Source organism: Gelidibacter salicanalis (assembly GCF_016469035.1).
In the GTDB taxonomy this organism is placed as follows: Bacteria; Bacteroidota; Bacteroidia; order Flavobacteriales; family Flavobacteriaceae; genus Gelidibacter; species Gelidibacter salicanalis_A.
Genome location: NZ_JAEHJZ010000050.1, coordinates 1 through 50,099 on the forward strand (window position 1 = coordinate 1; position 50,099 = coordinate 50,099).

General features: G+C 37.5%; 39 protein-coding genes, 1 tRNA gene and 2 pseudogenes. 21 read left to right on the forward strand and 21 right to left on the reverse strand.

All coding sequences use genetic code 11. The features are described from left to right. The 3 genes from JEM65_RS18450 to JEM65_RS18460 all read left to right on the forward strand — a co-directional run. Nucleotides 1-1,856 (forward strand): T9SS type B sorting domain-containing protein (locus JEM65_RS18450; RefSeq protein WP_199602831.1); only part of this gene is annotated, 1,856 nt, incomplete at its 5' end. A 71-nt stretch (nt 1,857-1,927) separates the two neighbouring features. Further along, nucleotides 1,928-2,308 carry a DoxX family protein gene (locus JEM65_RS18455; protein ID WP_199602833.1) on the forward strand — a complete coding sequence of 127 codons (381 nt, stop codon included), beginning with the start codon at nt 1,928-1,930 and terminating at the stop codon, nt 2,306-2,308. Between the two features lie 6 nt (nt 2,309-2,314). Next, a complete protein-coding gene (locus JEM65_RS18460; protein WP_199602835.1) occupies nt 2,315-2,791 on the forward strand; it encodes a hypothetical protein in 477 nt (158 codons plus the stop codon). Between the two features lie 79 nt (nt 2,792-2,870). On the opposite strand, the gene JEM65_RS18465 is transcribed toward JEM65_RS18460, so the two are convergent. Continuing rightward, nucleotides 2,871-3,431 (reverse strand): type 1 glutamine amidotransferase domain-containing protein, encoded by a 561-nt coding sequence (locus JEM65_RS18465; RefSeq protein WP_199602837.1) that lies wholly within the window; start codon nt 3,429-3,431, stop codon nt 2,871-2,873. Between the two features lie 156 nt (nt 3,432-3,587). Further along, nucleotides 3,588-4,592, reverse strand: coding sequence for a DNA polymerase III subunit delta (gene holA, locus JEM65_RS18470; RefSeq protein WP_199602839.1), 1,005 nt, complete (start codon nt 4,590-4,592; stop codon nt 3,588-3,590). Between the two features lie 108 nt (nt 4,593-4,700). Between holA and JEM65_RS18475 the strand changes: the two genes are divergently transcribed. From JEM65_RS18475 to JEM65_RS18485, 3 genes are all read left to right on the forward strand, one after another. Further along, on the forward strand, nt 4,701-5,150 hold the full coding sequence (locus tag JEM65_RS18475) for a type I restriction enzyme HsdR N-terminal domain-containing protein (RefSeq protein ID WP_199602841.1): 450 nt from the start codon (nt 4,701-4,703) through the stop codon (nt 5,148-5,150). 43 nt (nt 5,151-5,193) lie between these two features. Further along, nucleotides 5,194-6,210, forward strand: a complete 1,017-nt coding sequence (locus tag JEM65_RS18480; protein ID WP_199602897.1) for a glycosyltransferase family 2 protein — start codon at nt 5,194-5,196, stop codon at nt 6,208-6,210. A 97-nt stretch (nt 6,211-6,307) separates the two neighbouring features. Further along, nucleotides 6,308-7,177, forward strand: a complete 870-nt coding sequence (locus JEM65_RS18485; RefSeq protein ID WP_199602843.1) for an OmpA/MotB family protein — start codon at nt 6,308-6,310, stop codon at nt 7,175-7,177. 89 nt (nt 7,178-7,266) lie between these two features. Here the strand turns inward: JEM65_RS18485 and JEM65_RS18490 are convergent, their stop codons facing one another. Together JEM65_RS18490 and JEM65_RS18495 are read right to left on the reverse strand one after the other, a co-directional pair. Beyond that, nucleotides 7,267-7,887 carry an L-threonylcarbamoyladenylate synthase gene (locus tag JEM65_RS18490; RefSeq protein WP_199602845.1) on the reverse strand — a complete coding sequence of 207 codons (621 nt, stop codon included), beginning with the start codon at nt 7,885-7,887 and terminating at the stop codon, nt 7,267-7,269. Nucleotides 7,888-8,166: 279 nt separating this feature from the next. Beyond that, nucleotides 8,167-10,482: an ATP-dependent helicase gene (locus JEM65_RS18495; RefSeq protein ID WP_199602847.1), complete on the reverse strand. Its 2,316-nt coding sequence runs from the start codon at nt 10,480-10,482 to the stop codon at nt 8,167-8,169. 146 nt (nt 10,483-10,628) lie between these two features. Here JEM65_RS18495 and JEM65_RS18500 point away from each other — a divergent pair, with 146 nt between their 5' ends. Next, nucleotides 10,629-11,903, forward strand: a complete 1,275-nt coding sequence (locus JEM65_RS18500) for an amidohydrolase (RefSeq protein WP_199602849.1) — start codon at nt 10,629-10,631, stop codon at nt 11,901-11,903. Nucleotides 11,904-11,947: 44 nt separating this feature from the next. Here the strand turns inward: JEM65_RS18500 and JEM65_RS18505 are convergent, their stop codons facing one another. Further along, complete coding sequence (locus JEM65_RS18505; RefSeq protein WP_199602851.1) at nt 11,948-13,516, reverse strand: hypothetical protein; 1,569 nt, start codon at nt 13,514-13,516, stop codon at nt 11,948-11,950. Between the two features lie 170 nt (nt 13,517-13,686). Here JEM65_RS18505 and JEM65_RS18510 point away from each other — a divergent pair, with 170 nt between their 5' ends. Further along, entirely contained in the window at nt 13,687-14,205 is a 519-nt protein-coding gene (locus JEM65_RS18510; RefSeq protein ID WP_199602853.1) for a hypothetical protein, read from the forward strand. Nucleotides 14,206-14,551: 346 nt separating this feature from the next. Here JEM65_RS18510 and JEM65_RS18515 read toward each other — a convergent pair whose 3' ends face one another. Together JEM65_RS18515 and JEM65_RS18520 are read right to left on the reverse strand one after the other, a co-directional pair. Continuing rightward, nucleotides 14,552-15,466 (reverse strand): patatin-like phospholipase family protein, encoded by a 915-nt coding sequence (locus JEM65_RS18515; protein WP_199602855.1) that lies wholly within the window; start codon nt 15,464-15,466, stop codon nt 14,552-14,554. Further along, the gene (locus JEM65_RS18520) at nt 15,467-17,485 is read right to left on the reverse strand and encodes a M1 family metallopeptidase (protein WP_199602857.1); all 2,019 of its coding nucleotides are present in this window, start codon (nt 17,483-17,485) and stop codon (nt 15,467-15,469) included. It lies immediately after the preceding gene. Between the two features lie 196 nt (nt 17,486-17,681). Here JEM65_RS18520 and recG point away from each other — a divergent pair, with 196 nt between their 5' ends. After that, nucleotides 17,682-19,784, forward strand: coding sequence for an ATP-dependent DNA helicase RecG (gene recG / locus JEM65_RS18525; protein ID WP_199602859.1), 2,103 nt, complete (start codon nt 17,682-17,684; stop codon nt 19,782-19,784). Nucleotides 19,785-20,114: 330 nt separating this feature from the next. Further along, nucleotides 20,115-20,696 carry a tRNA-(ms[2]io[6]A)-hydroxylase gene (locus tag JEM65_RS18530; RefSeq protein ID WP_199602861.1) on the forward strand — a complete coding sequence of 194 codons (582 nt, stop codon included), beginning with the start codon at nt 20,115-20,117 and terminating at the stop codon, nt 20,694-20,696. A gap of 51 nt (nt 20,697-20,747) precedes the next feature. On the opposite strand, the gene JEM65_RS18535 is transcribed toward JEM65_RS18530, so the two are convergent. Further along, nucleotides 20,748-21,959, reverse strand: coding sequence for a peroxiredoxin family protein (locus JEM65_RS18535; protein WP_199602863.1), 1,212 nt, complete (start codon nt 21,957-21,959; stop codon nt 20,748-20,750). Between the two features lie 197 nt (nt 21,960-22,156). Here JEM65_RS18535 and pheT point away from each other — a divergent pair, with 197 nt between their 5' ends. The 7 genes from pheT to ribB all read left to right on the forward strand — a co-directional run bounded on the left by pheT (nt 22,157) and on the right by ribB (nt 32,072). Next, nucleotides 22,157-24,583 carry a phenylalanine--tRNA ligase subunit beta gene (gene pheT / locus JEM65_RS18540; RefSeq protein WP_199602865.1) on the forward strand — a complete coding sequence of 809 codons (2,427 nt, stop codon included), beginning with the start codon at nt 22,157-22,159 and terminating at the stop codon, nt 24,581-24,583. A 147-nt stretch (nt 24,584-24,730) separates the two neighbouring features. Beyond that, a complete protein-coding gene (tpx, locus tag JEM65_RS18545; protein ID WP_199602867.1) occupies nt 24,731-25,231 on the forward strand; it encodes a thiol peroxidase in 501 nt (166 codons plus the stop codon). A gap of 10 nt (nt 25,232-25,241) precedes the next feature. After that, nucleotides 25,242-25,613, forward strand: coding sequence for a diacylglycerol kinase family protein (locus tag JEM65_RS18550; protein ID WP_199602869.1), 372 nt, complete (start codon nt 25,242-25,244; stop codon nt 25,611-25,613). Nucleotides 25,614-25,739: 126 nt separating this feature from the next. Further along, a complete protein-coding gene (locus tag JEM65_RS18555; RefSeq protein WP_199602871.1) occupies nt 25,740-28,148 on the forward strand; it encodes a DNA translocase FtsK in 2,409 nt (802 codons plus the stop codon). 53 nt (nt 28,149-28,201) lie between these two features. After that, nucleotides 28,202-28,843 carry a LolA family protein gene (locus JEM65_RS18560; RefSeq protein ID WP_199602872.1) on the forward strand — a complete coding sequence of 214 codons (642 nt, stop codon included), beginning with the start codon at nt 28,202-28,204 and terminating at the stop codon, nt 28,841-28,843. A 16-nt stretch (nt 28,844-28,859) separates the two neighbouring features. Continuing rightward, complete coding sequence (locus JEM65_RS18565) at nt 28,860-30,893, forward strand: LptF/LptG family permease (RefSeq protein ID WP_199602873.1); 2,034 nt, start codon at nt 28,860-28,862, stop codon at nt 30,891-30,893. 30 nt (nt 30,894-30,923) lie between these two features. Then, entirely contained in the window at nt 30,924-32,072 is a 1,149-nt protein-coding gene (ribB, locus tag JEM65_RS18570; RefSeq protein ID WP_199602874.1) for a 3,4-dihydroxy-2-butanone-4-phosphate synthase, read from the forward strand. Nucleotides 32,073-32,499: 427 nt separating this feature from the next. On the opposite strand, the gene JEM65_RS18575 is transcribed toward ribB, so the two are convergent. Both JEM65_RS18575 and JEM65_RS18580 read right to left on the reverse strand, forming a co-directional pair. After that, on the reverse strand, nt 32,500-33,693 hold the full coding sequence (locus JEM65_RS18575; RefSeq protein WP_199602875.1) for a DegT/DnrJ/EryC1/StrS family aminotransferase: 1,194 nt from the start codon (nt 33,691-33,693) through the stop codon (nt 32,500-32,502). Between the two features lie 68 nt (nt 33,694-33,761). Next, nucleotides 33,762-34,391 carry an NAD(P)H-dependent oxidoreductase gene (locus JEM65_RS18580; protein WP_199602876.1) on the reverse strand — a complete coding sequence of 210 codons (630 nt, stop codon included), beginning with the start codon at nt 34,389-34,391 and terminating at the stop codon, nt 33,762-33,764. A gap of 248 nt (nt 34,392-34,639) precedes the next feature. On the opposite strand from JEM65_RS18580, the gene JEM65_RS18585 reads away from it, so the two are divergent. Beyond that, nucleotides 34,640-34,724 (forward strand) — tRNA-Ser (locus JEM65_RS18585). 239 nt (nt 34,725-34,963) lie between these two features. After that, nucleotides 34,964-36,175, forward strand: coding sequence for a site-specific integrase (locus JEM65_RS18590; RefSeq protein ID WP_199602877.1), 1,212 nt, complete (start codon nt 34,964-34,966; stop codon nt 36,173-36,175). A 965-nt stretch (nt 36,176-37,140) separates the two neighbouring features. On the opposite strand, the gene JEM65_RS18595 is transcribed toward JEM65_RS18590, so the two are convergent. From JEM65_RS18595 to JEM65_RS18605, 3 genes are all read right to left on the reverse strand, one after another. After that, the gene (locus tag JEM65_RS18595) at nt 37,141-38,445 is read right to left on the reverse strand and encodes an erythromycin esterase family protein (RefSeq protein ID WP_199602878.1); all 1,305 of its coding nucleotides are present in this window, start codon (nt 38,443-38,445) and stop codon (nt 37,141-37,143) included. A gap of 408 nt (nt 38,446-38,853) precedes the next feature. Then, the gene (locus JEM65_RS18600) at nt 38,854-39,291 is read right to left on the reverse strand and encodes a GNAT family N-acetyltransferase (protein WP_199602880.1); all 438 of its coding nucleotides are present in this window, start codon (nt 39,289-39,291) and stop codon (nt 38,854-38,856) included. Nucleotides 39,292-39,673: 382 nt separating this feature from the next. Then, nucleotides 39,674-40,855 carry an MFS transporter gene (locus tag JEM65_RS18605; protein WP_199602882.1) on the reverse strand — a complete coding sequence of 394 codons (1,182 nt, stop codon included), beginning with the start codon at nt 40,853-40,855 and terminating at the stop codon, nt 39,674-39,676. Nucleotides 40,856-41,109: 254 nt separating this feature from the next. On the opposite strand from JEM65_RS18605, the pseudogene JEM65_RS18610 reads away from it, so the two are divergent. Beyond that, nucleotides 41,110-41,376: pseudogene (locus JEM65_RS18610) on the forward strand (transposase); the annotation flags it as partial. 331 nt (nt 41,377-41,707) lie between these two features. Here JEM65_RS18610 and JEM65_RS18615 read toward each other — a convergent pair. The 6 genes from JEM65_RS18615 to JEM65_RS18640 all read right to left on the reverse strand — a co-directional run bounded on the left by JEM65_RS18615 (nt 41,708) and on the right by JEM65_RS18640 (nt 48,517). After that, entirely contained in the window at nt 41,708-42,013 is a 306-nt protein-coding gene (locus JEM65_RS18615; protein ID WP_199602884.1) for a type II toxin-antitoxin system RelE/ParE family toxin, read from the reverse strand. 3 nt (nt 42,014-42,016) lie between these two features. Next, entirely contained in the window at nt 42,017-42,235 is a 219-nt protein-coding gene (locus JEM65_RS18620) for a hypothetical protein (RefSeq protein ID WP_199602886.1), read from the reverse strand. Between the two features lie 312 nt (nt 42,236-42,547). Then, nucleotides 42,548-43,000, reverse strand: a complete 453-nt coding sequence (locus JEM65_RS18625; RefSeq protein WP_199602888.1) for a protease complex subunit PrcB family protein — start codon at nt 42,998-43,000, stop codon at nt 42,548-42,550. A gap of 336 nt (nt 43,001-43,336) precedes the next feature. Further along, complete coding sequence (locus JEM65_RS18630) at nt 43,337-43,894, reverse strand: hypothetical protein (protein ID WP_199602890.1); 558 nt, start codon at nt 43,892-43,894, stop codon at nt 43,337-43,339. A gap of 451 nt (nt 43,895-44,345) precedes the next feature. Further along, nucleotides 44,346-47,303, reverse strand: coding sequence for a DNA polymerase III subunit alpha (locus tag JEM65_RS18635; RefSeq protein ID WP_199602892.1), 2,958 nt, complete (start codon nt 47,301-47,303; stop codon nt 44,346-44,348). Beyond that, nucleotides 47,303-48,517, reverse strand: a complete 1,215-nt coding sequence (locus JEM65_RS18640) for a DNA polymerase Y family protein (RefSeq protein WP_199602894.1) — start codon at nt 48,515-48,517, stop codon at nt 47,303-47,305. Before JEM65_RS18640 ends, JEM65_RS18635 begins: the two co-directional genes overlap by 1 nt. Before the next feature lie 227 nt (nt 48,518-48,744). Between JEM65_RS18640 and JEM65_RS18645 the strand changes: the two are divergent. Then, nucleotides 48,745-49,174, forward strand: a pseudogene (locus JEM65_RS18645) (transposase); the annotation flags it as partial. 49 nt (nt 49,175-49,223) lie between these two features. Here JEM65_RS18645 and JEM65_RS18650 read toward each other — a convergent pair. Both JEM65_RS18650 and JEM65_RS18655 read right to left on the reverse strand, forming a co-directional pair. Continuing rightward, the gene (locus JEM65_RS18650; protein ID WP_199602895.1) at nt 49,224-49,601 is read right to left on the reverse strand and encodes a hypothetical protein; all 378 of its coding nucleotides are present in this window, start codon (nt 49,599-49,601) and stop codon (nt 49,224-49,226) included. A gap of 73 nt (nt 49,602-49,674) precedes the next feature. Next, the gene (locus JEM65_RS18655; protein ID WP_199602896.1) at nt 49,675-49,863 is read right to left on the reverse strand and encodes a hypothetical protein; all 189 of its coding nucleotides are present in this window, start codon (nt 49,861-49,863) and stop codon (nt 49,675-49,677) included. Nucleotides 49,864-50,099: the final 236 nt, after the last annotated feature.

Below are 50,099 nucleotides of genomic sequence, written 5' to 3' on the forward strand. Positions count from 1 at the left end.
TGTTTTTGTCATGTACTAAAACCACAATTAGTAATTTTTCCGAAGCTGATATTTTTGTAAACAGCAATTTATATCAATATGGCCTTGAGAGTTCTAATATTGTCGCTTCTAAATATAATATAAAGACCTCATTGAATGTTGCGGGTGCATTACAATTAGCCATTGACGGCAAAATTTATAGAGCTGGATACGAAGTGTTTCACAAGGGTGGTAAAAAACTCTCGGTCATAAACAATCCGAACGAGTATGGAGCTGGTTCAAATTATTCGCATACCACGGTAAATCTTGGTAGTGATAGAACTGCCGAATTGGGGTTACCACCATTTGTCCAATCTATTTTCAAATATACGTTTGATTACGAATTCACTTGTTTTGAAGATGAAACGCATTTTATAATTACTTCTGAAGACCCTTATGATACCGTAAAATGGGATTTTGGTGATGGTGTGACATCAACCATTGCAGAACCTTATCATGCTTACACAAACCCAGGCTCCTACACCGTAAGCTTATCCTTAACCATCAACGGCATTACCAACGATCCGTTAATCAAGCAAGTTACAATTTCTGAGCCTCCGGAAGTCATGACAACCTCCTATGAATTGAACCAGTGCGACTCCTTCGATAATGATCCAACTGACGGGAAAACAACCTTTAATTTAGAGCTTGCCAATGGGCCATTAACGTATCATACTGCTGATAACATTAAAGTGTATTACTACCATTCTTTAATAGATGCTGAAAACGATACTAATAACACAAAAGCTTTAAATTATATTTATACCAATCAAACGCAAGGTGAACTACTGTATGCCAAAGTCTTTAAAGCGAATACACAATGCTTTAGTATCGCCACGGTAAAATTAACCACCACACAGGCTATAGATCTGGAAACCTTTCAATTAAAAGGCTGTGATATTGAACACAACGGTCAAGGCAACTTTAATTTAGATATTGCTAGAAACAACATCATAGAGATGCTCAACCTAGCCACTAACGTGACCATCAATTTTTACGAACAAGAGAAGGACGCTGCTATTGGTGTCAATCCTGTTTCTGATCAGTATGCATCAGCAGCAACTACACTTTTTATAAGAGCAGAAAGTGATAACGTATGTTACGGCAATGGACTTTTAGAACTCCTAGTAGAAGCGTTTCCTACCTTAGAAGATCAGGTTGTTTATGTCTGTCAATCAGATTATCCTATAACCATTGACTCAGGTATGCTGGAAGGGCAAACTAAAAATTACGCTTATCTGTGGAGCACTGGTCAACAGACTAGCAGCATTTTAGTTACTCAACCTGGCACCTATCTACTAAATATTAATGATCCAGAAGTAGATTGCGAAGAAACTATGACCATATATGTCATTCAGAATGAGGTTGCTTCTATTAAGCATATTGAAGTTAATGATTATGATGCTACGATCCATTTGGACCAACCCATTGAAGGGTTTGAATTCGCCATAAATAATGAATTTGGAACCTATCAGACTAATAACACTTTCGCGAATCTGCCTCCCGGCACCCAAACGGTCTATGTGCGCGACAAACATCACTGCCATACCATTTCAGAAAATTTCTTTATGATGGGTTTTCCAAAATATTTTACACCTAATAATGATGGGAACAATGATTATTGGAACATTAAAGGCTTAGATCCCAATAGTGCAGCACCGGGCGTCATCAAGATTTTTAATCGGTATGGTAAACTCTTGTATGTATTTGACCCCTTGCATTCTAACGGATGGGATGGTAAATACGAGGGTCAATTACTTGTGCCGGACGATTATTGGTACTCTTTTGAATTATCAGAAGGTAAAATCTATACAGGACATTTCAGCTTAAAATTGTAGAATCAATCATCGAAAACATCAACATACCCATATTTCATTATATTTGCCTCCTTATAATTTAATTTACTACAATGAAAAACAATAACCTAAACGATTTAGCATTTGCAATATTGAGAGTATCCTTTTCCGGAATGATGCTAACCCATGGCATTCCAAAAATAAATATGCTTCTTGACAATGCCTCAGGTTTTCCTGATCCCTTTGGTATTGGCAGTACACCATCTTTAATAATGGCGGTAATAGGAGAAGCAATTGCCCCTTTATTTGTATTAATTGGTTTCAAAACACGAATTGCCGCATTACCTGTTATCATAACCATGGCTGTTGCTGCTTTTTTTATACATATTAATGATGATTTCGGGACTAAAGAAAAGGCCTTACTTTATCTGTTCGGGTTTATAACAATTGCTTTGGTTGGCGCTGGAAGATACTCTGTAGATGGAAAAAAATAACGGTCAATGAAAGCAGTTTCTGTTGTTACGATAAAAAAAGAATTAAAACACCGGTCTACAGAAGAATTGTTGGAACTGTGTTTACGCCTCTCTAAATTTAAAAAAGAAAACAAAGAGCTGCTCACGTATTTATTATTTGAATCTCACGATGAAGCTGGGTATATTGAAACTGTGAAGGCTGAAATAGACGCACAGTTTAAAACCATCAATACCAACAGTTATTTTTATATAAAAAAGAGTATTCGGAAAATTTTGAGGAACATAAAAAAATACGCGCGGTATTCTTTAAAAAAAGAAACTGAAGTAGAACTGTTACTTTACTTTTGTGAAGTGCTCAAAGATTTTAAGCCTTCCATTTCTAAAAATGTAACCTTGATGAATATTTATGATCGACAAGTAGCATTGATCAAAAAAATTGTCAGCGGACTACATGAAGATTTACAATACGACTATCATATCAAATTAGACGAATTGGAAAATTAAACTTTAAGCCTACAACTGAAAAGATAAAAGCGTCATACAACTTCATGTATGACGCTTTTTTATTTAACATATTGAGAGCTTATGCCTCTTGGTTTTCGTGTTTACCTTCATAAACTTCTTCAACCAATTTGGCGTTAAATGCTGGTAAATCTTTTGGAGATCTACTGGTCACTAAACCTTCATCTACAACCACTTCTTCATCTACCCAATTGGCTCCGGCATTGATCAGGTCTGTTTTAATCGAACTGTAAGAGGTGATTTTACGTCCTTTCAATACATCAGCTTCTGCCAATAACCACGGTCCGTGGCAAATTGCTCCTACGGGTTTTTTATTTTCAAAGAAGGATTTTACAAAACTCACCGCTTTAGGATTTGTTCTTAATTTATCAGGATTAATAACACCTCCTGGTAGCATCAATGCGTGATAATCGTTTTGGCTCACCTCCTCTAAGGTCTTATCAACTTTATAGTCTGAACCCCAATTACCATCAGCCCATGCTTTAATAGCTCCTGATTCTTCTGACACTATATGAACTTCCGCTCCTGCTTTTTCTAAAGCTTTCCGAGGTTCTCTCAACTCACTTTCTTCAAACCCGTTAGTGGCTAATATGGCGACTTTTTTCTTATTTAGATTTTCCATTGTATATCTGTTTTTTAAATTAATAATTGATTCAGAATCAAATTAACCAAAAAACAAAAGATAGAAAAATTTTACAGATGGTTTAACCTAAGCTTAATAGTATATGTTAAGACATCTTAAAATGGAACGTTGTAGCTATTGCAGTGAATTATAAACTTACCTCATAATTCGCACGAGAAGTTCCTTGAGCAAATCACCTTGAGGTATGGCATTGGCACCAACTCCTTTACTTTTTACGTCAAATTCTCGTAACGTGCCCACCACACTACTCACCTTTTTCATAGGAAAATTGCGTGCGGCGGTTATATATTCATTTACAAAGTACGGATTGATTTTTAAGGCAGAGGCCACACTACGTGGCGATTTATCCGTCAATCCATGAAAATGGAGGAGTTGGGAAAAAAAGTTGAACAATAAGGACACGGTTACCACCATTGGATTGTCCTTTGGGTTTTCGGCAAAATAAGTAATGATTTGATGGGCTTTTCTAACATCTCCATCTCCAATGGCTTTGCGCAATTCGAAATTATTGAAATCTTTACTGATTCCAATATTCTCTTCAATATGTTCCGGAGAAATTTGTGTGCCCTTTGGTAAGATAATCTGCAGTTTTTCCAACTCGTTGTTGATCTTACTCAAATCAGTACCCAAAAATTCCACCAGCATTTGGGACGCCTTTGGAGCAATAGTAAAGTCTTTTGGAGCAAGCACCCTTTTGATCCAATCTCCTACTTGGTTTTCATAAAGCTTTTTACTTTCATAAACCACCCCCATTTTATTTAGCGTTTTATACAGCGACTTCCGTTTGTCAATCGTTTTGTATTTATAATTCATTACTAAAATGGTGGAAGGCTGTGGATTTTTCGCATAATCGACCAACTTTTCAATGCTTCGGGATAAATCCTGTGCTTCTTTTACAATAATCACCTGATATTCTGCCATCATTGGAAAACGCTTGGCATTGCCAACAATATCATCAATAGACACATCACGACCGTAAAGCACCATCTGATTGAATCCGCGTTCTTCTTCCGTCAGGACATGATCTTCAATAAAATCTGAAATCTTATCTATATAATAAGGCTCCTCACCCATTAAAAAATAAATAGGCTTTAATTTCTTGCTCTTAATGTCGGCGGCTAGCTGTTTAACTTCGTCCAAAATAGTTGTAAATTTTCAAATTCTTAAACACCAAAATCCAATTTCTTCTTGGGAAGTTTGGTAATTGGCTATTGAAGATTAACTTTGGGATTGTCTAACTAAGAAGCCTTGCAACCACTCAATTTTCCAAAGTTTTCGTTTCGATTCAAAAATAGCGAAAATAAAGTATCTATTTTTGACACTGTTCGTAAAAAATTTATCATTTTACAACCTGAAGAATGGGTGCGTCAACACTGTGTGCATTATCTCATGACAGAAAAAAAATACCCGCACTCCTTGATCAATGTTGAAAAAGAATTGACCATCAACAATTTAAAGAAACGGTATGATATTGTTGTCTTTGATACGAAGGGCAATGTCTTTTTGATTGTTGAATGTAAAGCGCCGCAAATTAAAATTGACCAAAGCACCTTTGACCAAATTGCACGATACAACCTCGCTTTAAAAGCCAATTATTTGATGGTTACCAACGGACTTGAGCATTATTACTGTCAGATGGATTTTGAAGCGGAAAGCTATGTGTTTTTACAAGACATTCCGGAGTATACCCGAGATTGAAGAAACGTTCAGTTGTCATATTTAAATATATAAAAATTACAAAATAGTGGTTACAAAAGACATCGCCATAGTGATATTAAATTGGAATGGTAAGACCCTGTTAGAACAATTTCTTCCTTCAGTGATCTCCCATTCTGCTGAAGCCGCTATTTATGTGGCAGATAATGCCTCTACAGATGATTCGCTTAGATTCTTACAAGAACACTATCCAACCGTAAAAATAATTCAAAATAAAGAGAACGGCGGGTACGCTAAAGGCTATAATGAGGCTTTAAAACACGTTGATGAACAGCTCTTATGTCTTTTAAACAGTGATATTGAGGTGACCGAAGATTGGTTACAATCAATACATCACATCTTTAAAACCCAGGCCGAGACCGCTATTGTACAACCGAAAATACTCGATTATAAAAACAAACGCTATTTTGAATATGCTGGGGCTGCTGGCGGATTTATAGATAAGTTCGGATACCCCTATTGCAGAGGGCGCATTTTTGACACCATTGAAGAAGATTTGGGTCAGTATAATGATACCACTCCAATATTTTGGGCTTCAGGGGCATGCTTTTTTATTCGTAAAACGGTTTTTGAAGCTTTAAACGGTTTTGACGAATCCTTTTTTGCGCATATGGAAGAAATTGACCTCTGTTGGCGCGCCCATAACTTAGGGTATATTACAAAATATGTTGGGGCTTCTACCGTATATCATGTTGGTGGCGCTACATTGAGCAGTACCGATCCAAAAAAAACCTATCTCAATTTTAGAAACAGTCTGTTCAGTATTACAAAAAATGCACCCCAAAATCTTTTTGTGCTCATATTTACCCGTTTACTATTAGATGGTTTCGCTAGTTTAAAGTTTTTAGTGCAGATGAAATTGACTCATATTTTGGCAATCCTAAAAGCCCATGGTCATTTTTATTGGCAACTTCCTCAACTTCTTAAAGAACGTCAATTATTGAAACATCAAAATACCCTTGAATCAATCTCAAATTATTACAGCATACACTCAATTGTATGGCAATATTTTGTAAAAAAACAAAGGATATTTATCGAATGAACAAATCTGTTAAATTTTTTGTTAATTCTTCTTGTAAGTGCCGTTTTTTATATAATTTTGGGATGTTAAATTTCTAACTTATTTAAGCGCTACCATTATGAAAAAAATCATGTTATTAAGTGTGTTTTCATTGTTCATCCTGAGTTCATGTGTATCCAAAAAGGAATACTCTGCTCTTGAAGCAAAACAAAAAGAAACACAAGATTTATTAAACACAGCAACTGTTAAATTGAACAGCTGTCTGTCTGATTATGCAACTGCAAATGCACGTGTAGAAGGCCTACAAGCGCAATTAGCTGATATGCGTAAAACCAATCAAGATTTAATTGATACTAAAGGCAACTTAACTACCTTAACTCAAAAAGGAGCTGAAAACCTCGAAAAATCTCTTGAAAGTCTTAAAGAAAAAGATCTTAAAATTACACGTTTGCAAGATGCCTTGACCAAAAAGGACAGTGTAACCCTTGCTATTGTAACAAGCTTGAAGAAAGATGTTGGTCTTAGTGATCCAGACATTCAAATTAATGTTGAAAAAGGTGTAGTGTATATCTCTATCGCTGACAAATTATTATTCCAAAGCGGAAGCTACAATGTGACTTCTAAAGCGAAACAAATATTAAGTAAAGTTGCAACTGTTGTAAACGGTAAACCTGATTTTGAATGTATGGTTGAAGGTCATACGGATAGCGTACCTTACAAAAAAGGTGGTATCTTACAAGATAACTGGGATTTAAGTGTTAAACGTGCAACCTCTATTGTTAGAGTATTGGAAGAATTAGGCGTTAACCCTAAACAACTGATTGCTGCTGGACGTAGTGAATATGTGCCATTAGTGCCTAACGATACTGCTGAAAACAGATCTACAAACAGACGTACGCGTATCTTGGTACTTCCTAAAATTGACCAGTTCTACGAAATGGTTGAAAAAGAAATGAAAAACATGATTGCTGCAGATGCTAAACAATAAGCGGTAAATTTTATAAAATTAAAAAGCTCAACTTAAAGGTTGAGCTTTTTTTATGCCTAAGCATTGGCTAAATTTATGACAACTACATCTCAGAAAATCTCCAGACTACCTTTTCCTTCTCTTATTATTACAGGCTCCTCTTCAGACAGATCAATAATTGTGGAGGCTTGGTTGTCGCCATATCCACCGTCAATAACTAAATCAACGAGGCTGTCCCATTTTTCCAATATCAATTCAGGATCTGTGGTGTATTCAATAATTTCATCCTCATCTCTAATGGAAGTAGAAATAATGGGCCTCCCCAACTGTCTCACTATTTCTAAAGCGATATTATTATTTGGCACCCTAATCCCCACGGTCTTCTTCTTTTTAAAAGGATGTGGCAGTGTTTTAGCTCCAGGAAGAATAAAGGTATACGGTCCAGGTAAGGCTCGTTTTAATATCTTAAATGTGGTCGAGTCAATTTGCTTGACATAATCGCTTAAGTTGCTCAAATCACTACATATAAACGAAAAATTAGCCTTATCTAATTTAACACCCTTAATTTGTGCTACGCGCTCCAAAGCTTTCACATTATTAATATCACAGCCCAAACCGTAAACGGTGTCCGTTGGATAAATAATAAGTCCGCCAGCTTGAAGTACCTTAATTACCTTTTTTATTTCCTTGGCATTCGGGTTCTCTTCATATATTCTTATAAATTCCGCCATACTATGTATATTATTAGATCGATTACAAAGTAATTAATTATTTTATTATGAAGGTTATAAAACTCAATTTAGTAAGAGTATTCCTTATTATCGCGACTTTTTCAAGTAAGAAGTTAGAAATCCATTAAGCTGACCTTTAAACGGTTCAAAAGTATAAGAACCAAAGAGCTGTTCTGGTTCCAATCGCTATCAAAAATAAGATTTGAATCACCCCCCTCTAACTGAAGTGTTTTCAGTTGCAGCGAAGATTCTCCAGGTTTCGTTATCAACACACAAGCCTTAGCCTAACACATCCAATTTTGCAAAGCGCAACAACAATTTTTTAACCCCACCGTGCTCAAAATTTATTTCAGCTTTGGTATCTGTGCCCACGCCTTCAATCTTCAATACTTCTCCTTTACCAAAACGCATATGCTCTACCACATTACCCACCGTCAACTTGCCATCAAAGAGATTCACATCAGGACTTCCTGTTGATTTTCCTATAGGTTTTAGTTTTGCAGGGGGAATAAATTTAGCCGGTTTTTCTTCAGATCTTCGCTTGGTAGGTTTTTTAAATCGGATTTGATTAGGCTCTATATCCCCAAAAATATCAGCGGAAAGCATCGGATTAAAACGTTTGTCATCAATAGGTGTTAATACCTCCAAGAAGTTTTCATCAATTTCTTCAATAAATCGGCTTGGTTCCGCATCAATTAATTTACCCCAACGGTAGCGGGACATGGTATAGGTTAAATAGGCTTGTGTTTCTGCCCTGGTTAAGGCCACGTAGAATAGGCGTCGCTCCTCCTCCAACTCACTACGCGTATTCATGCTCATCCCACTTGGAAAGAGGTCTTCTTCCATCCCCACAATATACACATACGGAAACTCCAATCCTTTAGCCAAGTGAATAGTCATTAAAGCCACATGGTCTGCATCGCCTTTATCAGCATCCAAATCAGTGGCCAAGGCCACATCCTCTAAAAACTCTGGTAAGGATCCTGTAGCGTCCGCCAATTCTTCCTGACCTTCTACAAAATCCTTGATACCATTAAGGAGTTCTTCAATATTCTCCATTTTGGCAATGCCTTCAGGCGTACCATCATTTTTAAATTCTTTGATAAGACCGGTCACCTTGGTCACGTGTTCTGCCAAATCAAAAGCGTTGGCTGTTTGGTTCATCACCTGAAAACTTTCGATCATGGTGACAAAATTCATAAGCTTATTCTTGGTGCCTGAGTTGATATTGATTTCTACTTTATCAATATGTTTCATCACATCAAAAATGGAACGGTTATACCCATTGGCCGCCACTACCAAACGGTCTATTGTAGTTTGACCAATACCCCGACCCGGAAAATTAATAACGCGTTTCAACGCTTCCTCATCTGCTGGATTGATGATCAATCTTAAATAAGACAGGACATCTTTAATCTCCTTACGTTGGTAAAAAGACTGTCCACCATAAATTCTGTAAGGAATATTGCGCTTCCGCAAAGCGTCCTCCATAGCACGAGATTGGGCATTGGTGCGGTACAAAATGGCAAAATCGCTGTTATTGAGCTGATGCTCCATTTTATTTTCATAGATGGAACTTGCCACAAAACGACCTTCATCACCATCAGTCATCAATCTGTTGACTTTAATTTTTGGGCCGTCATCATTGGCAGTCCATACCACTTTTTCAAGTTTGGTCTGGTTTTTATCAATGATGGAATTTGCCGCATTGACAATATTTTTGGTCGATCTGTAGTTCTGTTCCAAACGGAACATCTTTACATCGTCATAATCCTTCTGAAAGTTTAAAATATTATTGATATTGGCACCTCTAAATGCATAAATACTTTGTGCATCATCACCCACCACACAAATATTTTGAAATTTATCAGATAACGCGCGCACAATCAGGTATTGGGAGTGGTTGGTATCTTGGTACTCATCTACCAAGATATAACGGAACCGATTTTGATATTTTGCGAGCACATCAGGAAAACGCGTCAACAGCTCATTGGTTTTTAATAATAAATCATCAAAATCCATAGCGCCGGCCTTAAAACAACGATCCACATAATTTTTATAGATATCTCCCATTCTTGGGCGTTTGGCCATGGTATCTGCTTCAATTAAATCGGTGTTCTGAAAGTAAGCTTTTACAGTAATCAAACTATTTTTATAAGATGAAATTCTTGAACTGATCTGTTTGGTTTTGTAAATATCTTTATCAAGACCCATTTCTTTTATAATGGCCGACACCAGACGTTGCGAATCCTGTGCATCATAAATGGTGAAATTACTTGGATACCCTAATCTATCTGCTTCAATACGCAGAATTTTGGCAAAAACGGAGTGGAACGTTCCCATCCATAAATTCTTGGCCTCACTAGTGCCTACAATTTCAGAAATTCTGCCCTTCATTTCGCGAGCAGCCTTATTGGTAAACGTCAAGGACAGAATGTTAAAAGGATCTACACCCTGACTCATTAAATAGGCAATTCTAATGGTCAGCACCCGAGTTTTGCCAGAACCGGCGCCTGCAATCACAATCATAGGGCCATCTTTTTGCAATGTTGGCGCTAGCTGTGCCTCGTTTAACTGACTTAAATACTTTTCCAAATCTCTTCCATTTTTAAGAGTGTGAAATTAACCAAAGCTTCTGTTTTTAGTAAGCGTTTTTATTAATAATTATAAACAATTGCGATTGTTTTAACACTTTAAAATAATTTGAATACCTTTAAAACACTAATGCAACGCTATCTGCTATGAAATACATTTTCTTCCTGACATCTCTTTTTGGATCTCTAGTGTTAAACGCCCAAAGTGATTTTGACACCGATATTAAAGCGATAGAGACTAAAGTAATTGAATGGCGACGTCACTTTCATGAGCATCCAGAACTGAGCAATCAGGAGTTTAAAACAGCTGAAAAAATTGCTCAACATTTAACCTCTCTGGGAATTGAAGTTCAGACAGGGGTTGGAAAAACGGGCGTGGTCGGACTTTTAACCGGAAACACCTTAGGGAAAGTGGTGGCGTTAAGAGCGGACATTGATGCACTTCCCGTAACTGAGCGTAATAATTTACCTTTTAAATCTACTGTTTTGGCAGAGTTTATGGGAACCAAAACAGGCGTGATGCATGCCTGCGGCCACGACACACACACAGCCATTTTAATGGGGGTTGCAGAAGTATTATCCAAGCACAAAGACAAAATTAACGGTACTATTAAATTTATTTTTCAGCCTGCGGAAGAAGGGCCGCCACCAGGAGAAGAAGGCGGTGCTAAACTCATGATTAAAGAAGGGGTTTTAGAAAATCCACAAGTCGATGCTATTTTCGGATTGCATATCAACTCAGCTACACCCGTTGGCACACTCAAATATAAACCAGGCGGGATAATGGCTGCGGTAGAACGTTTTGTAATCAATGTAACAGGCAAACAATCTCATGGCTCCCAACCGTGGTCTGGCGTGGATCCTATTTTAATCTCCGCGAAAATTATCGATGGACTGCAAACCATCGTCAGCAGAGAATTAGATTTAACAAAGGAAGCTGCGGTTATAACGGTAGGCAAAATAACGAGTGGTGTACGCTTTAATATTATTCCTGAAAGCGCAGAAATGATAGGAACCGTGCGCTCTTTAGACGCAGATATGAAAACTAAAATCATCAAGCGTATGACTGAAATGACAGAAACCATCGCCAAAGCTTACGGTGGCGAAGCCAACATTCGTTTTGAGAACAATACCTCAATCACGTATAATGACCCGGATTTAACTGCTAAAATGCTACCAACATTGCAAAAAGTAGCAGGGCCTGAACATGTGCTGATAACTAAAGCCGTTACTGGGGGTGAGGATTTTTCGTATTTTCAGGAAGTTGTGCCTGGGCTCTATTTCTTTTTGGGCGGAATGACGCCCGGCAATACCGAGGTTTTTCCGCATCACACTCCAGACTTTGTTATTGACGAAAGCGGCATGTTATTGGGCGTTAAAACGATGGCACAACTGGCAATTGACTATTTGAATCAGCCTTAAGCGAGGTTATCAAGAAAATCTTTATAACCTATAGAGTCTAACCTTTATTTTTTTCCATCTCCTGTGAGTACACTGATCAATCCCGACCGAATACTAAGCCATAGAAAATTGAATATAGACTTTGTATGATTGCGCTCTATACCCACCTTAAAACCTTCCCTAAAACCGTCTGAAGATGAATTACTATCCTTTTTAATAAAGAGATTGGCAATAGCAGATAAAACTTTATTTTTATCTTTACCCTCTTTAGTTAAGACAATCACTTTAAACTCCTCATAATTCACCCTCATATCTACCCTAGAAGTATTGGCGTCTCCAGAAATGGTGGCGTAAGTTTTTAAAAGTTCGCCTTCAAATTGCACCTTTAAATTGGGTTTTGAAAACGGATTCAAATCTGGCGCAGGAAGTCTGCCAATATCCACTTTAAATACAAATGCGTCATTGACATCATTAACATCAAAACTCCAATCTACTTTTATAGGGGTTTTTGCCATAAAAATAGCATCAATTTTCAAACGCGTCTTTTCTGGACTAGCATACGTATTACTGATATTCTTAATATCAGCATTCATTTCTGTGAATGAAATTTTACCAGCTTCCATCTCTGCATTTACCTTTTCAGAATAGACAATGCTTGCATTTTTTAAACTCACCTCACTTAAAGTTAAATTAAATGTAAGTTCTCTTAATGTTTTACTATAGAGGTTTTTGCGTGTAAAATCATCAGCTACCAATTTATTTCTATAGATGCGCATTTCAGGACTATCAAGAATTATTTTCGGACTTTTAAAATAGAAAATGGAATCCTGTTCATACCCAAATTCTTGAGCCTCCAAAACCAATGAAGGAATGGTTACATCAAAATGATCGCGTTCAACACTAATCATTTGGGTCATCTTTGCCATGGAGTATTTGGTATACAAATGCAGCTGATTAAACGCGGCTTTATCTTGGGTGATGGTTGCTGATGCTACGCTTAAATTTTCATAGTCTCCCACAACATAGAACAAGTCGTTATAAGAGAGATTGTAATCACCATAATTAAAAGGAATGCGCCTTTTTACAGAAGCAGCATTTACCTGAATATCCATCACATTGGCGGTCAGATTTTTTGTATGTAGCAAAAGTGAGTCTGTTTCGATGTTCTTAATATGAAGCTCCCCGTTTTGGATGTTAAAACGCCCTACCTTCACATCTTGCTTGAGCTGTTCTAAGGCCGAATATTTGTATTCATCTTTAGGAATAGCGCTATTGTGATTATAAAGCAACTTCGGACTCCTTAACTGTATACTTTCCACATAGATATTATCATTCACTAGGTAATTCCAATACCCAAATCCATCCACTAAAAGCGTATCCAATATGAGTTCTGAATTGATCTGTGAGGTATGACTCCCCCTGTTTGTAATTTTAGGCCCCACCATGACGACACTACCGCGCCAGACATCTACATCAACCGATTTATAGTCTACACTGATGGTTTCAGGAAGGTCCTCTTTTAAAAACTTTTCAAGCTTTGAAGAAATCATGGCATTCGCCACAAAATAACCTACAATACCGATTACTAATAGCGTCAGTATCGTTATCAACGTAATTTTTAAAGGTCTATTCATGAGTTAAAGATATACTTTTAGCGATATATTTTAAAAAAAATTAAATCAAAAAATGCTAAAGCGTAACAAGCCCAATTTCTGAGGCTCGGAAATTCTGTTTTTTTACAATTCTTTACCAAATTTTAAAAAAAACATCTTATGTTTGATAAAACTTAACACCCACTACACCCTTGGAGACAAAACTCATTGACGCCTTACTCTATGCAATTCCCGCTGTAATTACAGGTCTGGTCGCTTATTATTTTTTTAAAGAGCACACTAAACACGAAAATGGCAGAAGACGTTTTTTACTAAAAAAGGACATGCAAGTAAACGCCATGCCCTTGCGCTTGCAAGCCTATGAACGCATGGCTATTTTTTTAGAGCGCATTACGCCTTCCAAACTAATTGTAAGGGTAACACCAACGTCTTCAAATAAAGATGATTATGAGTCTTTACTTATAGCGAGCATTGAACAGGAATTTGAACATAATTTATCGCAACAAATCTACATTACCGACGAGTGTTGGAACATTATATCTGCTGCTAAAAACGCCACAATTCAACTCATCAGAAAAGCGAGTCTCTTAGAAAAAACAGACACTGCCGACAAATTGAGAGAAGTTGTTTTGACTGAAATGATGGAAAAACGCGCCCCTAGTGACGCTGCCCTATCTTATATTAAACAAGAGGTGAGTGCCATGTGGTAAACCCATCACAACTCCACTTCGTGTAGTTCAGCTGCGTGTTTTAATTTAGCATAGTTAATCTTGCTCCTACCATTCTGTCATTAACGGCTTATTAAACATCAACGAATTCTCTATCAGTATTATGGGTATACAATACAAATTCAGCTTTACATTATTATTAATGCCCGCCAATTGACCAGTGGCGACATCACTCTTTTCAACCTGATCCATTAAATATGAGTATAGATTGATCATCAATGAAAATGGATTTTTACCTAGTACCTTATCGCCTTCCATCAAATACTGGGCAGCACCCCCAAAAGACACCTTTACTACCACCTCCTGAAATCACTAAGGCTTTCTTCATTTATTCGGTTTTCTCTGGCTCTAAAGGACTCAATTGTTCATCTTTATACTTGGCAAAATCAAACCCACTCTGCCACCATGAGGTCATTTTTTCTTTATTAAAAACTAAGGAATTGGTTGTCAAGACCGTTGGTGTATAGTAAAAATTGATAATCGTATCATGATTTTTGGCTACAAACTTCCCGATGCGGATGTTTTGAAACTCAATTCTATCCAGCATAAATGAAAACATATTGGTCAATAAAGAGAAGGCATTTAAAGATGGCATTCTATTAAGCTGTGTCACTTCTGTTTGCAAAACAATTGCATCTACAACTGTCGCGCCCCTTTTAATAGCCTCTTCTATGGGCACCATCGACCCTAACCCGCCATCTGCATACTCGCAGCCATTCTTTTTGACCAAAGACATAAAGGGCGTGTAGTTGCACGAAATCCAAACCCATTCCATAAACTCTTCATAGTCAAAATCCTTTACCGATTTATATTCCACCTGATTGAGCGACAGATTAGAAACCGTCACCACCACATCACTCTTTAAGGCCTTTAAAACCTCAAACCCCTCTTCCGTAACATGAGACCGAATGAGCTTTTTTAAATTGTGACTTTCGCCAAAAGTTTTACTTCCACTGAAGAGATTTCGTAAAACATTGACATGATTGATACTAATGGTCTCTATGCCATTTTTTCGTTTGATATTAAAAGGACAGACATTAAATATTGCCTCTTGGGTAACATTAGTGTAAATCTCTTTAATCTCTTTTACCTTATTTAGAGCCAAATGAGACACCAACAAACTCCCCGTAGACGTGCCAATATAAAGGTCGTAGTCCAGCTTTTTGTTCTCAATAAGGTATTGCGCCACACCTCCCGCAAACGCTCCTTTACTTCCTCCGCCTGATATCACTAATGCTCTCATTTAATATTCATTATCTACTGTTATTTGATTCATAACTTTATCTATAATTTCCTTGTACGACTCCACACTTTCCAGCTCTTCCATCATTTCTTTTGCGAATTTTTGAAAGCGCCAATTGTGATGGGTAGTCCCTTTGATTAAATTCTTTAAAGCAACCACATCATACCCCTTAAGCAATTTGAGATAATTAAAAGCATTCATCCGTAATTCGAACCCAAACTGAGGATCCGTATAACTTTTCAACTCATCAAACACCGCCTCTTTCATATCTGGCTGATACTCTATGGTATTTAAATGTAAGGCCAACCAGAGCAATTTGACATTATAATCACTAAAACCATAGATATCTTTAGTCTGCTGCAAGTATTTAGCCCGATCCGCAGGGAAATTAACCCACAGGTTATACAGCGCTGTTTCAATAGTGATGTAAGACGCATCGTTTAACAAGGTTTCGTAGGTCGTTTTGTATTCAAAAGGAATAGTGGTCAATTGCTGCGCAATGGCTTGCCTTACCTCAAAACTGTTGTTAAAATCCTCCAACTTGATGGTATAGTTTTCCTGTGATAAAATTTTCACTTTTGCTTTGTCAGAAATACCAGAAACCAAATAATCTTGACATTTTGCAGGATATGTTTCGCAACTGACATCCATATATTCTCGGATAAACTCCGATTGCTTCAAACTTTTGACCATCGTGTCCTGAGGAAGCGCTACATCTTTCAGCCATACCTGTACAAATGTTGTCAAATCCTGACCGCTTGCTTGTTCGACTTCTGTGATAAAATCAGACGTCTCCACGTTTTGAAACTGATGTGTATTCAAATAATTTTTTACAGCGGACTTAAAAGCTTCGTCTCCCACCTCTTCACGCAACACATGCAACGCCCAACACCCTTTTTGATAAAAGGTTACACTACTCGATTGCGGATCGAGCAGAGACGTGCTTTTTCCTGTATTTTCTTGAGCCAGCAACTGTTGTGCGTAATCGTGCAGACGCCAGTAGTAATAAGCCTCCCCAAATACATCACGCTCCGCTAAAAGTGCATAATATGTTGCGAATCCTTCCTGCAGCCAATGATGCGTACCGCTAGTTGCCGTAACAAAATCCCCAAACCATTGATGCGCAAGCTCGTGCGCATTGACATTGACATAATTCCGGTCATTAAACCCAACAGCATCCACAACCAAAGCATCTGAAAAAATGGTCAACGTCGTATTTTCCATGCCCGAGTACAGAAAATCCTTAACAGGCACCTGTCTATAAACCTCCCAAGGATAGGGCACACCGATTTCGGTCTCCAAAAAATCAAACATTTGCTTACTATACCGGTAGGTGGCGTCAACTTTAGCAGCATCGGCTGGAGTATAGTAATACTCCAAAGGGATGCCGCTTGCTGACTCTTCCGTTTTTTGACTGTAGCGACCTATAACAAGCGCAACGAGATAGCTACTCATAGGAGCATTCATGTCGTATTGCCATGTGCTACGACCCTGATCAAGAGAATCCTTTTTTATAAGCTTCCCGTTCGACAACACCTGATAAGCATCGTCGTACGAAACAGACAGATCAAACTCAATCTTCTCATTCATATCATCAATACTTGGCAACCAATTGCTGGTATATTTGCCCTGACCTTGGGTCCAGATTTGTTCTCCCACAAAATAAAGTGCTGTTTTAGGCTTAGCAGCATACCAAAACTGCAATTCATAGCTGTAGTTCTCTAGAAAATTACTCAAGATAATGATTTTGTCGGCTTCAATCCGAAAATCGAACTCCACCTCTGAACCACTCGTAAGATTCTTTACTTTCAAGCTTTTGAAGTCCATGTTTACGGCATCTAAATAGATGGAATCGGTGTTTTTTGAGATTTTTAAACGAACAGAAAGATCACCAGATACTTCACCAGGTTCACCAAAACTAATATCGGCCTCAATTTTTTCAAAATCGACATAACCTATCTGCTGCGCCGACACCATTACAGAAAAAAGAATAAAGAAAAGGGATACCAAGCGTCTCATAAAAAGTATTAACTAAGATGCCACCAAAATAAGAAAAATATATCGCTATAAGTCAATAGAAGCCCATCTTTAAGCATAGCAGTTTCACATAAAGTACTGATCTATTTCTATAAACCGCAAATTCTGCCAGCCTGAAGCGCAATTCAATCACAAATGGGATTTTTACATTCAAAGGAATTGGTTTAAATTCGCAACTATGAACGCCAAACTTCAGACACCTATTGATTACCTCAAGGGAGTCGGCCCTAACCGCGCTGATTTGCTCCGCTCAGAACTTGGCATACACACTTATCAGGATCTGATCAACTTGTTCCCTAACCGCTATATTGACAAAACCAATTACTACAAGATCAACCAACTGCAACGCAACAGCGCTGACGTTCAAATTATTGGAGAAATCACAAGTTTAAAAGACGTAGGACAAGGCAGGGCGAAACGGCTCGTAGCTACTTTTAAAGATGACACGGGGATTATTGAGCTAGTATGGTTTAGAGGACACAAATGGATTAGGGAAAGTCTGAAATTTGGAAAGAAATATGTGATTTTTGGTAAAACCAACTGGTTCAACGGCGTTTTCAATATGCCCCATCCAGAATTGGAGCTGCTTGAAGAACACGAAAAAAGCCTGCGTATTGCCATGCAACCCATTTATCCATCTACAGAAAAGCTGGCGAATAAAGGTGTTTCAAACAGAGTCTTGAATAAAATAATGCAACAATTATTTTTAGAAACCCAAGGCCGATTTGAAGAGACCTTGTCAGAAAATCTACTTTCTGACCTGAAATTAATATCCAAAAGCAAAGCGCTTTTTAACATTCATTTTCCTGAGAATCAAGAGCTGTTATCACAGGCTCAATTCCGTCTCAAATTTGAAGAATTATTTTACATTCAGTTACAATTAATCATCAAGAACCTGATTCATAAATCAAAAATAAAAGGCTATAATTTTGAACATGTTGGCGATCACTTCAACACCTTTTTTCAGGAGCATTTACCCTTCCAATTGACCAACGCCCAAAAACGGGTTTTGAAAGAAATCAGAGCCGATCTGGGGAGCAATGCCCAGATGAATCGGCTTTTGCAAGGCGATGTCGGTTCTGGAAAGACCATCGTAGCGCTCATGTCAATGTTAATGGCACTTGACAACGGTTTTCAGGCCTGCTTAATGGCGCCGACTGAAATTTTGTCAGTACAACACTATAACGGTTTAAAACAACTATGCAAATCGCTGGACATCAATATTAAAATACTCACAGGTTCAAGCAACACTTCACAAAGACGAAAAATTCACGAAGCCTTAGAAAATGGCGAATTAGACATCTTAATTGGCACTCACGCACTTCTTGAAGACAAGGTAAAATTCAAGAATTTAGGGCTCGCGGTCATCGATGAACAGCACCGTTTTGGAGTGGCACAACGCAGTAAATTATGGCACAAAAATACCTCCCCTCCGCACATTTTAATCATGACCGCTACACCAATTCCGAGAACCTTGGCGATGTCTGTTTATGGCGATTTGGATGTGTCGGTAATTGATGAATTACCTCCCGGAAGAAAGGACATAAAAACAGTCCACAGGTATGATAAAAATCGGTTGAAAGTGTTCAGATTTATAAGAGATGAAATCGAAAAGGGACGACAAATTTATATCGTCTATCCACTGATTCAGGAAAGCGAAAAAATGGATTATAAAGATTTGATGGATGGCTACGAAAGTATCTCCAGGGAATTCCCAATGCCCAAATACCAAATCTCCATAGTGCATGGACAAATGAAACCTGCCGACAAGGAATTTGAGATGCAGCGTTTTGTTAAAGGCGAAACACAAATTATGGTCGCCACCACGGTGATTGAAGTGGGTGTCAATGTTCCAAACGCTTCTGTAATGATTATTGAAAGTGCGGAACGCTTTGGCTTATCGCAATTGCATCAGTTGCGAGGCCGCGTAGGCCGTGGTGCCGAACAGAGCTACTGCATTTTGATGACGAGCCATAAATTGAGCGAAGACAGCAAAACACGACTCCAAACCATGGTGGGCACCAATGATGGCTTTGAGATAGCAGAAGTAGACTTGCGGCTCAGAGGACCGGGAGATTTGATGGGCACTCAGCAAAGTGGCGTCCTGAACCTTAAAATTGCCGATGTCATTAAGGACAAAGACATCCTTCAGCATGCCCGTTACTACGCTAAAGCTATTTTAAAGGCAGATCCTTCCCTGTCGTTGCCTGAACACCAAGTGCTGCGCTATACTTATGGACAATTGGTCAAGTACAAGAATATCTGGAATTATATTTCATGATCTTTATTGACCGATAAGGAATTAAGATCAGCCGGCAGGCAGGAAACAAAGATTTGACTATAACTAACTGACAATCAATCGTTATTATAAATTAAATTTGCCCCACCGCTCTAAGTGAAATTACCTTCATATTTCTTACCCAGTAGGAATCAGTGGTATAATTGGCTTAGGATTTGAGACGCTAATTTGCACAAATATCTTCACTGTAAGCCACAAACACTCGGTATCGTGCCAGTATCCAAACAAATCCCATCAACCAAAACCATCAAAATAGTAGTATCTTCGGCTTTTAATATTTGAAGGCGATGTCTTCGAATTCAATTTCACTTTATGTTACACCTCAAGTTAGAAACAGATCCGCGTTGGGCGGCGATTGCCGAAGAAAATATAGAAGAAATCCTAACCGACCATGCTTGGTGTGAACAAAAAGCGGCAACCAATGCTATTACGATCATTACTCACAATTCACAGTATGAAGATTTGGTTACGGATTTATTGGAACTCGCGAAAGAAGAATTAGAACACTTCCAGATGGTGCATGATATCATCAAAAAGAGAGGGTACACCTTAGACCGAGAGCGAAAAGACAGTTACGTGAATGAACTTTACAAATTTATGAACAGAGGCGGTAACCACTTACAAAGCATGGTAGACCGACTTTTGTTTTCTGCCATGATTGAAGCTAGAAGTTGCGAACGTTTTAAAATGCTCTCCCAACACGTTCAAGATCCTGAACTTTCAAAATTTTATTATGATCTCATGGTCAGCGAAGCTGGTCATTACACTCTTTTTATAGGTTTTGCCCGTAAATACGGCAAAGATATTGATGTGGACAAACGTTGGCAAGAATTGGTGGAATTTGAAGGCGAATTGATCAAAAGCTACGGCAAAAGCGAAAGCATTCATGGTTAGTGCGCTATATTTCAATTAAGACTCGAAAGATTTAGCAAAACCAACAATTACTTACTCGGCAAGAAGCGCATCTATAAAGGTGCTAAACTCGTTTTTAAATGCTACATATTTTTCTCCTGTGGCAGGACCATTAAACCCCGTATGGATTTTTCGGACTTGTCCCCTTTTATCAATAAAAACGGTGGTTGGGTAAGACACTACTTCATTAAGCATCGGCATTTTTTTCTGTGCTTCCAACTTATCAGACGTTCCGTGTTGCGCCAACAATACGGGATATTGAATACCTAATCTGTCTTTTAAACGCTTGATAGACGCAAATGCCAAAGAATCCGTCTTAGCATTTTCAAAAGCGAGCGCCACAAATTGAACAGCTTTATCAGAATTGTTTTTAGCATAGTCTGAGAAAAATATGCTCTCGTCCAAACAATTAGGACACCATGTACCCATCAATTGCACCACAACAACTTTATTTTTAAACTGTGCATCTTCCAGAGAAACCAATCGGCCGTTTTCATCAGGAAAACTGAATTCCAAACGCTCATAATCTTTATTGAATGTGGTGAGCGTATTGGCATCTGGCAATTCAAAGTCATCATTCCTATCAGCGCTAAAAGACGCTTCCCAAGTATTTCCAGAATAAAAAACACCGCTCAAAGAGTTGTCCTTTACCGTTGCCAAAAACAAATAGGCATGCGCCCCATCAAATGTTGATAATTTTAATTGATCCCCGTCCACCACGCCTTGCAAGTATCTATAATCGCCTGTTTTAGTTCTAAAAGTACCGGTCACCTTTTCCCCCGTCTGCTTAAAAACACCTTTGGCTATATAGCTTTCTTCATCAGCTTTAGGACTGAACAGCACTTCCCAGTTGCCTGTAACATCTGTACCAGGAGGTTGATCGGTCTTAAAACGCGTTTTAACATGATTCACGGCTTCAAAGGGTATATCGGTATTCATGGTTGGGTTGATAAAACGACCAGACATGCCTTCATTAGTTAGGTTTACAGCAAAATACCCGTCAAAAACCGGCATCTTAATAAAAACCGAATCATTCTTGTACGTCACCTCATCTACCAAAATAACGTCTTGGGCATTTGTGATTTTCAAACTGTTGGCTGAAGTAACCTCAAAGTTGAATGGCAATTTCTCATCAGCACTTACCTGCAACTGCCCCAGCCAGTGCCCTTCTTGCATTTTTTTTGAATGATGCTCATTACAGGAAACCATAGTTAATGCGAAAAAAATGAGGATTAAATACTTCATATCAATTTAAGGGCTTTTGATGGTGGATGAAATTAAATATAAAAACCAAAAATAAAATAATTTACAATTTCCATAACTATATACTATTATTATCTTTACACCAAATTTCAAACACGACGCAACATCAGGCTATTTTGATAATTCTGTTTACGAAAATCAGAATGATCTGTAACCACCTAAAGCATAACAATTAAAAAATGAAGATTTCCTATAATTGGTTAAAGCAATTTGTCAATATTGATTGGACTCCTGAAGAAACTGCTGAGCTCCTAACAGATTTGGGCCTTGAAGTTGAAGGCATTCAAAAATTTCAATCTGTAAAGGGCGGATTGGAAGGTATTGTTGTTGGTGAAGTATTGACTTGCATTCAACATCCAAATGCTGACCGTCTTAAAATTACAACGGTAAATATTGGCACTGATGCACCTTTACAAATTATTTGTGGCGCCCCAAACGTAGCTGCTGGTCAAAAAGTACCTGTAGCCACCATTGGAACCACACTTTACACCGATAAAGGTGAAGCATGGACCATTAAAAAAGGAAAAATAAGAGGCGAAGAAAGCCACGGCATGATTTGCGCCGAAGATGAGCTAGGTCTTGGTGCGTCTCATGACGGCATCTTAGTACTGAACAACGAGGTTACCGTAGGCTCTTTAGTAGCAGAACTTTACGACGTAGAAAACGATCAGGTGTTTGAGATTGGCCTAACGCCAAACAGAGCCGATGCGATGAGTCATTTTGGAACCGCTAGAGATCTTAAAGCTGGACTTTTACAAAAAGATATTCACGTAGAATTGATTACCCCATCAGTAAGTGCATTTCGTGTAGAAAACAGAATCTTAAAAGTAGATGTTGAAGTTGAAAACAAAGAATTGGCACCACGCTATTGTGGACTTACCATCTCAGAAGTTAAAGTAGATGCCTCACCTGCTTGGCTTCAAAACAGGCTTAAAGCAATTGGCTTAACGCCAAAAAACAACATTATTGATATAACCAATTACGTGCTGCATGAATTGGGGCAGCCACTTCATGCTTTTGATGCCAATAAAATTGAAGGCCATAAAGTCATTGTTAAAACATTGCCAAAAGGCACAAAGTTTAAAACTTTAGATGGCATAGAGCGTGAACTTCATGAAGAGGATCTAATGATTTGCGACATTGCCAAACCCATGTGCATTGCTGGAGTTTTTGGCGGTGAACTCTCAGGAGTTACTGAGCATACCACGAGTATCTTCTTAGAAAGCGCTTATTTTAATCCTGTAAGCATTAGAAAATCTGCCAAAAGACACGGTTTAAATACAGATGCTTCGTTTCGATTTGAACGCGGTGTTGATCCCAACATAACGGAATACGCACTAAAACGCGCAGCCTTATTGATACAAGAAGTTGCGGGAGGCTATGTAACCAGCAACCTAGTGGATATTTACCCTAAAAAAATAGAAGATTTTCAGGTGCGCTTTAGTTTTGAAAATGCACAAAAGCTGATTGGAGAAGAGATTCCTAAAGATGTGATTAAGAGCATTCTGATGTCTCTAGATATCAAAATCAACAATGTTACGGAAACTGGATTGGGACTTACCGTCCCTGCCTACCGAAATGATGTGGTGCGTGAGGCGGATATCATCGAGGAGGTCTTAAGGGTTTATGGGTATAACAATATCAAAACAACAGAAAAACTCAATGCTTCCATTTCTAACACGTCACGTTTTGAAGATTACAAACTTCAGAATATCGTTGGAAATCAATTGGTGGCACAAGGTTTTTATGAAATACTATCCAATTCTTTAACGACACCTGACTATGTCAGCTTAACGGACCATTTAGAAGATGAGCACAACGTAGTAATGCTTAATCCGTTGAGTTATGACTTGAGCGTGATGCGTCAAAGTTTACTCTTCTCTGGCTTAGAAGCGATTAATCGAAATATCAACAGAAGACGTTCAGACCTTAAATTGTTTGAATTTGGTAAAACTTATCATAATTATCCAGGTAACCGCGTTGAAAATCAGCATCTAACCTTATTTATCACTGGCGACCAAACTGCGGAGCGTTGGAACTCTGTAGCACAACCCAGCAATTTCTTTTACTTAAAAGGTGTCATCACGGCTGTTTTGGAGCGATTGGGGATTAATAAAATCAAAGTTTCCTCAATTCAGAATGATGTCTTTAGTGAAGGCATTAGCTTGGTTTCTGGTAAAAAGACCTTAGTGGAGTTTGGTGTGATCAATAAAAAAATAATGAAACATTTTGATATCTCCCAAGATGTTTTGTTTGCTGATTTCCATTGGTACAATGTGATTGAAATTGCAAAAAACAATACGGTCAGTTTTAAAGAACTTCCTAAATATCCAGAATCGCGACGTGATTTTGCGTTGTTATTAGATAATGAAATAACTTTTGAAGCTATTGACACTATTGCCAACCAAACCGAAAAACGCTTACTTAAAGAGGTGGATTTATTTGATGTATATCAAGGCAACAACCTTCCAGAAGGTAAAAAAAGTTATGCGGTGAGTTTTAAATTTCAGGACGAACACAGCACGCTTACAGATAAGCAGGTTGACAAAATTATGAAAAAACTACAATCCAATTTTGAAGAACAACTTGGGGCAGAGCTGAGATAGTTTTATATCTGAAATCAGAAAATTGATTTTCAAAAACAAGAACTAGGTAAATCATCGGTTTTATCTTTAGAAATATTAAGTTTTAATTAGTAGTCAAACCCTCAAATAATTCTTAATTTTAACATCTTATATAAAAATAATATTATTATGGCAACTGTAACACTTAAAGGCAAACCGGTAACAACTTCAGGAGAACTTCCAAAAACTGGCGCTGATGCTCCTAACTTTAAATTAGTAGCTACTGATTTATCCTCAAAATCCCTAAATGATTATTTAGGATATAATGTAGTACTCAACATATTCCCGAGTATAGACACGGGCACTTGCGCACAATCTGTAAGGACTTTCAATGAAAAAGCCAGCCAGCTTGACAAAACCAAGGTGCTCTGTATTTCTAAAGATTTGCCGTTTGCAATGTCACGCTTTTGTGCCGCAGAAGGTTTAGAGAATGTAGAAAGCCTTTCTGATTTTAGAGATGGGAATTTTGGAAAATCATTTGGATTGACATTTGTTGACGGACCTTTAGAAGGTTTACATTCTAGATGTGTGGTGGTACTCAATGACAATGCTGAAGTAATCTACACTGAACAAGTTTCTGAAATTACAGAAGAACCAAATTATGAAGCAGCGCTAAAATCACTTTCTTAGTTTTTTTGTTATGTCCAACAAAAAAGATTCCTTTCTGGTCAATCGCTTAAAAAGCATTGGTTGGGCATTTAAAGGCGCGTGGTTTTTACTGCGGACGGAGGCTAGCATTCAAATTCAATTTTCAATTGCAACAGCGGTAACGATTGCCGGATTTTACTTTGAGATTTCAAAAACCGAATGGCTTTTTCAAGTCGCCATGATTGGTTTGGTTATGAGTATTGAGGCAGTCAACACGTCTATTGAATATATTGCTGACTTTATTCACCCTGAATTTCATGCCAATATAGGACGCATAAAAGATGTTGCTGCCGGGGCTGTTTTTATAGCTTCAATTGCAGCAGTTATCGTAGCTGCAATCATTTATTATCCTAGGCTTTTTTAATACTAATTCCATTAGGATTAACGTTAGTAATTTGTATTTTTGTTTTCTTAGGCAAACAAAGAATCCTAACATGTTTTAGCAGTACAATTAAAAATTAATAGATTTCCGTGGTCACGGAAAGGCAACATGGCGAAGAAGAAAACCAAGACTAAAAGCAGCACTACAGCAAAAACCAAAAAACCAAATTTCAAACTTACAAGTCAGCAGAAACTCATTTTTGGCAGCTTGTTGATGATTCTTGGCATTTTGCTTTTTATTGCCTTTCTATCGTTTTTCTTTACTGGAGAGGCTGATCAAAGTACCCTTACAGAAATTGGAGCCCGAGAGGTGGTGGCAGAAAACTGGCTCAATAAATTGGGCGCCTGGGTGAGTGACTTTTTTATCATGAAAGGGTTCGGCGTGGCGTCCTTTATTTTGGCCGGACTGGTATTTTTATCAGGAATTTATGTCACCCTCGACATTAACAAAGCAAGACTTAGGCGCCATTGGATTTGGGGGACGTTGATTGCTATTTGGATGTCCATTTTCTTCGGATTTTTTGCCCATAAATACGATGCCCTCGGCGGGACTATTGGGTTTGAGATGAATTCCTTTTTCCAAGATTACATCGGTATTATTGGCACGGCGCTCCTACTCTTTTTCGGATTGATCATTTATGCTGCAGTCAACTTTAAGGTTACCGGTCACTCTATTGTCACCTTTTTTAAATCTGCCAAAAAAGACATTGCCTCTGATTTTGATACGGCTACCCGAACTTCAGAATCTTATACAGCCCTGGACAACGATTTATCTGCTGAAGCAGAAGATATTAAAGCTGCTTTTGATTTAAAACCAGCGAAACAGGAATCACGAGTTGCTCCGGTTAAACCAAAACCTGCACCACCAGTTGCCATGCCCAGTCTTAATATTGAGGTGCCTCAAATAAAAGAAGAGGACGTTGCAACAGAAGAATTAGCAATGGAGGTTGAGCATGTTGCTGAAGAAGCCTCAGAAAGTGATAACCTTTCAGATAAATTGGTAGCCGATTTTGGAAAGTTTGACCCCACGTTGGAATTGAGCAAATACCAATTTCCACCTTTGGACCTTCTTAAAAAATATGATTCTGAAGGTATCACCATTGATCAGGATGAACTAGAAGAGAACAAAAACCGTATTGTGGATACGCTTAACAACTACAATATTGGCATTAGCAGTATTAAAGCCACCATTGGACCAACGGTAACCTTATATGAAATTGTACCCAATGCCGGTGTCCGCATTTCAAAAATTAAAAATTTAGAAGACGATATTGCTTTATCATTGGCCGCTCTGGGTATTCGTATTATTGCGCCCATCCCGGGTAAAGGGACTATTGGTATTGAAGTGCCTAATAAAAACTCGACAATTGTGTCCATGCGATCGGTTATTGCCTCACAAAAATTCCAAAAATCAGAAATGGAATTGCCAATTGCCTTTGGAAAAACCATTAGCAACGAAACCTTTGTGGTCGATTTGGCCAAAATGCCCCATTTATTAATGGCTGGTGCAACCGGCCAAGGAAAATCAGTAGGTTTAAACGCTGTATTGACCTCATTGCTTTACAAAAAGCACCCTGCTGAAGTGAAGTTTGTTTTGGTCGATCCTAAGAAAGTGGAGCTTACTTTATTCAACAAAATTGAGCGTCATTACCTGGCCAAATTACCCGATAGTGAAGAGGCCATTATTACAGATAATACGAAAGTGATCAATACGCTAAATTCGTTGTGTATTGAGATGGATAATAGATATGAGATGCTGAAGAATGCCATGTGCCGAAACATTAAGGAATACAACGATAAATTCAAGGCGCGCAAGCTCAATCCTGAAGAGGGGCATCAGTTTTTACCTTATATTGTACTTGTTGTAGATGAGTTTGCTGATTTAATTATGACAGCAGGTAAGGAAGTGGAAACGCCTATTGCCCGTTTGGCACAATTAGCGCGTGCCATTGGTATCCACTTAATCATTGCTACACAAAGACCTTCTGTTAACGTTATTACAGGAATTATTAAAGCGAATTTCCCAGCGCGTATTGCCTTTAGGGTAACTTCAAAAATCGATTCCAGAACTATTTTAGATAACTCTGGCGCTGACCAATTGATTGGGCGTGGCGACATGCTGTTCACCCAAGGCAATGAACTCACTAGGATTCAGTGTGCGTTTGTAGACACTCCAGAAGTTGAACTGGTCACAGAATATATTGGCAATCAGAAAGCCTATCCTGACGCTTACCTCCTTCCTGAATATGTTGGCGAAGAGAATGGCACAAGTCTTGATGTAGACATATCCGACAGAGATAAACTGTTCAGGGAAGCTGCCGAAGTGATTGTTACAGCACAGCAAGGCTCGGCTTCTTTATTGCAACGTAAATTGAAATTAGGTTATAATAGAGCCGGTCGATTAATTGACCAGTTGGAAGCTGCTGGAATTGTTGGACAGTTTGAGGGAAGTAAAGCACGACAGGTGTTGGTTCCTGACCTGGTCGCTTTAGATCAGCTTTTGTCCAACGAAATTTAAAAGTACGTGCTACAACACTATTAACTCCAAAACGGATTTTAAAAAACAGAATAATGAAAAAACTATTTGTATTAGCTATTGTATTACTATCATTTTCAACCTTCGCCCAAGAAGCTGAGAAAGCAAAAGTTTTACTCAATGAAGTAAATGCCAAGGTAAAAGGGTACCAAAATATTGGTATCGATTTTAAATACGTGCTTAAAAACACAAGCGAAAACATCAATCAGGAAACCCGTGGCGACGTAGTCATTGAAGGCGATAAGTATTTGCTTAATATTCTTGGTGTTACCCGTATTTATGATGGGAAGACACTTTACACCATAAATCCTGAAGATGAAGAGGTGACTATTTCAAAGAACAATACAGAAGACGAAAACACCATCACACCAAGTAAGATGTTATCATTCTATAAAGAAGGGTATCACTACGCGATGGATATTGTTCAAAATGTCAACGGACGTAAAATTCAGTATGTAAAATTGACGCCAATTGATACCAACTCTGAAATAAAGCAAGTCTTATTGGGCATTGACGCACAAACCAAACATATTTACAACCTCATAGAAATGGGCAAAAACGGTACACAAACCACATTAACTGTAAATAGTTTTAAAACTAATGAGCCTATTTCAAAAACCTTATTTACTTTTGACGCCAATAAGTACAAGGGTTATTATATCAATAAGCTAGACTAGATAAGGCGTTCACTTTATGAAAATACTGGATAGGTATATACTTAAAACCTACTTAAAAACATTTTTGAGTGTGTTTGTGATACTCATGCTCATTTTTGTTTTACAGGCCGTTTGGCTTTACATTTCTGAATTGGCAGGAAAAGATTTGGACGTTGACGTTATCTTCAAATTCCTGCTCTACATTACACCTACCCTTATCCCATTAATTTTACCACTCACCATCTTATTGGTGTCCATCATGGTATTTGGGAGTTTTGCTGAAAACTATGAATTTGCGGCCATGAAGTCCACAGGGATTTCCTTGCAACGCGCCATGAGAGGACTCAGCATCTTTATCATTTTACTTTCTGTTACCACATTCTTATTTGCCAACAATGTCATCCCTTGGGCCGAATACAATGCCTATAATCTGAGAAAGAATATCGCCAAGGTTAAACCACAAATGGCTATTGCCGAAGGTCAGTTTAATGAGCTCGGCAACTTCAATATTAAAGTAGATAAAAAAACTGGCGATCGTGGACAGTTTTTGTCAAAGGTCATTATGCACCAAAGCAAAAACAACCGTCCCGGCAATAACACGGTCATCATTGCAGAATCCGGCGAATTAAAAAGCAGCCCCAACTCCAACATTCTTCAATTGGTATTGTTTAATGGCAATTACTACGAAGAAATCTATAGTAAAAAACCCACAGCCGCTGAAAAAAAACCACACGCTAGAAGTTATTTTGATACGTATACCATGAACGTGGATTTAGAAGCTCTGAATGATGTCGATTTAGACGAAAAAAATTATACGAGTCGTTACAACATGCTGGATGTTGGTGGGCTTAATTATACCATAGACAGTTTATACACTAACAAAACTGTTGAATACAAGAACTTTGCAGAAACTTTATATAGCAGAACCTCCATAAGTACTGTAAATTCCAATCTTACCCTCGACAAGATTATTTCAGAAACCGATACTGTGGCAACCACAGGTAGTACGGCAAAAACAAATCCGGTTTATAAAGGTAATGTCTTAGACCTCTATGACACGCAATTCAAGTTACAATTATTAAATTTAGCTATAAATACGGTTAATAGTACGACTCAAATTATTGGGACCAAACAACAATTTCTTGATATTTCTGAGAAGAACTTAAACAAACATCTTATTGCGCTTCACGAAAAATATGTGTTGGGTTTTGCCTGTTTTATTTTGTTTTTTGTAGGTGCCCCGTTAGGTGCATTGATCAGAAAAGGAGGTATTGGCTTGCCATTGGTCATTGCCATTCTTCTATTTCTCTCCTACCATTTTATAGGAATTTTCGCTAAAAACAGTTCTGAAGACGGCACTTTAAACCCCATAGTGGCCACCTGGCTTTCCACCTTAATTATGTTGCCGCTAGGTATCTATCTGACCACACGTGCTACAAATGATAAAGGTCTCTTCGATTTTGACAGCTACCTTACCCCTATTAAGAATTTTTTAAATCTGCGCCCAAAAAACTCGGTGATGGTAGATGGAGAGCTCGTGCAATATAGCTTTCTGGATGGCTATCACAATGAAAAGCTGATTGACGTCATTAAAAATCATGACGCACTTGATTTTGACCAAAGTGTCAAACCTTTTGCTTTAAACCAGTTATTAAAGCGCAATCAAAGTATTGAAGACCTTCAAAAACAAGGCATCAGTGTTAATGATACCTACATTACCTCCAGAAAAGAAGCCACAGATACTATCGATTATTCTAAATTTGCCTTTATTTTTTATAGTGCGGGTATTATATTATTAATCTTACACTTTATTTTCAAGAATAATGAGCTGCCTGAAGTGGCGTCTGCCACCAGAGATTTGAGCATCATCTCACTTTTGGTTTATGTGCTGTATTATGTAGTGACCTTTATTAAGGCCACAGCATTTTACAAACATCTGGGTTTAAACATTAAACCTTTAAACCCCCTCCTGATGCTGATTGGGCTTCCCTTTTACGGAGTGTCCCACTTTTTGCTCAAAAACAAAATCAGGGAAGACTTAGACAGAAGCGCTATCCTAAATATAAAATAAGCCATATCTTTGCATATAATTTCAAAAAACATGACCACAAGTACATACACATCAGCAATAACCCTACACACCATTGAAGAAGCCATAGAGGACATCAAAAATGGAAAAGTCATTATTGTTGTTGATGATGCCGATAGAGAAAATGAAGGCGATTTTGTAGCTGCTGCTGAAATGGTTACCCCTGAGATGATCAATTTCATGGCGACACACGGACGCGGATTGATTTGTACACCATTAACGGAAAAACGTTGTAAGGAACTGGATTTGCACCCCATGGTTCACAACAATACAGACCCTATGGAGACGGCATTTACAGTTTCTGTAGATTTACGGGGCAACGGGGTTACTACTGGAATATCAGCAAGTGACCGTGCCAAAACAGTTAAGGCACTGATCAATTCTGAAACCAAACCTCACGATTTAGGACGTCCAGGACATATTTTTCCACTGGTAGCAAAACAAGGCGGTGTTTTAAGACGTACAGGCCACACTGAAGCTGCTATTGACTTTGCACGTTTAGCGGGCTTAAAACCAGCCGGTGTGATTGTGGAGATCATGAATGAAGACGGTACTATGGCGCGATTGCCACAATTGATGAAAGTTGCCGAGAAATTTGACGTTAAAATTGTGTCTATAGAAGATTTGGTCGCTTATAGAATGCAACACGACTCTTTAATAGAAAAGAAAGAGGATTTTGAAATTGTGACGCGTTTTGGTAAATTCAGATTAAGAGCCTATCAACAAACCACAAATAATCAAGTTCACATAGCGCTGACCAAAGGCGCTTGGAAAACCAATGAACCTGTGTTAACCAGAGTCAACTCTACATTGGTAAACAACGATATTTTAGGCACCCTTACCAACAATGCCGATAAAAAATTGGATGACATGTTTAAGCTGATCAATGATGATGGCAAGGGCGCCATCCTTTTTATCAATCAGCAGCACCAAGCTACTGACTTGTTAAACCGTTTGGCCACCCTAAGACAGGAACAGAACCATACCGATGTTATTAAGGCCCCGAGTATTGCAATGGACACGAAAGATTTTGGAATTGGAGCACAAATTCTACACGATCTTAACATCCATAAACTGTTATTAATGTCTAATAGCGAACACACGAAACGTGTTGGTATTATAGGTTATGGTTTGGAGATTGTGGATTATATGACGTACTAATTCTTCGCGTCAATACCCTTTTATAATAGTAAGATTTCACAATGTTGTGGTCCGATAATGAATTGGGATTTGATGGTATCTGACTGATAAATAATTGTCATTTCTAATTAAATTTACACTATCGTCCTATGTCAAATTAGTTTTAAAAAGCAAGTTGTCATAGTTAAGATCTGGTATCAAGTTTTGCTATAATGGGCTTTGCAAACTTCTTCCCATTTTACCGGACACTCCTGATTCTATATACTTAGACCCTTGTTTTTTGGAGCTTTATAGTTTCCAAAAACAAGGGTTTATTTGTTTATATAAATAACGAGTCTTTCCCTCAGGGTTATGATAAAAGGTCATGATCGACATAAGCAAACAGATGGTTAAAAACTTTATAAAAAATATCTTAAATACTGTTTATCAATTACTTATATGTCCCTAATTAAATACATGATTTAATTATATTTACCATTTTTTCAGCACGTTGCGCAACCTCTTCTTCTGTCCACGACAGTTTAATTAAACAAGAAATATTACGTCCTATAAAATGATCAGACTGTTCAAAAGATGTTGTTTGAAGATACGATAAGCCGTCTTTTAATGCAGCAGATAAGGGATAGAGACTCTGCATGTTTTTCAGGTGATTCCATTTGCGGACATAGTGCCAGTTGTTATCAAAATAATGAAAACAGCCATCGACACCTGCGTCTTTTAAATTCTTAGAAGCGTGGCGTGCCGATTCTAAATCAGGAAGGAAAAAATTTAAAAAAGCATAACTTTCTTCACCCCCATTTGGCACAGTTCTGAACGTCACTCCAGGAATTTTTGACAGTGCATTTCTAAGCACGGTATAGTTTTTCTTTTGGATGGATAGAAAATCTGGCAGACGTCTCACTTGCGCCAAACCTACGGCAGCATGTAATTCTGAAATTCTAAAATTATAGCCTAAAAACGGATGGGTTTCAGCACCTCGGTCTGATCCTTCATGATCATGACCATGATCAGAATACTGATCAGCACTCCTATAATAATTGCTGTTGTTGGTAATGACAGCGCCACCTTCACCGCAGGTGATGGTTTTTACAAAATCAAACGAAAAACAACCCAAATTCCCAATGCTCCCCAAGGGCTTCCCGTTGTAGGTGCCTCCAATGGCCTGACAGGCATCTTCTATCAGAACTAGGTCGTGTGTGTCGCTAATACGGAGCAGGGCGTCCATATCACCCATACTGCCGCACATATGCACGACCATAATGGCCTTTGTTTGGGGCGTTACCGCATTTTCGACTGCCTTAGGATCCAAAGTTAAGGTATCATCAATATCTACCAATACTGGCACAGCCCCGAGCATCATAATGGCTTCAAAACTCGCTACAAAGGTAAACGACGGCATGATAACCTCATCTCCTGCTCCAATTCCGGCGGCGGCAAGTGCTACAGAAACTGCGGCAGTGCCGCTAGATACCAATTGCACATGTTGGGTTTTAAAAGCAGATTGCAATTCGGTCTCCAGCTCTTTAGCTTTCCAATGGCCGTTGCGCATACCGTCAAACCCGTAGCGCATCAACACCCCGCTTTCCAACACATCATTTACTTCTTTGCGTTCAGCACTTCCAAATAATTCAAATCCCGGCATATCAATTAAAAGTTAAAATCAGAAACAAATTTAGTATTAATAACAATGGGTTCAAAAGCTTTTGGAGGTTACATTTCCAAAACAGCATCATTCAAATTCTTTCTTACTTTCTTAAAGCTTGAAAATATGTCATCTTCTGCGCGATATCCAACCGGCAATAATAAAACAGATTTAAGTCCTTTTTCTTTAAGGCTTAAAATGGCATCGTATTGTGCCCGCTCAAAACCCTCCATAGGACAAGAGTCAATGCGCTCTACGGCACAGACGGTCATTAAGTTGCCCAAAGCAATGTAAGCCTGTTTTATGGACCATTCCTGCTGCTCTACCTGTGTCATGTTTTTCATCATCGATTTCAGATCGTTCCGATAAGGCTCCAAAATGGTCTCCGGTGTATTGCGCAACTCACTCACATTATCAAACAAATCATCTACATCAGCGGTGTTGATATGATCCTTAATACACAGGACCAACAAACGTGAGGCCTCCACAATTTGACGTTGGTGGTAGGCTGCCGGCAATAATTTTTCACGCAGTTGTTTATTTTCAATAATCAGCAATGAAATGGTCTGCAACCCAAAAGAGGTAGCGGTTAAATTAAAGGCTTCTTTAAGCGTATGCAACTTCTCTTGAGTCAAATTTTTATTGGGGTCAAATTTTTTGGTGGCATAGCGCCACTGTAAACTTTGTATAATATCCATGGGTATTCAGTTCAAATTAAAGCAAAAATAAGGGATGTCCTTTACAATTTTAAAGGATTTCGATCATTATATTCTATGACAGAATTTATTTGATTAAAAAGTTACCATTTTATTTGAAAGAATTAAAAAAGGGTTCTATATTTGCACCCGCCTAAGCAAACAGTATTTGCTTGTTGAGGCAAGCCCGCCGAGTTCATAATATGTTTTAAAGCATAAAAAACCTCTGAAAGGCAAACGCAAAAGACACTGGAGAAATGGCAGAGCGGTCGAATGCGGCAGTCTTGAAAACTGTTGAGGGTCATACCTCCGGGGGTTCGAATCCCTCTTTCTCCGCGAAAAGTCCTACAAAAGGCACCAAAAACCCTGTAAATCGTTGATTTACAGGGTTTTTAATTTTATTTAATTTCATTTGACATCATATAACATCACCCTAAAAGGGGCTAATTCGGTGTCACTAAAATTCTCTTTCCAACTGACACCGAATTGAAGTTAAAACATTGATAAATAGACACTTAAAATTAAAACGATTTAAATTAAATTTACTAAATTGAAGAGAATTTAAAATCTATTCGGTGTCACATTCTCTTTCTCTTCTGTTTTATATCAAAAAAAGCAAGGCCGATGAACACGGCAAAGCTAACATCTACCTGCGTATCACACTTGACGGCCGCAGGGCTGAGTGCAGTATTCACAGGAAAATTCATTCCAGTGAATGGAACCCCAAAACCCAACTTGCCCTAGGTAATTCTATGGTAGCACAAGAAATCAATCGAGAGCTTGGCGTAATTAAAAATAAGATTTACTCAATTCAACATCAATTTCAAAGAGAAGAAAAGGAATATACGGCCATCGATCTTCGAGATGCCTACTTAGGAAAAGACAAAACTCAAAAAATGCTCTTAGAAATATTTCATGAACATAATACTGAAGTTGAAAGTCTAATCGGAAAGGATTTCGCTGCTGGAACTGCCGAGCGCTATCGCACTTGCAAAAAACACGTAGCAAGCTTTATAAAGACGAAATACAAGAAAAATGATATTCCCGTACAGGATATTGACCATAAGTTTATCACAGGTCTTGAATACTATCTTAAAACAACTCGCAAATGTGCCCATAACTCGGCCATCAAGTATATCACTAATTTTAAAAAAATCATTCGTATTGCCCATGCTAACGATTGGATCGATAAAGATCCCTTCCTACATTGGAAAGCCAAGCTTAAAATAGTGGATCGCGAATTTCTGACAGAACAAGAAATTCAAAAAATCATAAATCTTGATTTGAAAATGGAACGGCTCGACCAAGTACGTGATATTTTTATTTTTTGTTGCTTTACTGGTCTGGCCTATGCCGATGTCAAAAAGCTGAACAGAGGCGATATTAGTGTTGGCGCGGACGGTGAGGAATGGGTGAAAACAAAACGCTCTAAAACCGATACTAGAAGTAACATCCCGATTTTACCTATTGCCAAAACTATAATCGAAAAGTACAAAGATAACGAGCTGTTGAAAGAAAAAGATTTGGTACTTCCGGTTCTAAGCAATCAGAAAATGAATGCCTACATCAAAGAGATTGCTAACCTTTGTGGAATTACTAAAAACCTCACTTTCCATTTGGCCAGACATACGTTTGCCACTACAGTAACTTTAACGAATGGTGTGCCAATTGAATCGGTTAGTAAAATGTTAGGTCATACAAATCTTAAAACAACCCAGCATTACGCTAAAATTTTAGATATGAAAGTGAGCAAGGATATGGCTATTTTGCGATCAAAATTTAAATGATTTTTAAATTTCAATCCAGTTTGCTTTTTCTTTTTAAACTATCGAGATAGCCAAAAAAATAGACTGGCTTGGCTTTTATGAGGTTGGCACTTCATGTCTAGGAAACGTTGGCAACAACTGGTCTACCTGGGTGATTTTACCATCCAATTTCCATGATATTTAGTGACGATGGCATATGGTCAGCTTTTGGTTGCAATTTAAAAATTAAAATGATATGTTTATACTACCCTAAAATCGTGAGTATTATGATCAATAACAAACCCAAAGGAGTTAAAATAGACCCTAGCAGATTGCAACAGAACACAGTAAAATCAGAACCCCAAATAACATCTCCAAAGAAACCGAAGGATAAGAAGTAGAGTGATAATGACCGGTCAATTTGATTCGCGGTACTGATGATAACCGTGAATGCGATCGTACAATTACACATACAAAACATTCAGATGATATGATGTCATTAGCAGAAAAGCCATATCATACAGCTTAAGATTATTCACTTTTAACATTCTGATTCTAATGGATTGATTTCCTTTATAAGAGAAAAAGAAAAGCAGAATACTATTTTGAACTTTATGGATGAGCTGATAAATCTGGGTCAAACTATCCTAACCCAATTAGAGGAAGCGAAAAAGCACTAAATTGTCTGTTTTTCCCACTCCCCCCCTGCCTTGGCCTATTATTCAGTTTCCTAACACCATTACGACAAATCCAAGAACAACCTTGGAAGCAGATCAATCAAAAATACGCTAACCCAGAAAGGCAATAAAAAACCTCTACATTTTTGTAAAAGCCTTCTGTTTTACTCTTTTAAACGCGTGTCGCTTATTGAAAGTGGCACAAGCATAGCGCCTTTCGCTAACGTGGCCAAACTACAAGACATAGACTGAGTCAACACGGCATTCATGTTGTGACCCTCGGGCGCAAGCAGTACCGACCACATGGATGCTTAGTTATGGTACAATGTTTTAATTTACCTTAATGTTATTATTGGCTGGAGATATTTCTTTGATAAAAATCAATCCATCGTATTCGTCTGCATATATTTTTCGCATTTTTATTTTATACAGTGGTTTCGGGCTGAAGCCACCACTGCCAATAGAAAGATTAAAATTACTTGTGCTGAAAAACTTAGTTTCATCACAATCAATAGCTTTGCTCATGTCAATGAAAAAGATGTCATAATTTGCTTTAAACAGTGTGTGTGAATAGGTTTTTTTGTAGGGTTTGTCGACTTGATAGAGTCTCCATTTTCCTTGTTGCCTTTTATTATTTTCAAATCCTTTCAGGGTGCCAATGCCAAAATCAAAACCGACACAATAATAATCGTCACCATAATAGTCTTTCAATTGCTTTCCTAAATTTACAATTCCACTATTGCTCGACCACATTCCTCTTTTGTTGATATGCTCATTATGTGCCCATAAAAAAGCTTTACCATTCTTAGATTCCTTGTCAATAATCCATTTAGAGTTTTCAAACATTTTGTTATCTCTGACTTCGGATTTTGGATCCTGGACATATTCGGTGTAATTAATTAAATTACTTATGCTTCGATCAATTGAATTGAAGTCTTTAGAGTTATTGAGATTGTTCGCTATTTGATATCTATTTATTTCATTCTGCAGTTTAATTAATTTAGGCACCTGCTTATCTGCCCACTCTTTGGTTCCTGCATAATAATCAATTGATTTGTTTGAGCAATCATCTAAAGTTACTAGCAAGTCTTTGCTGATGGGTATATTATATTTGTCAATTAAATTATGAACTTCAACATTGAAGTTTTTTCCTGATTTTACATCAATTCCATAGAATTTAATTTGCTCTTCCTTAGAGCGATCCAAGTTGTAAATTCTCATCCATCTTAGTAGGTCATAAATCTCCTCTGAATACCAAAACCCAACTTGAAAAGGTGTTCCCATGGATAAAATGTCGTTGTCCTGCCCAGTTATCCATTGATTCACGGGAGATTCAGCTTGATATTCCTCTTCCATCATAAAGGTTAAAACTCCTTCATTTTTTACGAGATATTTAAAATATTTCGCTTTAATATCAAAGTATTCTTTTCCATCATGGGATAATTCACCAAACCCATATATTCTTGCATTTTTGAATCTTTCGGGAGTATTTTTAGAGAAAGCTGTTAACTCACTATTTGGATCTGCATCTTCAATTTCAATAGAGTTATGATTAATCCACTCAATGGTTTTATCAACTTGTGCGTAATTTTTACACGCAAATAATGTAATTATGCAGAACAGGATTTGTTTCATGAATTTTTAAATATTGTCAACAATTGAATAGATAAAATTATCTATATCCACTCTACAACTAACATAGTGATTTTTAATTTTCATGTATTGCCTATTGCCAGTTTTCTCTCTCCCTGCTCTGACTCATGTTTCAGTTTTCTGGCAGGTTCTACAAAAAATCCAAGAACAGCAGGTAGTAATTCTCTTAAAATAAGCTAACCCCATAAAAGGCAACTAAAAAAGCCTTTCCATTTTTTGTAAAAGCCTTCTCCTTTATTTTTTTAAACACGGGGGTATTAATTGAGAGTGGTACAAGCATAACCCCTTGCGTTAATGAAGCCAACCTACAAACACCGGTCAGCCAACACGGCATTCATCTTGCCCCCGAGGGTCGTCGGGACAACCAGTAACGGTCACACAAATGGTTAGTTATTGTAGCCAGTTTTTTTTCATTCTGATATGATTTCCCTTTTCCGAAATTTTTTCAAATCCGAGATTTTTATAAAATTTTTGAGCTTTAATATTTATTTTAAAAACTTGTAATCGAATCAGCTTTTTTTCAGAACTAGCTCTTTCAATAATTTTTTCCATAACGGCCTTTCCAATCCCTAAATTCTGAAATTCCTTTTCTATTAGTAAATTCTCTATATAGATGTCGTCGTGTGTTTCTTTCAGAACTAAATATCCAACTTCTTTTCCGTTTCGTTCAATTATTTTCGTGTCCGAAGCAGTAAAGTTCGTTTCATGCGTTTTCTTTTGAAACTGTTCGTTCCAACTCCATATTTTTTCCACATACGGTTTAATCGAGTTGCTTTTAATTCGATACGTTATTTCTAAATCTGTGTTTTTCGCGTCTCTTAAATTCAATTGTATATTCGGTTTTTCTCAAATTGACAGCATGTGTTTATACAACCAGGAGTCTTGTATATGTCCCTATCTACCCAATACTATCTCTGTTTGTCCTTCTCAAATGTACCCGATTCCTGTAAAGCATCCAAGGTCCATTTCTTATAGTTCATATCTCAAATGTATAAATTTGAAATCTAAAATACCACTCCCAACTTATTGGGGCCTAAACTAGCCCTACCCAAATCCATTCCTCGAAAAGCGGATACCCATAGACGGCAAATCAACCGGATGCGTCAACACAATAGTCAGCTCTGGCCTACCCCGCTAAGGCGGGACAGGTGCGGCGAGCCCAATACTTCTTAGTTACTGTACACTGGCTTTTTCTTTCCGATTAATAAATTTATTCATTTTTCAGAGTCTTAGGTTTAGGAATTGTCAAGATATATACAATGACAATTATTGTAGCAATTGCAGTTATTAAAAAAGTCAATGTTGCACCGAACTGAAACCAAATAAGTCCTGCCAATGAACTTGCAAGCATTGTGCAGATGCTTTGAAATCCTGAAAATGTTCCAATAGCTGTTGCAGTATCTTTTTTGTCTGTGATATTTGAAATCCACGCTTTTGAAATTCCTTCTGTGGCAGAGGCATAAATACCATACAAGAAAAACAGACCAAAAAACAGATAAAGATTTGTGTTTACTGACATACCAAAATAGACAATTGAAAATAATAAAAGCCCAATAATTAATATCTTTTTAAGTCCAACTTTGTCCGCAAGTATTCCTATTGGAAAAGCAAATAGAGCATAAATAAGATTGTAGAAAATATAAACACCAATAACCATTGTGTCAGCAAGTCCTGCTTGTTTTGCTTTTAAAAGTAAAAACACGTCAGAACTATTAAATAATGTAAAAGCAAGAAGACCAACGACTAATTTTTTGTATTCTGTTTGACTTTCTTTCCAATAATTGATAAACGAAAAGAAGGGTGTAGCAACTTTTTGATTAACTATATTTTTCCTTTTATCCTTTAGTAAGAACGAAGCCAAAACTGCAAGAAGACCTGGTATAAAGGCAATAAAAAAAAGTGTTTTGTAATTCTGTGGGAAGTAATACAAATAAATCAATGCCAATGAAGGTCCAATTACTGCACCTAAAGTGTCCATTGAACGATGAAATCCAAAAACTTTACCTTTATTTTCTGCGGTTGCTTCACCTGATAGGATGGCATCTCTTGCTCCTGTTCTAATTCCTTTTCCGAAACGGTCAATTGTCCGAGCAAAGAAAATCCAAAGCGGATAAATAAAAATCGCCATCATTGGTTTTGAAATAGCACTAAAAGCATATCCAATTTGAACAAAAGGAACTCTTTTGCCCGAATTGTCTGAAAGTTTACCAAAATAACCTTTGCTTAAACCTGCTGTCGCTTCTGCAACTCCTTCAAGTATTCCAATTAGCACAATGGAAAAGCCAATTGACTTTAAATAAATCGGCATAATCGGATACAACATTTCGCTGGCTGTATCTGTGAACAAACTTACCAAGGATAAAATCCAAACTGACTTTGTTATATATTTCAATTTATAAGTTTGAATATGTGTTCATTTTTCAGCTTGTGTACAACATGTGGGTATCTTCACCGGTGCATAAACCTATACTATATAATCCCCAAAATACCAACTTTCCCCCATATTTCCTATATTAGAACTACGTATTTACAACCAAAATACACTAGTCTAATTCATGTTCCAGTCAAGGTGGCACAAATCGAACCGTTATAGTTTTTTTTTCTGCACAGGCAAAGTGGCACAAATCGAACAGAAGTAACCTTTGAGAGTCGGGAAGCAGCGTACGCGGTCGTGGCAGGATCGGTAAGGTCGGCAATAAGAAACTTCGCAACCTGTTGTTCCTTTGCGCTTTCAATGTCTGTAAGTACAACAAAGCGTGCCGCGAGGTATACGAGCGAATTGTAATCAAGGGTAAGAGTAAAAAATTGACCCTTATTGCAGTAGCAAATAAATTATTGAAGCAGTGTTTCGCCATCGCGAAATCGAGTTTACCGCACGATGATGGCCATGTGTCAGTGCTAAAAAATAATTAATCAGAGTTATCAGCTTTGGTGATGATTATTGCTTGTTGGATTGGATACAAACCACGAAGGAGCTTTATTCCACTTCAACAATGCTAGATAATGCATTTCTCAAAAATGAACAACCTCGACCCAAGGGTACGAGGTATCAAGTAGAAGTTCCTTTTTTATTTCGACGCAGAGCGTCGGGGAATAAAACCCAAGGATCCCGCTAAAAAGCGGGATTAGTTCAACTAACAATTTTTAATTCATTGCTTCGCAACTTTTAAAAATTGAGTTTCACTAATTTAATGGAAGAAAGGCTTGTTTTTTGCCTCAGTTCTTTGTTGGGCTTTCGTACTTTTTATTCTATATCTTTTTTAAGCTTGTCAGGATGTTGTCTTGTGTCGAAAATTGTTATTATTTCAATTTCTTTTTTATCCAAATTAACTCTGTAGTAAAATGTTGTTTGTTTAGTTACGACACACTTATAAAGATTATCAAATTCCGATGATGTAGGACAAGTATTGGGTTGTAGAGATATTTGCTTAATTTTTTCAGTCAGTTTTGAAATAAATCTATCTCTTGTTTTTAAATTCCAATTTTCTAATAAATATTCCGAAAGCTTCAGGAGTTTTGATTCGGCAAGCTTAGATAAGAATACTTTCAATTTCTACGAAATTTTCTTTAAAAAAGAATCATAAGAAATTCTTTTTCCATTATCCAAATCCTCAATTCCTTTTTTTATTTCTTTTTGTTCAGACAGACTTAATTCATTCCAAAAGTCATTTTTTTCTTTTTTTACGAAATCTGATACACGTTGAATAAATTCGGAATTTTCATTATCCAAAATAGCCTTGAGTAATTCCAGTTTTGTGGTTTGAATGTCCATTTTAAAAGTCTTATTAATATTCAAATTTACGAAAAATATCGCATATCTACACCGGTGCATATACCTACACTATATAATCCCCAAAATACCACCTTTCCCCCAACTTTTCTATAAGTAGAACGACATATTTATTATCAAAACACACACTAGCATAATTCATGGTCCAGTTTCCTGAACCAAACTAAGAGCAACCCCTTTCAAACACTCCAAACCAACAAAAGGCAACAAAAAAGCCCTGATAAGGGCTAAACAAGTTCGTTTTTTTATGAATTTATGGGGTTGTACAACGGCTACCTGTGTTGTAGCAAGTTTTTATTCAAATATTATTGGTAAATCAGAATTCTGAATTTTCACAATATGGAAAGGTTGCGTAATAACAGTTGTGGCATTCCCTTCAGGAGCTAAATCTGTAACATTTACAATTATGTTTTCAGAATTCGACATTATATTTAATTCCAAGTTATGTCCTCCGTTTCCTTTTATCTCGTCAAATACTGCAATAATTGTATGTTCAGAAAAATCTATATCAGTTTCTGTAAAGTTGTCAGAAACATTATTTACTGAATTCATTTGAGTTATTAAATCATTCCAAGTAGTTTGGTTAGAAATAATTAAATTCTGTTCCGTAATTCCTTCCACTCCATTACCATACAGATTGTCTTTTGCAATTAAAGTAGATACAACATTTGTCATTTCTGAATTGCTATCATCGGAGCTACAACTCAAAACTAAAATTGATAACAAGATGATTAATACATTTTTCATAATCTATTATATTTTTTTATTAGATGTAATAATTTACGAAAGGTTGCGTCAAATTTGCTACAACATGTGGGTATCTACACCGGTGCAAATACCTACACTATATAATCCCTAAAATACCACCTTTCCCCCAACTTTCCTATAAGTAGAACTGCGTATTTACAACCCGCTAACTAACAACATCTTGGAGCGTTTTCTCACAATCCATGACAAAACGATATAAAGCCTAACGCTTTAGCCAGCCAGACTAACCTCCTAACACCGGTTCAGTCAACACGGCATTTATGTTGGGTCGTACTGACCACACGAATGCTTGTTAGATATTGGCAACTGGCTTTTCTATAGTATGTCTTTATCTTTTCCGTCAATATTATGTTTTATTTTTTGGCCCATACCGTTTGTTACATATCCGGCAACAGTTTCTGTTTTTGTCATTCCATTTTCCAAATATTCCAACGTTATTGAACAATCGCCAGTTATTCCCACCCAAACAGTTTGACTCTCTTTAGGTTTCAATTCCGAAATATATTTTGTTTCACAACCAACGATTTTTATATCCGTCAAATTGCTGCCTGTGGCGTTTGTAAAAGTGATTCTCATATTCCCAATTACAATCAATGATATCCAAATGAAAGTTAACATTATCGGTAGATTAATGAGCATTAAGCCTCCTGTCTTTAAAAGCTTTTTGCGATTGGTCGAGTCAGAATTTGATTTAGCTATAATTGCTATTAGAATTATCAAATTTGTAATTCCAGCGAGTACAATAAATCCGTATCCAATAAATAATGAATCACTGTTAGAAGTCAGGAAATAACCCCCGAAAATAATTGCTCCAATTATGAACGAAATTAATGCAGTTACTTTTCCTAAAGTGATGTAATTTTCGGATTTCATTTTATTCTTAGTTGGTTGCCCACATTCATATACACAACATAGAGTGCCATACATATCCCCTATCTACCCCATGCCATTTCTGTTTGTCGTACTCAAATGTACCCGATTCCTATAAGGAATCCTACAACACGAGTATATATTTCTGTCGTTTTTGTACTGGAATGGCCATGGAGCTGTGGGTTGAGGGAGGTAGATAATCATATATGTTTTAGCCTTCCGTTCCATAATAGACTTATAGAGATGTATTCAAATTTAAAGAGACTCTCTTAGCCATTGTTGGTGCTTTCCGCCAACGATTTTTGCACAACCTTACAATACCTCACAAATAGCCAGTGCTGATGTTTTGAACTAATAATGCCTGAAAACAAAACATAAAGCACTTGAAATAAAAAGACAATAGCATATCATTTTTAGCATGGACTAATTCTAAAGTAATTGAATGTTCAAAATTTTAAGTATTTCTAGGATCAGGAAGTATGGATGATTTAGTACTCCATATAACATTCATACTGTAAAAATCAAATCGATCTGTTATTTTTCCATAGCAGGCATAGACTCCCAATCCGTTAATTGGATATTTATCGACAACATCGGTAAAGTGTACCGCATCAAAATAGTCGCCCTTTACATCTATAAAAGTGCTCAATCTCATGAGTTTCCCCTGAGACGTTTTATTAAATCGCGTTGTCACCAAGCTGCCATAAATTAAGACCTCTCTACCTATGAAATCTTTCATTTGACTGGCTAAAATGCCATTTTCTATAGCGCCATTAACCAATCTAAAGTAATTGCATAAAGGAAAGCCCAAGAGCTCCATTTCATCATAGGCGTCTTCTACCCAATTGCTTTCCATCTTGGGCAATTTAAATTCCCTATGCTGAATTTTAAACAATTTGGACTGTTGACTTTTGGTACCGTCAGCATTTAACTTAAAAATGGCTTGCCACAACAATTCCGATTTTGACCGGTTGGTAAAGCGAAACGCATTAATCCTTATTAAGATGGTCACCTGTTCAATGCTAATAGTTACCCTGTCTATAAAGTCGTCCAAGGAGTTGTAATGACCATTCAATTGCCGTTCTGATAGGATTCTTTGCACAGTATAGGTCTCTAGATTTTTCAGATAACCAAAACCTAGATAAATGGATTTCCCCATCAATCTGTTGGGATGGTCGCTTCTGTTAATACAAGGCGGGCAAATTGTAGCACCTTGTTTCTGTGCTTCATGAAGATAATGCTCGACACTATAAAACCCACCGCCATTATTAAGAACGGCAGTCATAAACTCCAATGGATAGTAACATTTTAAAAACAAACTCTGATAACTCTCCACCGCATAAGAAGCCGAATGGCCTTTCGCGAAAGCGTAGCCAGCAAAACTCTTGATCTGATTCCAGACCTCAAAGATCAATACATCACTAAAGCCTTTTTTTCTACAATTTGAGATGAATTTTTCTTCTACAGCGATAAATTCCTGTCTCGATCTGAACTTGCCGCTCATGCCACGCCTCAAAATATCAGCTTCTCCAAGCGATAAATCTGCAAACTGATTGGCAACTTTTAAGACATCCTCTTGATATACCATGACTCCATAGGTTTCAGGCATAATCTGCATGAGAATTGGGTGTCCGTTCCTACGATTTTCAGGATACCGGTGTCGCTTGATAAACTCCTCTTTCATCCCTGATCCCGATACGCCAGGTCTAATAATAGAACTTGCAGCCACTAGACCAATATAATCCTGTGTCTGTAATTGCTGCATCAATCCCCGCATTGCGGGCGATTCCACATAGTAGGCTCCAATGGCACCTCCAGATTTTAAAAGGTCATTTATATTTTTATCCTTTTTAAAAGCTTCAACATTGTTGATGTCAATTGCTGGCACCTCTGGTCTATTTTCCTTAATGATCTCCAAAGCTTCCTTAATTTTGGCCAAGCCCCGCTGGCCCAAAATATCAAATTTAAATACACCAACATCTTCCGCTATGATCATATCAAATTGAACTGTTGGAAACCCTTTTGGCGGTAAGTCCGTGGCTGAGTAATAATGAATCGGCTTGTCCAAAATGAGTATGCCAGCAGAATGCACGCTCAAATGATTGGGGAATCCTTCAATCAATTTTCCATATCGGAGAACAAGCTGTGAGATATCGTCCAATTGGGGAACCGAATAATTGCCCGTGCTCAGTTTGTCTATTTCTTCCTTTGGCAATCCAAAAACCTTTCCCAATTCCCTTACCACAGCTCTATACTTAAAAGTACTGTAGGTGGCCAATAGAGCCGTATGTGGGAATCTTCTAAAGATATAATCCGTCACATCATCTCTATCTTTCCATGAGAAATCAATATCAAAATCGGGAGGCGAAGCTCTAAACGGGTTGATAAAACGTTCAAAATATAAATCCAATTCAATGGGGTCAACATCTGTAATACCAATAATATAAGCTACAATGCTATTCGCCCCACTCCCACGGCCCACATGAAAATAGCCTTTACTTTTGGCATAAGAGACAATGTCGTAATTAATAAGAAAGAAGGATACAAAATCCAGTGATTTAATGGTATCCAATTCAGTTTTCAATCTGGCCAAAACTTTCTCGTTAGGGTCTGCATAGCGTTTGTATAAATTATCTTTGCATAAAGATTCTAAGAGCTTATAATCTTTTTCAACAGAATCTGTGTACAGCTTTAGGTTTTGCGATTTACGATCCTCGCCATAGTTGAATTCTATATGGCAGCTATTTAAGATTGTATTGGTGTTCTCAATAATATTTGGAAAATCCTCAAAAGCTTCATGGATCTCCAGGGTAGAAAACATGCTATCGGTAAGCTTACATTCCTCAGATTTTTCAAGCTTGCTCAACAAGATGTTTTTATCAATGGCCCTCAATAATCTATGGGCGTTGAAATCCTTTTTGCTTCTTATGGTTACCGTCTGTAGGACCACTAATTTGTTTTTAAGGTTTTTCAATTTGGAAAACCTTAATTTTCTCAGCTCTTCAATGGGGATCCCGATAAATTCGTTTTCGGCAAAATTCTCTTTTTCTAATTGCAATGCCCGCTCAAATGAATAGATAACGTAGCAATTATCAAAAATCGGCGCAAGTTCTGGCAATTCAATCTTTTTTTCCGAATGATGGGATAAAAATCCATTGAGCTCTTTAAACCCTTCGTTGTTTTTGGCAATACCTACATAGACTTGCTTAGGGCCATTTCTAAAGTCAATGCCTACAATAGGCTTTATATTGAAATCTTTGGCTTTCCTAATAAAATTCAGGCATGCCGATGTATTGTTAATGTCCGTCAGTGCCAATGTAGGGACATTATTTTTTTTAGCAAGCTCCAACAGTTCAATCTCAGAAAACGTGCCGTAACGCAAGGAATAATAGGTATGACAGTTAAGGTACATTACTGATTTCTATGGGCTAATAAAGTTGGTGGTTCCCCATTGAATGGGTTTTCAAATCTTCCAATGGTCTTTGCCCCCATGGAAGAGGCACGCATAATACTTGATTCACCGTAGCGCCCCCTAATATGATCCATGGCGGTGTAAAGACTGAGCATTTCTTCTGTATCATCAAATAAATTTATTTGATAATGACCACTTACAATATCGCTGATCCTCACTCCTACCAAACGTACCAACAGACGCCGCTGAAACAAGAGATCGAAGAGCTCCATAACTTTTGGGATAATCACGTGGTCTGCACTGGAATATGGAATTTTAATCTGTTTACTGTAAGTATTAAAATCAGAATACCGGATTTTCACACTGATAACACCGGCTATCCTGTTTCCCCTTCTTAACTGGAATGCCAAATTTTCAGCCATCGCAAAAATGGTGGTTCTCAACTTCAGTATATCAATCGTGTCCTTGGTAAAAGTGCGCTCCGTCGATAAGGATTTGCGTTCATGAAAAGGTACCAGGGGCGGGTTGTCAACACCATTGGCCCTTTTCCATATGGTGCCCCCATTGGCGCCTAAAGCGCTTATCATCATCTCTATGGGCATTTGTTGAACTATCTTGACTTTGTCAACACCCAGATTCCGTAAAACCTGATATGTTTTCTCTCCCACAGATGGTATTTTTCGGATGGATAAAGGCGCTAAAAATGATTTTTCGAAGCCTGCATCTATCTTTAATTGGTTGTTTGGTTTTGCTTCACCTGTGGCCACTTTTGAAACAATTTTATTTACGGACAGACCAAAGGAAATTGGCAGTCCGCTGTTCTTTATAACGCTCTGCCTAAGTTCAGAAGCATATTTATAACACCCATGGAACTTATCCATACCGGTCAGATCTGCATAGAACTCGTCCACACTCGCTTTTTCAAATACAGGTACTTTGTCCTTTATGATTTCAGTTACCAAATGAGAATATTTTGTATAAATAGAAGCATCTCCGCGAATGACAATGGCTTCCGGACACAAATTTCTTGCAACCTTCATGGACATCCCAGAATGCACACCATAGGGGCGGGTTTCATAACTACATGCCGCCACAACGCCTCTTAATCCTGTACCTCCCACCAAGAGGGGCCTATGTTGAAGTCGGCTATCGATTAATCTTTCACACGATACAAAGAAGGTATCCAAATCGAGATGCAATATATTTTTTTCCATAGTGCAAAATTACTCATATATGTAGCGAATCATTGCTACTGTTTGTAGCTTGTGAATAACTTATAATTACATATGGCCAGAGTAATAACTTAACAAAACGTTCCAATGACCGCACCCAATTGATGTACAAGGCTCCAGGCATGACAGAAGAGCACTGTCGATAACACGAAAAAGATTGCAAAACGTTAATAGAAGATTGGGAACGCAGTAATCCCAATTAGGGTATAGACCATCAGGCATTACTGACCCACATAGAGACCATACCTGGAATAGGGGAGCAAGACCTCACTTATGCCCATCGTTCTGACCGATGGGTTTGAACGCTTTGATTCGGCAGGCCAATTATCCAGCTATTCAGGATTGACACCCATGATCCGAGAAAGCGGAAGCAGTGTAAAGGGACGACCCAGGATCAGTAAGATTGGAAACCAAAACGCAGAAATCCATTATTCATGTGCAGTTTTAGAGCTTGCAAACACAACAAAGCCTGCAAGGCAATTTATGACAGAATAGTAGCTAAAGGGAAAAGTAGAAAGCTAGCTCTAATAGCAGTCTGTAACAAGCACCTGAAACAGGCACCTGAAACAGGCATTTGCGGTAGCGAAATCGGGTTTGATCTATGATAAAAACCACAGAAGTACTTTAATTGAAAATTAGTGCTTTCTTGGTTGTTTTTAGCACAGTTCTTAGTTATTGTAGTGCATTTTTATCTTTTTGTCAAAACATAGGTGTCTCCTATCGAATTTATCATAATTAATCTATTCATTTCAAATACATAATTCCAATTTCCATTCAGTACAAGATTTGGGTCAAATTCAGTTGTGATAATGGTTTGTTTATTATCAAAACTCAGAGTATGTTTTTGTACAGAAAAATCCCCAAAATATATGGCAGGAAAATTAGTTCTATCGCTTTCACCAGAAAAATCTCCATTGTCAAAATTAAGTTCAACACTAGAAATCATTTCATTTCTCTCAAAAGTTCCAATATATTGTCCGTCAATATTTGGTTCCTGATAATCATCATAATCACAAGCAAAAGTTGTAATTAAAAGTCCGACTAATGTTATAAATTTCGTTCTCATAATTCTATTTAATTGATAAAATTTTTCTCGTAAGGTTTTTTTAATCCACTACAACGTGTTTTGTTGCGCGTTTTTAATCTGTTAAATATTTTTTGGTGAAAAGAGTAATTATCAAGTAAAAAATTCCAGCGAAAAGTATAGTAAAATTAATTTCTTGTGGTCGATTTGGATCTCCTGTACTAATATGAATAATTTCGGTAGCTACTCCTCCTAGAAATAAACTTACAATAATCCTAAACCAAGCTCTATTAAGTATTTTCATTAATCTATTTTTACTACTAATTTTTAAAATTTATTTTGGCTCAGGCTTTCTATCTATTCCAATAGATAAATATTAGTCAGATTATTTTCTTTATTGAATTTTCCTAAATGCACTACAACATGTGTATATATAACATATGACACGAGGAGTTACGTATATATCACTTATGCACCCCATGCCATTTCTGTTTGCCGTTCTCAAATGTACCCGATTCATATAAAGCATCCAAGGTCCAT

What these genes read in the sequence shown, in the direction of transcription:
- JEM65_RS18640 (WP_199602894.1), bottom strand. Translation starts at nt 48,517, where the DNA reads ATGGAAAAAAATATATTGCATCTCGATTTGGATACCTTCTTTGTATCG.
- JEM65_RS18550 (WP_199602869.1), top strand. Translation starts at nt 25,242, where the DNA reads ATGTCCAACAAAAAAGATTCCTTTCTGGTCAATCGCTTAAAAAGCATT.
- JEM65_RS18630 (WP_199602890.1), bottom strand. Translation starts at nt 43,894, where the DNA reads ATGAAATCCGAAAATTACATCACTTTAGGAAAAGTAACTGCATTAATT.
- JEM65_RS18490 (WP_199602845.1), bottom strand. Translation starts at nt 7,887, where the DNA reads ATGGCGGAATTTATAAGAATATATGAAGAGAACCCGAATGCCAAGGAA.
- JEM65_RS18500 (WP_199602849.1), top strand. Translation starts at nt 10,629, where the DNA reads ATGAAATACATTTTCTTCCTGACATCTCTTTTTGGATCTCTAGTGTTA.
- recG (WP_199602859.1), top strand. Translation starts at nt 17,682, where the DNA reads ATGAACGCCAAACTTCAGACACCTATTGATTACCTCAAGGGAGTCGGC.
- JEM65_RS18530 (WP_199602861.1), top strand. Translation starts at nt 20,115, where the DNA reads ATGTTACACCTCAAGTTAGAAACAGATCCGCGTTGGGCGGCGATTGCC.
- JEM65_RS18515 (WP_199602855.1), bottom strand. Translation starts at nt 15,466, where the DNA reads ATGAGAGCATTAGTGATATCAGGCGGAGGAAGTAAAGGAGCGTTTGCG.
- JEM65_RS18625 (WP_199602888.1), bottom strand. Translation starts at nt 43,000, where the DNA reads ATGAAAAATGTATTAATCATCTTGTTATCAATTTTAGTTTTGAGTTGT.
- JEM65_RS18575 (WP_199602875.1), bottom strand. Translation starts at nt 33,693, where the DNA reads ATGCCGGGATTTGAATTATTTGGAAGTGCTGAACGCAAAGAAGTAAAT.
- JEM65_RS18560 (WP_199602872.1), top strand. Translation starts at nt 28,202, where the DNA reads ATGAAAAAACTATTTGTATTAGCTATTGTATTACTATCATTTTCAACC.
- pheT (WP_199602865.1), top strand. Translation starts at nt 22,157, where the DNA reads ATGAAGATTTCCTATAATTGGTTAAAGCAATTTGTCAATATTGATTGG.
- JEM65_RS18465 (WP_199602837.1), bottom strand. Translation starts at nt 3,431, where the DNA reads ATGGAAAATCTAAATAAGAAAAAAGTCGCCATATTAGCCACTAACGGG.
- JEM65_RS18505 (WP_199602851.1), bottom strand. Translation starts at nt 13,516, where the DNA reads ATGAATAGACCTTTAAAAATTACGTTGATAACGATACTGACGCTATTA.
- JEM65_RS18520 (WP_199602857.1), bottom strand. Translation starts at nt 17,485, where the DNA reads ATGAGACGCTTGGTATCCCTTTTCTTTATTCTTTTTTCTGTAATGGTG.
- JEM65_RS18455 (WP_199602833.1), top strand. Translation starts at nt 1,928, where the DNA reads ATGAAAAACAATAACCTAAACGATTTAGCATTTGCAATATTGAGAGTA.
- tpx (WP_199602867.1), top strand. Translation starts at nt 24,731, where the DNA reads ATGGCAACTGTAACACTTAAAGGCAAACCGGTAACAACTTCAGGAGAA.
- JEM65_RS18580 (WP_199602876.1), bottom strand. Translation starts at nt 34,391, where the DNA reads ATGGATATTATACAAAGTTTACAGTGGCGCTATGCCACCAAAAAATTT.
- JEM65_RS18635 (WP_199602892.1), bottom strand. Translation starts at nt 47,303, where the DNA reads ATGTACCTTAACTGTCATACCTATTATTCCTTGCGTTACGGCACGTTT.
- JEM65_RS18535 (WP_199602863.1), bottom strand. Translation starts at nt 21,959, where the DNA reads ATGAAGTATTTAATCCTCATTTTTTTCGCATTAACTATGGTTTCCTGT.
- JEM65_RS18460 (WP_199602835.1), top strand. Translation starts at nt 2,315, where the DNA reads ATGAAAGCAGTTTCTGTTGTTACGATAAAAAAAGAATTAAAACACCGG.
- JEM65_RS18620 (WP_199602886.1), bottom strand. Translation starts at nt 42,235, where the DNA reads ATGGACATTCAAACCACAAAACTGGAATTACTCAAGGCTATTTTGGAT.
- JEM65_RS18655 (WP_199602896.1), bottom strand. Translation starts at nt 49,863, where the DNA reads ATGAAAATACTTAATAGAGCTTGGTTTAGGATTATTGTAAGTTTATTT.
- JEM65_RS18485 (WP_199602843.1), top strand. Translation starts at nt 6,308, where the DNA reads ATGAAAAAAATCATGTTATTAAGTGTGTTTTCATTGTTCATCCTGAGT.
- JEM65_RS18565 (WP_199602873.1), top strand. Translation starts at nt 28,860, where the DNA reads ATGAAAATACTGGATAGGTATATACTTAAAACCTACTTAAAAACATTT.
- JEM65_RS18650 (WP_199602895.1), bottom strand. Translation starts at nt 49,601, where the DNA reads ATGAGAACGAAATTTATAACATTAGTCGGACTTTTAATTACAACTTTT.
- JEM65_RS18595 (WP_199602878.1), bottom strand. Translation starts at nt 38,445, where the DNA reads ATGAAACAAATCCTGTTCTGCATAATTACATTATTTGCGTGTAAAAAT.
- ribB (WP_199602874.1), top strand. Translation starts at nt 30,924, where the DNA reads ATGACCACAAGTACATACACATCAGCAATAACCCTACACACCATTGAA.
- JEM65_RS18555 (WP_199602871.1), top strand. Translation starts at nt 25,740, where the DNA reads ATGGCGAAGAAGAAAACCAAGACTAAAAGCAGCACTACAGCAAAAACC.